The organism is Psychroflexus halocasei, assembly GCF_900107595.1.
In the GTDB taxonomy this organism is placed as follows: Bacteria; Bacteroidota; Bacteroidia; order Flavobacteriales; family Flavobacteriaceae; genus Psychroflexus; species Psychroflexus halocasei.
Map to the genome: position 1 here is coordinate 1 of NZ_FNQF01000011.1, position 49795 is coordinate 49795.

The 49795-nt window shown below is 34.1% G+C and carries 52 protein-coding genes and 1 tRNA gene; 26 read left to right on the forward strand and 27 right to left on the reverse strand.

Annotation, left to right across the window (positions count from 1 at the left end; genetic code table 11):
- From BLV84_RS12530 to BLV84_RS11160, 4 genes are all read left to right on the forward strand, one after another.
- Window positions 1-1449: hypothetical protein (locus tag BLV84_RS12530; protein ID WP_159429427.1), on the forward strand; the 1449-nt coding region annotated here is incomplete at its 5' end.
- A 1-nt stretch (window position 1450) separates the two neighbouring features.
- Complete coding sequence (locus BLV84_RS11150; RefSeq protein ID WP_143521359.1) at window positions 1451-1963, forward strand: hypothetical protein; 513 nt, start codon at window positions 1451-1453, stop codon at window positions 1961-1963.
- A gap of 11 nt (window positions 1964-1974) precedes the next feature.
- The gene (locus BLV84_RS11155; protein ID WP_093245371.1) at window positions 1975-2661 is read left to right on the forward strand and encodes a hypothetical protein; all 687 of its coding nucleotides are present in this window, start codon (window positions 1975-1977) and stop codon (window positions 2659-2661) included.
- Window positions 2662-2719: 58 nt separating this feature from the next.
- Window positions 2720-3538, forward strand: coding sequence for a hypothetical protein (locus BLV84_RS11160; protein WP_093245374.1), 819 nt, complete (start codon window positions 2720-2722; stop codon window positions 3536-3538).
- A 49-nt stretch (window positions 3539-3587) separates the two neighbouring features.
- Here BLV84_RS11160 and BLV84_RS11165 read toward each other — a convergent pair whose 3' ends face one another.
- On the reverse strand, window positions 3588-4067 hold the full coding sequence (locus BLV84_RS11165) for a c-type cytochrome (RefSeq protein WP_093245382.1): 480 nt from the start codon (window positions 4065-4067) through the stop codon (window positions 3588-3590).
- Window positions 4068-4311: 244 nt separating this feature from the next.
- On the opposite strand from BLV84_RS11165, the gene BLV84_RS11170 reads away from it, so the two are divergent.
- Genes BLV84_RS11170 through tsaB form a run of 6 tightly spaced genes read left to right on the forward strand, consistent with a single transcriptional unit; the run spans window position 4312 to window position 10826 of the window.
- Window positions 4312-5013 (forward strand): ABC transporter ATP-binding protein, encoded by a 702-nt coding sequence (locus BLV84_RS11170; RefSeq protein ID WP_093245389.1) that lies wholly within the window; start codon window positions 4312-4314, stop codon window positions 5011-5013.
- Entirely contained in the window at window positions 5006-6250 is a 1245-nt protein-coding gene (locus BLV84_RS11175; protein WP_093245393.1) for an ABC transporter permease, read from the forward strand. The genes BLV84_RS11170 and BLV84_RS11175 overlap by 8 nt, the downstream gene beginning before the upstream one ends.
- Before the next feature lies 1 nt (window position 6251).
- Window positions 6252-7520: an ABC transporter permease gene (locus BLV84_RS11180; protein ID WP_093245398.1), complete on the forward strand. Its 1269-nt coding sequence runs from the start codon at window positions 6252-6254 to the stop codon at window positions 7518-7520.
- A 24-nt stretch (window positions 7521-7544) separates the two neighbouring features.
- Window positions 7545-8669: an efflux RND transporter periplasmic adaptor subunit gene (locus tag BLV84_RS11185; protein ID WP_093245401.1), complete on the forward strand. Its 1125-nt coding sequence runs from the start codon at window positions 7545-7547 to the stop codon at window positions 8667-8669.
- Between the two features lie 28 nt (window positions 8670-8697).
- Window positions 8698-10134, forward strand: coding sequence for a TolC family protein (locus BLV84_RS11190; RefSeq protein WP_093245405.1), 1437 nt, complete (start codon window positions 8698-8700; stop codon window positions 10132-10134).
- Between the two features lie 26 nt (window positions 10135-10160).
- Complete coding sequence (gene tsaB, locus BLV84_RS11195; RefSeq protein ID WP_093245409.1) at window positions 10161-10826, forward strand: tRNA (adenosine(37)-N6)-threonylcarbamoyltransferase complex dimerization subunit type 1 TsaB; 666 nt, start codon at window positions 10161-10163, stop codon at window positions 10824-10826.
- 2 nt (window positions 10827-10828) lie between these two features.
- Here tsaB and BLV84_RS11200 read toward each other — a convergent pair whose 3' ends face one another.
- The 3 genes from BLV84_RS11200 to metG all read right to left on the reverse strand — a co-directional run bounded on the left by BLV84_RS11200 (window position 10829) and on the right by metG (window position 14830).
- The gene (locus BLV84_RS11200; RefSeq protein WP_093245413.1) at window positions 10829-11677 is read right to left on the reverse strand and encodes a mechanosensitive ion channel family protein; all 849 of its coding nucleotides are present in this window, start codon (window positions 11675-11677) and stop codon (window positions 10829-10831) included.
- 216 nt (window positions 11678-11893) lie between these two features.
- Window positions 11894-12751, reverse strand: coding sequence for a mechanosensitive ion channel family protein (locus BLV84_RS11205; RefSeq protein ID WP_093245417.1), 858 nt, complete (start codon window positions 12749-12751; stop codon window positions 11894-11896).
- Window positions 12752-12775: 24 nt separating this feature from the next.
- Window positions 12776-14830, reverse strand: a complete 2055-nt coding sequence (metG, locus tag BLV84_RS11210) for a methionine--tRNA ligase (protein WP_093245421.1) — start codon at window positions 14828-14830, stop codon at window positions 12776-12778.
- Between the two features lie 139 nt (window positions 14831-14969).
- Between metG and BLV84_RS11215 the strand changes: the two genes are divergently transcribed.
- The 6 genes from BLV84_RS11215 to BLV84_RS11240 all read left to right on the forward strand — a co-directional run bounded on the left by BLV84_RS11215 (window position 14970) and on the right by BLV84_RS11240 (window position 18400).
- Window positions 14970-15497: a hypothetical protein gene (locus tag BLV84_RS11215; protein WP_093245426.1), complete on the forward strand. Its 528-nt coding sequence runs from the start codon at window positions 14970-14972 to the stop codon at window positions 15495-15497.
- A gap of 25 nt (window positions 15498-15522) precedes the next feature.
- Window positions 15523-16077 (forward strand): hypothetical protein, encoded by a 555-nt coding sequence (locus tag BLV84_RS11220; protein WP_093245430.1) that lies wholly within the window; start codon window positions 15523-15525, stop codon window positions 16075-16077.
- 69 nt (window positions 16078-16146) lie between these two features.
- Window positions 16147-16737, forward strand: a complete 591-nt coding sequence (locus BLV84_RS11225; RefSeq protein WP_143521360.1) for a hypothetical protein — start codon at window positions 16147-16149, stop codon at window positions 16735-16737.
- A 112-nt stretch (window positions 16738-16849) separates the two neighbouring features.
- Window positions 16850-17746, forward strand: coding sequence for a S66 peptidase family protein (locus BLV84_RS11230; protein WP_093245593.1), 897 nt, complete (start codon window positions 16850-16852; stop codon window positions 17744-17746).
- A gap of 1 nt (window position 17747) precedes the next feature.
- Entirely contained in the window at window positions 17748-18107 is a 360-nt protein-coding gene (locus tag BLV84_RS11235; RefSeq protein ID WP_093245439.1) for a YraN family protein, read from the forward strand.
- 71 nt (window positions 18108-18178) lie between these two features.
- Window positions 18179-18400, forward strand: a complete 222-nt coding sequence (locus BLV84_RS11240; protein ID WP_093245443.1) for a hypothetical protein — start codon at window positions 18179-18181, stop codon at window positions 18398-18400.
- Between the two features lie 160 nt (window positions 18401-18560).
- Here the strand turns inward: BLV84_RS11240 and BLV84_RS11245 are convergent.
- Window positions 18561-18645: transfer RNA gene (locus BLV84_RS11245), tRNA-Ala, on the reverse strand.
- Between the two features lie 129 nt (window positions 18646-18774).
- Here BLV84_RS11245 and BLV84_RS11250 point away from each other — a divergent pair.
- From BLV84_RS11250 to BLV84_RS11260, 3 genes are read left to right on the forward strand one after another with little or no spacing between them, the layout of a single operon-like run.
- Window positions 18775-19359 carry a HupE/UreJ family protein gene (locus BLV84_RS11250; protein ID WP_093245448.1) on the forward strand — a complete coding sequence of 195 codons (585 nt, stop codon included), beginning with the start codon at window positions 18775-18777 and terminating at the stop codon, window positions 19357-19359.
- A gap of 13 nt (window positions 19360-19372) precedes the next feature.
- On the forward strand, window positions 19373-19804 hold the full coding sequence (locus BLV84_RS11255; RefSeq protein ID WP_093245453.1) for a deoxycytidylate deaminase: 432 nt from the start codon (window positions 19373-19375) through the stop codon (window positions 19802-19804).
- The gene (locus tag BLV84_RS11260) at window positions 19801-21375 is read left to right on the forward strand and encodes a S41 family peptidase (RefSeq protein WP_093245458.1); all 1575 of its coding nucleotides are present in this window, start codon (window positions 19801-19803) and stop codon (window positions 21373-21375) included. The genes BLV84_RS11255 and BLV84_RS11260 overlap by 4 nt, the downstream gene beginning before the upstream one ends.
- A gap of 4 nt (window positions 21376-21379) precedes the next feature.
- Here BLV84_RS11260 and BLV84_RS11265 read toward each other — a convergent pair whose 3' ends face one another.
- Together BLV84_RS11265 and BLV84_RS11270 are read right to left on the reverse strand one after the other, a co-directional pair.
- Window positions 21380-21580 (reverse strand): hypothetical protein, encoded by a 201-nt coding sequence (locus BLV84_RS11265; protein WP_093245463.1) that lies wholly within the window; start codon window positions 21578-21580, stop codon window positions 21380-21382.
- A 1-nt stretch (window position 21581) separates the two neighbouring features.
- Window positions 21582-22160 (reverse strand): MarC family protein, encoded by a 579-nt coding sequence (locus BLV84_RS11270; RefSeq protein ID WP_200796276.1) that lies wholly within the window; start codon window positions 22158-22160, stop codon window positions 21582-21584.
- Window positions 22161-22332: 172 nt separating this feature from the next.
- Here BLV84_RS11270 and BLV84_RS11275 point away from each other — a divergent pair, with 172 nt between their 5' ends.
- On the forward strand, window positions 22333-22902 hold the full coding sequence (locus BLV84_RS11275) for a DUF3109 family protein (RefSeq protein ID WP_093245467.1): 570 nt from the start codon (window positions 22333-22335) through the stop codon (window positions 22900-22902).
- 11 nt (window positions 22903-22913) lie between these two features.
- Complete coding sequence (gene dgt, locus BLV84_RS11280; protein WP_093245471.1) at window positions 22914-24260, forward strand: dGTP triphosphohydrolase; 1347 nt, start codon at window positions 22914-22916, stop codon at window positions 24258-24260.
- On the opposite strand, the gene BLV84_RS11285 is transcribed toward dgt, so the two are convergent.
- The 15 genes from BLV84_RS11285 to BLV84_RS11355 form a co-directional block, all read right to left on the reverse strand.
- Window positions 24255-26261, reverse strand: a complete 2007-nt coding sequence (locus BLV84_RS11285; protein ID WP_093245476.1) for a thioredoxin domain-containing protein — start codon at window positions 26259-26261, stop codon at window positions 24255-24257. The two genes, dgt and BLV84_RS11285, sit on opposite strands and share 6 nt — an antisense overlap.
- A 3-nt stretch (window positions 26262-26264) precedes the next feature.
- A complete protein-coding gene (locus BLV84_RS11290; RefSeq protein WP_093245481.1) occupies window positions 26265-27218 on the reverse strand; it encodes an OmpA/MotB family protein in 954 nt (317 codons plus the stop codon).
- Between the two features lie 39 nt (window positions 27219-27257).
- Window positions 27258-28019: an exodeoxyribonuclease III gene (locus tag BLV84_RS11295; protein WP_093245486.1), complete on the reverse strand. Its 762-nt coding sequence runs from the start codon at window positions 28017-28019 to the stop codon at window positions 27258-27260.
- A 46-nt stretch (window positions 28020-28065) separates the two neighbouring features.
- A complete protein-coding gene (gene mnhG, locus BLV84_RS11300; protein WP_093245491.1) occupies window positions 28066-28485 on the reverse strand; it encodes a monovalent cation/H(+) antiporter subunit G in 420 nt (139 codons plus the stop codon).
- Window positions 28478-28753, reverse strand: coding sequence for a cation:proton antiporter (locus tag BLV84_RS11305; RefSeq protein ID WP_093245496.1), 276 nt, complete (start codon window positions 28751-28753; stop codon window positions 28478-28480). The genes mnhG and BLV84_RS11305 overlap by 8 nt, the downstream gene beginning before the upstream one ends.
- Window positions 28750-29232: a Na+/H+ antiporter subunit E gene (locus tag BLV84_RS11310; protein WP_093245501.1), complete on the reverse strand. Its 483-nt coding sequence runs from the start codon at window positions 29230-29232 to the stop codon at window positions 28750-28752. The genes BLV84_RS11305 and BLV84_RS11310 overlap by 4 nt, the downstream gene beginning before the upstream one ends.
- A gap of 2 nt (window positions 29233-29234) precedes the next feature.
- The gene (locus tag BLV84_RS11315) at window positions 29235-30746 is read right to left on the reverse strand and encodes a proton-conducting transporter transmembrane domain-containing protein (protein ID WP_093245506.1); all 1512 of its coding nucleotides are present in this window, start codon (window positions 30744-30746) and stop codon (window positions 29235-29237) included.
- The gene (locus BLV84_RS11320) at window positions 30743-31096 is read right to left on the reverse strand and encodes a Na+/H+ antiporter subunit C (protein ID WP_093245511.1); all 354 of its coding nucleotides are present in this window, start codon (window positions 31094-31096) and stop codon (window positions 30743-30745) included. Before BLV84_RS11320 ends, BLV84_RS11315 begins: the two co-directional genes overlap by 4 nt.
- A 1-nt stretch (window position 31097) precedes the next feature.
- Window positions 31098-31511, reverse strand: coding sequence for a Na+/H+ antiporter subunit B (locus BLV84_RS11325; protein ID WP_093245515.1), 414 nt, complete (start codon window positions 31509-31511; stop codon window positions 31098-31100).
- A 1-nt stretch (window position 31512) separates the two neighbouring features.
- Complete coding sequence (locus BLV84_RS11330; protein WP_093245525.1) at window positions 31513-33819, reverse strand: putative monovalent cation/H+ antiporter subunit A; 2307 nt, start codon at window positions 33817-33819, stop codon at window positions 31513-31515.
- A 197-nt stretch (window positions 33820-34016) separates the two neighbouring features.
- Window positions 34017-35030, reverse strand: coding sequence for an isoaspartyl peptidase/L-asparaginase family protein (locus BLV84_RS11335; RefSeq protein WP_093245532.1), 1014 nt, complete (start codon window positions 35028-35030; stop codon window positions 34017-34019).
- Window positions 35027-36013 (reverse strand): DUF1028 domain-containing protein, encoded by a 987-nt coding sequence (locus tag BLV84_RS11340; RefSeq protein ID WP_093245536.1) that lies wholly within the window; start codon window positions 36011-36013, stop codon window positions 35027-35029. Before BLV84_RS11340 ends, BLV84_RS11335 begins: the two co-directional genes overlap by 4 nt.
- 133 nt (window positions 36014-36146) lie before the next feature.
- Window positions 36147-36923, reverse strand: a complete 777-nt coding sequence (locus BLV84_RS11345; RefSeq protein ID WP_093245542.1) for an enoyl-CoA hydratase/isomerase family protein — start codon at window positions 36921-36923, stop codon at window positions 36147-36149.
- Between the two features lie 5 nt (window positions 36924-36928).
- Window positions 36929-38374 carry a sensor histidine kinase gene (locus BLV84_RS11350; protein WP_093245546.1) on the reverse strand — a complete coding sequence of 482 codons (1446 nt, stop codon included), beginning with the start codon at window positions 38372-38374 and terminating at the stop codon, window positions 36929-36931.
- Window positions 38367-38915 carry a CopD family protein gene (locus BLV84_RS11355; protein WP_093245550.1) on the reverse strand — a complete coding sequence of 183 codons (549 nt, stop codon included), beginning with the start codon at window positions 38913-38915 and terminating at the stop codon, window positions 38367-38369. Before BLV84_RS11355 ends, BLV84_RS11350 begins: the two co-directional genes overlap by 8 nt.
- Before the next feature lie 258 nt (window positions 38916-39173).
- On the opposite strand from BLV84_RS11355, the gene BLV84_RS11360 reads away from it, so the two are divergent.
- Window positions 39174-39881 (forward strand): PmeII family type II restriction endonuclease, encoded by a 708-nt coding sequence (locus BLV84_RS11360; protein WP_093245556.1) that lies wholly within the window; start codon window positions 39174-39176, stop codon window positions 39879-39881.
- A gap of 10 nt (window positions 39882-39891) precedes the next feature.
- On the opposite strand, the gene dcm is transcribed toward BLV84_RS11360, so the two are convergent.
- The 4 genes from dcm to BLV84_RS11380 all read right to left on the reverse strand — a co-directional run bounded on the left by dcm (window position 39892) and on the right by BLV84_RS11380 (window position 44426).
- Entirely contained in the window at window positions 39892-41121 is a 1230-nt protein-coding gene (gene dcm / locus BLV84_RS11365; protein WP_093245560.1) for a DNA (cytosine-5-)-methyltransferase, read from the reverse strand.
- Between the two features lie 237 nt (window positions 41122-41358).
- Complete coding sequence (locus tag BLV84_RS11370) at window positions 41359-42063, reverse strand: SIMPL domain-containing protein (RefSeq protein ID WP_093245565.1); 705 nt, start codon at window positions 42061-42063, stop codon at window positions 41359-41361.
- Between the two features lie 22 nt (window positions 42064-42085).
- Complete coding sequence (locus BLV84_RS11375; RefSeq protein WP_093245603.1) at window positions 42086-42643, reverse strand: autotransporter domain-containing protein; 558 nt, start codon at window positions 42641-42643, stop codon at window positions 42086-42088.
- Window positions 42644-42764: 121 nt separating this feature from the next.
- Entirely contained in the window at window positions 42765-44426 is a 1662-nt protein-coding gene (locus tag BLV84_RS11380; protein ID WP_093245570.1) for an ABC transporter ATP-binding protein, read from the reverse strand.
- Between the two features lie 142 nt (window positions 44427-44568).
- On the opposite strand from BLV84_RS11380, the gene BLV84_RS11385 reads away from it, so the two are divergent.
- The 4 genes from BLV84_RS11385 (at window position 44569) to BLV84_RS11400 (ending at window position 49182) form a co-directional block, all read left to right on the forward strand.
- Window positions 44569-47991 carry a hypothetical protein gene (locus tag BLV84_RS11385; protein WP_093245574.1) on the forward strand — a complete coding sequence of 1141 codons (3423 nt, stop codon included), beginning with the start codon at window positions 44569-44571 and terminating at the stop codon, window positions 47989-47991.
- 42 nt (window positions 47992-48033) lie between these two features.
- The gene (locus tag BLV84_RS11390; RefSeq protein WP_093245580.1) at window positions 48034-48588 is read left to right on the forward strand and encodes a GNAT family N-acetyltransferase; all 555 of its coding nucleotides are present in this window, start codon (window positions 48034-48036) and stop codon (window positions 48586-48588) included.
- A gap of 115 nt (window positions 48589-48703) precedes the next feature.
- Window positions 48704-48940 carry a hypothetical protein gene (locus BLV84_RS11395; protein WP_093245585.1) on the forward strand — a complete coding sequence of 79 codons (237 nt, stop codon included), beginning with the start codon at window positions 48704-48706 and terminating at the stop codon, window positions 48938-48940.
- Window positions 48931-49182, forward strand: a complete 252-nt coding sequence (locus BLV84_RS11400) for a type II toxin-antitoxin system RelE/ParE family toxin (protein WP_200796277.1) — start codon at window positions 48931-48933, stop codon at window positions 49180-49182. Before BLV84_RS11395 ends, BLV84_RS11400 begins: the two co-directional genes overlap by 10 nt.
- Window positions 49183-49352: 170 nt before the next feature.
- On the opposite strand, the gene BLV84_RS11405 is transcribed toward BLV84_RS11400, so the two are convergent.
- A complete protein-coding gene (locus BLV84_RS11405) occupies window positions 49353-49634 on the reverse strand; it encodes a GIY-YIG nuclease family protein (protein ID WP_093245589.1) in 282 nt (93 codons plus the stop codon).
- Between the last annotated feature and the right edge of the window lie 161 nt (window positions 49635-49795).

Here is a 49795-nt window from a genome sequence, read left to right on the forward strand (position 1 = left end):
ACTGTTATAAAGGCAGTAGGTGAAGCAGCTAGTGCTGTTGGGACATGGATTGGCAATGGTTGGAGAGCATTTTTGCGTTGGTTACGTAATGGTGGTAGTTGTGGATGCAGTAATAAAGGAGAATTTGCTAATAATTTTACAGGCACAGAGGAAGGGAATTTAATACTTTATACTGAGCCAATTAATGCAGATGAACCTATAACTGACCCTTGTGACCAAATATTGTTAGGTATTTTAGCTGACGAGTTTAGCCCACAACACATAAGTAATTTCTTGGGAATAAGCTTGGAAGATCTTAATTACTTGATGGAAGAGGAACATGTACAGTTTTTAATAAATTCTATGTCTTTATTAAAAGAATCTTCATTTAGCACCAATGCGATCAATCATTTTCATGAAGCTCTTCAAGACTATAAAGATTCCCAAAACCCTATAACCGATTTAGAATTTGTTTATAGCAGTTTTGATGATATGCTTGAAAAGGATGCACAAAAACAAAATGTTATAGATTTTTTAGCACAAAACAATTATAGCGATGAAGCATTTGCTTTTTTACGCGAAGCTATGCCAGCGCTACAAGATAATGATGGTGATGGACAGCCCGATGCTGAAGTGGAATGGGAGGATAGAATTTTTGAACTATTTGAAGGAACAAAAGTAGATTGCGTACACGACAAACTAAAAGAGATAGATCTAGAAAATCCAAATATTAATTTGTATCACAAACTTTTAAACAAATTTAACGATTCTACAGAAAATTGGTTATTTTTTGAAGTAGGGGAAACTGGTGGTGATTGGGGCCATACAAGTGGTTATGCTTGGAACAGTACCAACACTAATTTCCCTGATGCCTATAAAATTATTATTGATAACGATTTAAATGAAAATGGGTCTAACCTTGCAATAATGGTAACATTAGCTCATGAACTTATTCACGCTTATATGTTTGATACACTTAGTGATGCGGGAGTGATTTTATTTGATATTAATACGGGAGAGCCAGGTTTTGATCCAAATTTCTCTCAACAATGGTGTGGAGATGGAAGCAATTATAACGGTGTAGATTTAAATACTTTAGATACCGCAGAACGATTTAAGGCTTTAATTTGCGCTATGGAAGAAAGTGGTACATTGAATGCGCAATGGACGCACGATTTATTTAATGAAAACGTTTTTTCGATATCCACCTACCAACAACAATTGGCAGATTTTATTTATCAAAATCATGATTGGGATAGTGAAAATCTAATTTTTAAGAATAAAATGATTTCTAATTTTGGATCTAACTGGAAACAAAAAACTGCAGAAGCTTGTAGCTGGATAGGATTAGTCTATACAGATGAGTATACAAATTTTGTGAATAACTTGTCTTCAACAGAAACATTAGTATACGACAATATAGCACGCCAAAGAATGTATTTAAATAATGCTAATTCAAACTGTGATTAAGATGAGATATTTTATTTTTATTTTAGTATTATTTTACCCACTGTTTGGTTTTTGCCAGCAGAAGAAAACCCCCTATAGTAAAAAGGGATACAAGTTGCATTTAGTTTATGAAAACTCGGATAATATTTTTAATAAACCTATTGTCGTAATAAATAAAGAATTGGAGTACATAGTATATTCTCTAAGGATTCCAAATCAAAATGATCCTAGTTTTGTATTGAGTTTTACAGATCAAGATAGTACGGATTTGGGTTGGACGGTGAAAGCAGGTAATGGGTCGGATTATGATTTTAACTTCTTTTACGATAGTAGAGAGCAAGAAGCTAAATTCATAAAAGAAGGTGTGTATATAAAAAACAAGCTCTCAATAAGTTATTTATTATCTTCGAATCTAGAAATTTTAGATAAGGTTTTAGAAAAAGCGAGTAAAATCTATATTCTCGAAAAAACTGATAAACCAGGATTTAAATACATTGCTAGAGAAGTGGAGTTTAGTAGTGACGCAAAGTTATAATTAAAATAAGCATGAAAAATCTGATTTCTTTTCTTCTGCTTCTAAATTTATCATTTGTTGCTCAATCGCAAGAAAAGGACACTTTGGTAATACAAATTAAAGATGATGTGATAAAAGAGTTTCTGTACATCAATGACATTGATATTTTCGGAAAAAAGATTGATCAAAGTCATTCAACCCAACTTAAATTTCTTTTTACTAACCAAAGTTTAAAAGACAAATTATCTCAAAAAAGAAAACAAGATAGCAATAGAAATAGCAAAAGAATAAAAGGAAAACCATTTGTATCAGTGGTAGGTTACTCATCTGGTTCGCCTCAATTTGGCATTGAATTGAACTATTATCAAAAAGATTCTGTTAGCTTAAAAAGCTATAATAAATCGAGGAATTATTATCTAAATTTTGCTGAACGGTTGAAGCAAAGTGGAGCCACAAAAAAAGAAGTGTCAAATTTCAGGCGGGATATGTTGAATACACTTTACCCGCCTTTGATTCAATTGTTTGCAGATGAGAGTTTTTTAAAGAATAAAACACTTTTTGAGTTTGATGGCTCATCAGGAAATTATAAAATCTTCAGAAAAGAACTCAACAGTCATCAGGTCTATTTCATTCAGATGCCTTACTATGCTTCAGATATTTATGGTTTTAAATATCATTTTATACAAGTTAGAGAAAGATATATTACGCCAGGTCTTTAGGTTTAAAATTAAATATAATCACAAGTTTGATTGGAACGACTTTTGGTATGTTTATACTATGAATAGGTTTAAATTTATCGCTTTCCTCACTTTTTGCTTTTATACATTCGTCATTCAAGCACAATTTACATTCCTGAATATCAAAGGTGAGTGGGTGAGTGACCATAATCAAGTCATTGTTATCAAACAATGGGCTAATTCTCACGATAATTATTTAGTTAAATCAAATGGAGAAGAATTAGAAGTTTTATTGGTGATTGACGAAGAAATATTGAGTTTTCAAAATAATTATTTTAAAGGTTCAAAGTTTTATAATGATCAATATAACTTTCATTTAAAAGATGTTACAAAAAATAAATTAGTTTTAAAACCAACATCTGCATTAGCTAAATCTTATTTCAAATCTGATCACAAAATTGAGTTTATAAAAAGACGCGATACCGAAAGTTTAGATTTTGATTTTGAGAGTCTCATTTTTGAGAAAACGGTATCTGATTTAAATAATTACAAATTAGAAATCAATGACAAAAAAGAAGTCATTTTTATCGAATATAAATACAAGTATTTAAAAAGTGATAATGGACAATTTGAACTTGATAAAAACGGCTTTCGCATCAAAGAGATAGATACAATCGCTGAGAATAAGTTTCTATTAAATAATAATCAATACCAAAATTTATTACGAAAGCTAAAAGAAGCAAGAATAAACACACTAAATTCTCAAACCTTGGTTAAGTGCGGGCATTGCTATCCGCAATCCTTAGTAGTTAATTTCAACAACAAAACTTTTAAACATATAGATTTTGATATTCCACCATATTTATTAAAAGATTTAGTTGATTATTTAAAATCTTTAAAGTCAATTGTTAAGGATTAAATCAAAACAAATCCCTCAAGAGTTAAGCTGTTGAGGGATTTTTTTGTTTTTAATACTTCCTCAAATACTCCACAATCGCTCTGGCTTCATCTTCAGTAAGGTTAGTGTTCACCATGTCAGCATCATATTCGGCATCCATAGCTTGTGCTTGAACGTTTTCTCTCTTCATTTCTCTCGGGTTTAAAATCATGTTCATTACCCATTGCGGCGATCTTTTCTGTAAAACACCGCCAAGTCCTGGCCCAACAGATTTTTCTTTAATTCTGTGACAACTTGCACAAGCATTGTTATAAAGTTCTTTCCCTTTTAAAGCCATTTCTTTATCAATTTGGCTGTCTAATTCAACTTTATCTTTAATTGGTCCAACGCCGGTTTTGGCTTTATATAATTCATCATTATGCATCACCTTTGAGGAGTCAACTTTTTGTTCTGAGCTTACTGATTTTGTTTCATTTTGCTTTGGACTAGAGTTACATGCAAGCAAAAATCCTAATGACAAAGCAAAACAGGTTTTAATTATATTTTTCATAATACGATGATTTTAAGAATAAATTGAACTCACAACTTATTAAAATCAATCCTTGAGGACAATTAATTAACAAATATGTGACATGAATTTATGATTAATTTTTCAAATGAAAATCAACCAAAAAAAGAGTTTAATCTGTTTAAAATACTGTAATCTGATTTCTTTAACATAGATCAATTCATTTTTGATGTAACAAAAGCTATTTTTCTTAGTCTAATCAATTGAGGGAGCTAAAATTATTTTTATGATTGAAATCAAAGATTTACACAAATCCTATAAAGTAGGTAAAAATTCACTTCACGTTCTTAAGGGCATAAACTTCAGTGTAAAGGAAGGTGAGTTGGTTTCAATTATGGGTTCTTCAGGTTCAGGAAAATCAACTTTACTAAATATTTTAGGTATTCTTGATGAAGCTGATCAAGGTACTTATCATCTTGACGGCGTTCCTATTAAAAACCTCAACGAAAAAATTGCTGCCAATTACAGAAATAAATTTTTAGGTTTTATTTTCCAATCTTTCAACTTGATTAATTACAAAAGTGCAATTGATAATGTGGCTTTACCCCTTATTTATCAAGGTATGGGCAGAAAAGATCGCATGGAACGTTCAATGGCTTACCTCGAAAAAGTAGGTTTGGCTGATTGGGCAAAACATAAACCCAACGAACTTTCTGGTGGTCAAAAACAGCGTGTGGCTATTGCACGTGCTTTGGCGAGCGACCCAAAAGTGCTTTTGGCCGATGAGCTCACTGGTGCTTTAGATACGAAAACCTCTTATGAAATCATGGATCTTATTCAAGGGATTAACGATGAAGGTAAAACGATTCTTGTTGTAACGCACGAAGAAGATATCGCCCACATGACAAAGCGAATCGTGAACCTGAAAGATGGTATCATCATAGATGACTCGATGAACGAACAAGTCAAAGCCATTCAAAATGTTTAGTATAGAACGCTGGCAAGAGGTATTTGATACCATAAGCAAAAATAAATTACGAACCTTTTTGACGAGTATTTCCGTCATCTTCGGCATATTTATTCTTGTGGTTTTGCTTGGCGTTGGCGAAGGCATGAAAAATGGAATTGAAAAACAATTTCAAAGCGATGCCGAAAATAAAATAAGCGTTTACACTGGTGTTACAACTGTAGGTTATAAAGGTTTAAATCCTGGTCGCTATATCCAATTGAAAAACGAAGACTTCGATTATACAATGTCAGCAAATGCTGGTAATTTCGAAAGTGCTTCTTCTATGTATCGCATCTGGTCTGGCTTAATTACTTATGGTGAAGAGTCGGGTTCTTACAGGGTTGAGGGCGTGATGTCAGACTATCAAGCCTTAGAATCTGCTTCTATGGTTTCTGGCCGATTCATCAATCTTACTGATCAAAAACAATATGAAAAATACGTTGTGATTGGTCAAAAGGTCGCCGACGATCTTTTCGATGAAAAAGATCCGATTGGTGAATACATCAAATTATCAAAGATTAATTTTAAAGTCATCGGTGTTTTTTCTGATCCTGGCGGAGAAAGAGAAGAATCACGTGTTTATATTCCGTTGTCAACTTCACAAAAGGTTTTTGGGGCAGGCAATGATATTCGTTCAATGGCTTTTACAATTCCAAAAAGAACAAATTTTGATGATGCTTTGCGTGAATCAGAAATGATTGTCAATGATTTGACAAATCAATTAAAAACAAAATATAAAGTTTCTCCTGAAGATACAAGCGCAATTTCGGTGAATAGCAGTCTTGAAAGTGCAAAGCAATTTTATGATTTAATGGATGTGATCAAGGTTTTCTTTTGGGGAGTTGGTATTGCAACATTACTTGCAGGAATTGTTGGCGTGAGTAATATTATGTTGATTATTGTAAAGGAACGCACCAAGGAAATCGGTATCCGAAAAGCTTTAGGAGCTAAGCCAATGTCTATTGTTGCCATGGTTTTGCACGAATCGATTTTTGTCACAGCAATTTCAGGATTTGTAGGTCTTATTTTGGCACTTGTATTGTTAGAAAACTTAGGACCATTAATAGACTCGGAGTTTATTTCAAATCCAGAAGTCAGTTTTAATGTTGCCATCACAACCCTAATTATCTTGATTATTGCTGGAGCTTTAGCAGGATTTTTTCCAGCGTATCGCGGTGCTATTATCAAACCAATTGATGCCTTAAGAGACGAATAATATGTTTAGTAGAGATAAATGGAATGAAATATTAGAGTCGCTGACGTCAAACGTCTTCAGAACTGTCTTGACAGCTTTTGGTGTTTTTTGGGGAATCTTTATTCTCGTGATTTTACTCGCAGCAGGAACAGGACTCGAAAATGGAATCAAAAGAGGTTTTGCAGGAATTGCCACAAACTCCATGTTTATGTGGTCACAAACTGCCTCAAAACCTTATGATGGTTTACCGAAAGGACGTCGCTATAACTTTGATTTGTCTGATGTTGAAGCATTAAAAGCTAATGTCAATGGCCTTGAATACGTTTCTCCGCGAAACCAACTTGGTGGTTTTGGTGGTGCTAATAATGTGACCAAAGGTTTAAAAACAGGAGCTTTTGATGTCTATGGTGATTATCCAGACGTCATCAACCAAGAACCCATGGACATTGTTGAAGGACGTTTCCTGAATATGAATGATATCAACGTTAATAGAAAAGTTGCTGTGATTGGTGAGGGTGTCGTTGATGCTCTTTATGATAAAGACGAGGAAGCTTTAGGCAGCTACATTAAAATTAATGGCGTTAATTTTATGGTCATAGGTGTTTATAAAAAGAAAAGCGGAATGGGTCGAGATATCGAAGAAGCTCAAAAGCAAATATATGTGCCATTTACATCTTTTTCACAAGCTTTTAATTATGGTGATAGGGTGAGTTGGATGGCAGTAACTGCTGATGACAATCATTCTATAACGCAATTAAAATCACAAGTTTTTGATATTATCAAAAAAAGACATCGTATTCATCCTGAAGATGATAGAGCTATTGGTAATTTTGATTTATATGAACAATTTAAGAAAATACAAGGTCTATTTTTAGCGCTAAACCTTGTCGCTTATTTTGTCGGAATTTTAGTTTTACTCTCAGGTGTTATCGGTATTTCAAACATTATGCTTATCGTTGTTAAAGAACGAACCAAAGAAATAGGAATCAGGCGAGCCTTAGGCGCATCACCATGGAACATCAGAGGACAAGTTTTACTAGAATCTGTTTTTCTAACAATTATTTCAGGTATGGCAGGGATTGTTTTTGCAACTTCAATTTTAGCCATCGTTAATTTCTTTTTATCAAACATGGAAGACAATTCAGAGGTGATGTTTGTCAACCCTAGTGTTAATCTTTTTGTTGTGGTTGTTGCCATGACAATTTTAATAATTTCAGGACTTTTAGCAGGTTTTATTCCAGCACAAAATGCAGTTAAAGTAAAACCAGTTGATGCCTTAAGAACAGAATAAAAAACAGTCATATCTTTTAAAATCATGAAAAAAATAATTACAATTTTAGTGCTTGTTATCATCTTTGCAGCTTTTGGTGGTGCACTTTATTACCTTTATCAAAAGAATCAACAAAATCCGGTTGTTTATAAAACTGAACAAGCAGAAAAAAGAACAATTATCAAGAAAACTGTTGCAACAGGAACAATCACGCCTCGTGAAGAAGTCCCTGTAAAGCCAAATATTTCTGGTATTATTGAGAAGTTATTTGTCGATGCTGGTGATACAGTTCAGGTTGGTGACCTTATTGCGCGTTTAAAAGTTGTGCCTAATGTGACCAATTTAAACAACTCCAAAAACCAGATTAACACCGCAAGAATTAATTTGAATAATGAAAAGAAAAGTTACGACAGACAAAAAGAATTGTTTGATAAAGGTGTGATTTCTGCAAATGACTTTGATCAAGCAACAACGTCGTATAATATTGCTAAGCAAAATTTATCTTCCGCTAAAGAAACTTTTGAAATCATTAAAACAGGAACAACTGCTGGCATTGGTGATGCTGCAACTACCGAGATTAAAGCGACAATTACTGGGATGGTTCTCGAAGTCCCTGTAAAAGTTGGTAATCAAGTGATTGAAGCTAACAACTTTAATGAAGGAACTACAATTGCATCAATCGCAAATGTGAATGAAATGATTTTTGAAGGGAAAGTTGACGAATCTGAAGTTGGAAAAATAGAGGAAGGTTTACCTTTAGAAATTACCGTTGGAGCCATCCAAGATAAAGTTTTTGATGCTGTTTTGGATCATATTGCGCCACAAGGTGTTGAAGAAAATGGAGCCGTTCAATTTGAAATTGAAGGAACCTTAACACGTGATGATAAAATTTTTATCAGAGCTGGATTAAGTGCAAATGCTTCAATTATCTTAGAGAAAAAAGAAGATGTTTTATCTCTAAAAGAAGCTTTAATTCAATTTGATAAAGAAACCGACCAAGCTTACGTTGAGGTTGAAACAGGTGATCAGAAATTTGAAAGAAGAGATGTAGAGCTAGGTATAAGCGATGGCATTCACGTAGAAATTTTAAGTGGAATCGATAAAGACGATCGCATCAAAGTGTGGAACGAAACAACTGGTAAATCAAAATCTAATCAATCGAGAGGATAATTGATTTAGTTAATCAAAAAAGGAACAAATGAAATTAGCATCTACTTTATTTATCTTTCTGGCGGCAACACTCTCTATGTCTGCCCAAGAGAAACCAGAAATATGGACGCTTGAAGCTTGTGTGAAATATGCGATGGAAAATAATATTTCTGTTAAGCAAGCGAAATTAGATACCGATCTATCCGAGATTACGAAAAAGCAAGCGATTGGTAATTATTTACCATCTCTAAATGCTAATATGAGTAATGCATGGAACTCAGGTTTAACTCAAAACGTGACAACTGGTATTCTTGAAAACCAAGTGACACGTAACTTTTCATTAAACGCAAATGCAAATCTAACTTTATTTAAAGGCCTTCAGAATTTAAAAGAATTGCAACTAGCAAAAATGGAAAAGCTAGCGAGTCAATATGCTTTGGGTCAAATGAAAGATGATATCGCTTTATTTGTGGCCAATGCTTACTTGCAAATTCTTGTTAGTAAACAACGTCTGGCAGTTTTAGAAGAACAAAACCTAGTGACGCAAGAGCAACTCGATCAAACGCAAAAAATGATTGATGCAGGAACAGTTCCAGAAGGTGAATTGCTTCAAGTAAAGGCCACTAATGCTGATGAGGAACAGCAAATCCAAATTGCCAAAAACGATTTACAAATTGCTAAAATCAATCTGGCGCAAACCTTATTGATAGAGGATTATAAAACTTTTGATATCGCTGATGAAGAATATGATATCCCGATTACTGATATTCTAAATAATTCACCTCAAGAAATTATCAATAAAGCAAAAGAAGAACGTTATGAAGTTAAGGTTGCAGAGCAACAACGCGATATCGCAGAGAAAAATGTTGAACTTACCAGAACAAATTATTACCCTACACTTTCGGCATTTATAAATTACAACACAAGAGAATCTGACAGAGATCGCGTGGTGCAATCAGGTATTGATCCTAATAATCCAACCACTCAAATAGGAGTTGTAGAAGGAACAAACCAAGCTGTTGTTGCACCTAATTTTGCTTTTCGAACATTAAGTTCACGTTCTTTTGTTGATCAATTGTGGCGAAATGATGGCTTGTCTTATGGCTTACAATTGAGTATTCCAATTTTTAATGGTTTACAGGTTCGTCATCAAGTTGCTAAACAAAAAATAAATGCTCAACGTGCTGAATATCAACTGCAGCAGGCAGAATTAGATTTAGAATCCGATGTTTATCAAGCTTTTGTTGATGCGCAAGGTGCGCTTAAAACTTATGAAGCAGCAAATGAAGCTGTTAACGCGCAGCGTACTGCTTACGATTATGCACAAGAACGTTTTGATGTTGGTGTCTCAAATTCTTTCGCTTTAACTGAGTCGAAATTTAGATTGACGAATGCTGAAAATAATTTGATTAACGCGAAGTACGATTACATCTTTAAGTTGAAAGTATTAGAGCTCTATTTTGGTATTCAAATTGTCGAATACTAATTACCTTTGTATTTAAAAGTAGGGAAGTGGCTAAGATTTTATGTTTAGAAACAGCAACCAAAAACTGCTCTGTCAGTTTAGGTGATAAAGATTTATTGATCGATGTTAAGGAATTGAGTTCTCAGGGTTATTCACACGCAGAAAAACTACATCCTTTCGTAGATAACATTTTAAAAGAAGCAGGTTTAAGCATTCACGAGCTTGATGCAATTTCTATCAGTAAAGGGCCAGGTTCATACACGGGTTTACGTATCGGGGTTTCGGCTGCAAAAGGTTTTGCCTATGCAGCACAACTTCCACTAATTTCGGTCTCTACACTAGCTTGCTTGGCCTTACAAGTTAAAGACATCCCTGATAATGCTTTAATCATCCCGATGCTTGATGCAAGGCGAATGGAAGTTTATACCCAAACTTTTGATGCTCGATATCGTGAGCTAACCGAAATTGAGGCCAAAATTTTAGACGAAACAAGCTTCCAAGAACAGCTTAAGAATCAACCTGTCTATTTTATTGGAGATGGTGTTGAGAAGTTTGAAGAAATCTGTAATCATCCTAATGCACATTTTTTAAAAGAAAAACTTCCATCTGCAAGAGAACAATTCTACATTGCGAGACAGAAGTTTTTGAGTTCATCTTTTGAAGATGTGGCCTATTTCGAACCTTTTTATTTAAAAGATTTTAGACCTGGGTAAATTTATGAAGCTTTGCTTTCTTCATCTTTGTTTTTACTCATGTCGAAGAAGTTAAGATCTCTTTGTGGGAATGGTAATGAAACGCCAGCAGCTTCAAGTTCAATTTTAGAGTTTTCCATAAAGTCGAAGTGTGCACCCCAAAACACATCTCGCTTTGCCCAGAATCTAACAGATAAATTGACTGAACTATCTGCTAATTCGGCAACAAAAACCTGTGGAGCAGGATCTTTATCAATTCGCTCATCTCTTTCCATAATGTCCATCAGAACTTTTCTTGCTGTTTTGATATCTGAGTCATATGAAATACCAACCGTAATTGCGTCTTTACGTCTATCTTCAGAAGAGTAATTGATCACTTTGTTATTTGATAATTCACCGTTAGGAATCACAGCTCTTTGATTATTGAAAGTGATAATGTGCGTGTAAAACAATGAAATTTCTTCAACGGAACCAGAAACACCTTGTGCCTCAATCCAATCACCAATTCTGAAAGGTTTTAGGAGGATAATTAACACTCCGCCAGCAAAGTTAGATAATGAGCCTTGTAAAGCTAAACCAACTGCTAAACCTGCAGCAGCTAAAATAGCCGCGAATGAAGTTGTCTCGACACCTAACTTGGTGATTACGATGATAAAAAGTAAAATCTTTAAACCAACGTTAAGAATGTTGATTGTAAAACCGCGAATCGCAGGATCTATTTCGCGTTTTTCCATGATGCGTCTTACTTTTTTGGTGATAAATTTTATCAACCAAAGCCCAATAATAACAGCCAAAATGGCACCAATAATATTAGGTAAATAAGCGACAATTTTCTCTAATAAGAGATTAACGTAATTTTCAATGTCTTCCATAGTTTTGATTTTAGGTTTTTTTAAGAATTATTTTCAATTTATATTATTTTAAATACATCTTCAAACGCTTTAAGAATATTTTTTAATTAAAATTGTATATCACACCATAGCATAATTTTTATTAATAATATTTTTATAAAAAACTCTCATCAGAAAAACAAAATTTGCAGATGAGAGTTTCAAGAAAATGACCTATAAAGTATCTTAAATTTACATTTATTGATTTTGTAATTCTTTTAGGTAATCGCTAGGCCCATTTTGATATAAGTTAACATCTCTTTGTGGGAATGGATGCATAATGCCAGCAGCTTCTAGTTCAACTTTAGAGTTTTCCATAAAATCGAAATGTGCCCCCCAAAAGCTATCAAGATCAGCCCAAAATCTTACTGATAAATTGACTGAACTTTCGCCTAAACTCGCTACAAAAACTTGCGGTTCAGGATCTTTTAAAATACGATCATCTTTTTCCATTAAATCCATCAATACTTTTCGAGCTTTTTTTATATCAGCATGATAAGGTATGGCTACAGTTACGGCATCTTTACGGAGGCTTTCTGATGAATAATTTGTCACTTTATTGTTTGATAACTCTCCATTAGGAATCACAACACGTTGATTATTAAACGTAATCACGTGTGTATAAAACAATGAGATTTGATTTACTGTGCCTGAAACGCCTTGCGCGTCAATCCGATCTCCAATTCTAAAAGGTTTTAAAAGTATGATTAAAACACCACCAGCAAAGTTAGATAATGAACCTTGTAAAGCTAATCCAACAGCCAAACCTGCAGCACCAATGATAGCAGCAAACGAGGTCGTTTCAAAACCAAGCTTTGTGATAACAACAATAAATAATAAGATCTTTAAACCGATGTTAATAATGCTGATGCTGAAATCGCGAATGGCAATATCAACCTCGCGTTTTTCCATAATCTTTCGGATTTTATTGGTAATGAGTTTAATTAACCAAAGCCCAATTACAATGGCTAAAATAGCACCGATAACACTTGGCAAGTAAGCCACCACTTTTTCAATTAATAAATTAGCGTATTTTTCAACGTCTTGAATAGTCATATATAAAAATATTTAAAAAATTGTTTACGAAATTTGTGAACCTGCATCAAGTTCATTCTCAGGAGAAACAAAGCTTAAGTTTTTTCCGTTATCTCCCATTAAAATCATACCTTCACTTAATGTTCCTCTCAACTTAATCGGTTTTAGATTAACAACGACTGAAACTCTTTTGCCGATAATTTCTTCAGCTTTATAATGTTCTGCAATTCCGGAAACGATTGTTCTGGTTTCGTGACCGATATCAACTTTAAGAATTAAAAGTTTTTTTGCTTTTGGCATTTTTTCAGCAGAAACAATTTTTCCTACGCGGATATCAAGTTTAGAGAAGTCATCAAAAGTAATCTCTTCTTTAACAGGCGCATAAGTTTTTTCTTTGTTATCTTCTTTAGTTTGTTCAAGCTTTTGTAATTGCTTTTCAATTGTTTCATCTTCTATTTTTGAAAATAAAAGTTCAGCTTTTCCAATCTGATGTCCTTTAGGTAAAAACTCTTTTTTGTCGGCAATATCTTTCCATAAAAGCGTCTTTTCTAAAGCTTCAAAATTGAGCATTTTCTTGAGTTTTGCTGAAGAGAATGGGAGGAAAGGTTCAGAAATGATGGCTAAACCAGCTGCGATTTGAAGCGCAACATACATGATTGTTTTTGTGCGTTTAGGATCTGTTTTTTGAAGTTTCCATGGTTCTTCATCGGCAAGATATTTATTTCCTATTCTCGCGATGTTCATCATTTTAGCTTGTGCTTCTCTGAAACGATATTTTTCAATAGAAACAGCGATATCTTCAGTTGATTTTTGAAGTTCTTTCAAAGCCTCTAAATCAACTTCAGATAATTCTGATTTTTCAGGAATGATGCCTTCATAATATTTGTCAGTTAAAACAACAACACGATTGATGAAGTTACCGAAAATACCAACAAGCTCAGAGTTGTTTCTGGTCTGAAAATCTTTCCATGTAAAGTCGTTATCCTTTGTTTCTGGTGCGTTTGCCGTTAAAACATAGCGTAAAATATCTTGTTGATTTGGGAATTCTTCTAAATATTCATGCAACCAAACCGCCCAGTTTTTGGAAGTTGATAATTTTTGTCCTTCAAGATTTAAAAATTCGTTAGCTGGCACATTATCCGGTAAAATGTAACTGCCTTCAGCTTTGAGCATTACAGGAAAAATAATGCAGTGAAAAACGATATTGTCTTTTCCGATAAAGTGAACCAGTTTTGTATCTTCATCTTTCCAATAAGGTTCCCAGCTTTTATTTTCACGTTTTGCCCATTCTTTAGAAGCTGAAATGTAGCCAATTGGCGCATCAAACCAAACGTAAAGAACTTTTCCGTCGCCACCTTCAACAGGAACAGGAATGCCCCAATCTAAATCTCTGGTGACAGCACGCGGACGCAAACCTTCATCAATCCAAGATTTACATTGCCCGTAAACATTAGGTTTCCAGTCATCTTTATGTCCTTTTACAATCCAATCTTTCAGCCAAGCATCATATTGATCAAGTGGTAAAAACCAGTGTTTTGTTGATTTTAAAACAGGTTTTGCATCCGTTAGAGTTGATTTAGGGTTAATTAAATCATTTGCATTTAATGAAGTTCCGCACTTTTCACATTGATCGCCGTAAGCTTCTTCATTTCCACATTTAGGGCAAGTTCCAGTGACAAATCTATCAGCTAAAAACTGTTTTGCTTTTGGGTCGTAAAGTTGTTCTGTTGTTTCTTCGATAAACTTGTCTTGCTCGTGCATGCTTTCAAAAAACTCAGTTGCCGTTTCATGATGCACTTCAGCAGAAGTTCGAGAGTAATTATCAAACTGAATTCCGAAATCCTTAAAAGATTCTTTAATAATATGGTTGTATTTATCAACGACATCTTGAGGTGTCACGCCTTCTTTTTTTGCTTTAATTGTAATAGGAACGCCGTGCTCATCACTTCCGCAAACAAACAAAACATCTTTGTCGTTCAGTTTGAGATAACGCGTGTAAATATCAGCAGGAATATAAACGCCAGATAAATGTCCGATATGTATTGGACCATTGGTATATGGCAAAGCTGCCGTGATTGTATATCTTTTAGGATTCTTCATAAAAATCAATTTTTGAAACGCGCAAAGTTAATAAACACAATGTATTATGCTTGCATCCTTTAGGGATTAAAGTGTTTCAAATACTTTTTATTTATCAATTCAATAAAAAGTATTTAATTTGTCAATTAAATAAAATATTATGAAAAAAATTTCCAAATTATTCTTTTTTGTTGTCATCAGTTCATTTGTGTTGAGTTGTACTGTTGAAGATGATGATGTACCGCCAATAATTGAAAAACAAAATTCTTTAAAAGTTGGGAGCATGGAAACTGAGTTAATCTCAGGATTCCTTCAAACTGACGAGCCTCAAAATGATGTTTATGCTTACGGAATTATTCTATATGATACGGAAGTTAACTATGTAAATGGTCAGCCAGTGCCTGAAAATAATACCTCGAACGGAATTGCTTTAGAAATTTATTCTGATAACCCACAAATGCCAGCTGTTGGTGATTATGTTTTTAATGATTCAGCAATTGTAGATGCAAATGTTTTGAGTAATGCAAACTTGATTTTAGGTCTTGATTATGAAGTTCAAACAGCAACAAAAATTGTCGAGATTGAATATGGTGTTTTGAAAATTTCAGACAACGGAACGGCTTACGAGCTTAGTTTTGATGGTATTGATGAAGAAGATAATCAAGTTTCTATTATAAAGGGACTTTAGAGATGATTGAATAATTAAGAAAGATATGAAAAAGCTTTTCTGTGCCAGCTTGTTATTCATAAGTTGTTGGAGTTTTTCACAAGAAAAAATTCAAGAGACAAGGTTAACCGATGAAGTCTTTCGTATAAATCTTATCAATCCGGGTGTTGAATATGAATTTCCTACAAGTGATTTTTCAACATTATCAACAGGTCTTGGTGTTGGTTACAGTGGTGAGATTGATGAACTCACGGTTGGTAAAAAAACAGGATTTATATATATTATCGCTCCTTTTTTAGAAGTGCAGCACAAGTTGTTTTATAATCTGAATAAACGGAAACGAAAAGATAAGTCAATTGTCAATAACTCAGGAAATTTTATCACAGCAGGTGTACAAGCAAAAGGGCCATCGATTGCAGATAATGTTGAACGAACTTCAGATTACGATTTCTCCCTTGGTTTAGCATGGGGAATCCAAAGAAGTTATAAAGAGAAATATCATTTGTTGTTTCATATTGGGCCTAAGTATTTTTTTGATACAAAAGGGAACGGTGGTTTTTTTCCCATATTGATTCAACTCAATCTAGGTTTCGACTTATAAGAATTGAAGCACAGTTGAATTTTTAAAACTGTGCTTTTACATTTACGACTTAACATTAAATTAACTAATATGAAAAAATTAAACTCGTTTTTCTTTTTATTATTTTTCGCTACATTAATGATATCTTGTGGTAGCGATGATGATGCAGGTTCTGTTACTGAAAATCATTTTGAAGTAGATGGAACCCGCTATGAATTTAAAGATGGAATGATTATCAATTTCCGCACTTATGCAGGGAATTCTAATTTTGACATCAGCCTTACAACATCAGACATACAATTAATTGAAGGAGAACCTATGCCTCAAGATGATGTAATTTCAGGAGTATATTTTGAAATATTCACTGTTGAATCTAATAAAATTCCAACAGGAACATATACATATGCTCTTGGTGATGAAAATGCTGGAACCTTCAGCGATTATTCAGAGTTAGTAATTAATGGAAGTTATTCGAATAATGATGCTGAGCTGGTGACACCTTTTAACAGCGGTATGATTGAAGTTTTACAAAACGGTCCTGTTTATGAACTCAATTTTGATGTCACGACTATTGAAGGAAAAAAAGTTACTGGATATTTCAAGGGTAATTTATATGAAATAGATGACAGCGCGTCAAAACCAGGTAATTCAACAAGTAAAAAGTTATTTTCTAAAGAATAATCTTAATCTAATAATTTTTTAATCCCTCTATTTTTATTGATTTAGAGGGGTTTTTCATTTTTGTCTTGCACTTAAAGTGTTTACTTTTATCTGTTTAAAAAATGGAACACTTATGCATTTACCACCAGCATTACAAAAAGGAGATCAAGTTGCTATCATTGCGACAGCCAGAAAAGTTCAGCGCAAAGAACTTGAGCCTGCAATAAAATTATTGAAATCTTGGGGTTTAGAAGCTGTTATCGGAAACAGCATTGGTTTAGAAAATCATCAGTTTGCAGGTACCGATCAAGAACGCGCTGCTGATTTACAAACGCAAATCAATAACCCAAACATCAAAGCAATTTGGTGCGCCAAAGGTGGTTATGGAAGTGTCAGAATTCTTGATCTCATTGATTTTACACCGCTACTTAAACAACCAAAATGGCTGATCGGTTACAGCGATGTCACGGCTATTCATTCTGAATTACAAAAAATAGGTTTATGTAGTTTACATGCGCAAATGTGTTTAGGTTTTGAGGATAAAACGAAAGAAACAATGGCTTCTTTAAAATCGGTTTTGTTTGGTGAAAAAATCAAGTATAAAACAAAAGGACATGATTTTAATCAACAAGGTAAAGCTGCAGGCAGACTCGTCGGCGGAAATTTATCGATGATTTATTCGCTTTGCGGAAGTCCTTCTGCTATCAACCCTGATAACGCGATTTTGTTGATTGAAGATTTAGATGAGTATTTATATCACATCGATCGCATGATGCAAAACTTGAAACGTAACGCTTATTTTGATAAACTCAAAGGCGTTATTGTTGGTGGAATGACAGATATGAATGATAACACAATTCCGTTTGGGAAAATTGCTGAAGAAATTATATCTGAAATGCTTCAAACTTATGATTTTCCTGTTTTGTTTAATTTCCCAGCAGGTCATATTTCTGATAATCGTGCTTTAATTTTAGGTCATAAAGTAACATTAGACGTCAATAAAGAAGGCGGACAACTTTCGTATAAATAAAATGGCAGAACACAACGAATTAGGAAAATCAGGGGAAAAAGATGCTGTCAATTTATTGAGGCACAAAGGTTATCAGATTCTGGAAACCAATTATACTTTTGATAAAGCTGAAGTTGATATTATCGCTCAAAAAGGAAAGTATCTTATTGTTGTTGAGGTGAAAACCAGAAGCACACCAGACTTTGGTGACCCGCAAGATTTTGTAAAACCAGCTCAGATTAAACGTCTAGTAAAAGCCATTGATCATTATGTTGAACACAATGAATTAGACTTGGAAGTGAGATTTGACATTGTAGCGATTATCAAAAATAAACTTGGCAAACGCATTGAGCATATCGAAGATGCTTTTTACTATTTTTAAATCTTATCATTTTTTTAATAGTAATTAAACATATGTAAACCCATGATTTCGTTATATTTAGTAAAAACATTATGAAATCTAAAGGTATATTACTTCTGATATTTACAACTTTACTGTTGATTACGCTCACAATATTCTCAAGCATGAATATTGCAATCTCATGGATTTTCTATCTGACTGTTTTTGGTCAATCAGTTTTAGTTTTCGCAGTTTATCATATTCTAAGAGAAAATTATCATACCGATAAAACTTTTAAGGACTGGTATGAAGATCGACCTGAATTGTCTAAATAAAATAAGAGCAAAATTAGCTCATGGTTTACTCAGTTAAATTTTAAGCAAAAAGTATTGTCATGACTGATTGGGAAAAACTGTAATCTTTTGAAATCAACAATTTGTGGAGAATATTGTCCCGATGTTTCGGGAGAACCAATGTCCTTTTGGTAAAAAAAAGTGGAGAATATCGTCCCGAAGTTTCGGGAGAACCGATGACCTTTTGGCTGCCAGCCAAACGCTCTAGCCAGCTGAGCTAATCCCCCGTTTGGAGACAAATTTAATGATAATCTTTGAATTTTAATAACTAATTCATTAAAATTGATTTTTTGTTTTCATTCAATTAAAACCCTTGAATTTAATTACATTTACGCACCTAAATTAAAAATAAAGTAATGTTAGATTTTTGGTTGTTTTTTAAACTAGGATTCAATCATGTTGTAGGTTTTTCAGCTTATGAGCATCTTTTGTTTATCATCGTTTTAGTGACTGCTTACGCAACAAAAAAATGGAAAAAAACAATAGGTTTAATTTCAATTTTCACCATTGGTCACAGCGTTTCACTTATATTGGGTGCTTATAAAGTTTTAAGTGTTGATTTACAGCTTATTAATTTCCTCATCCCTGCCAGTCTTATTTTTATGGCACTCTATAATATTTTTATTGCAGGAAAAAGTAAATCTTCATCACGCCCTATTGTTCTTTATTTATTCATCTTATCTTTTGGTTTAGTTCACGGTTTTAGCTTTGCATCATACTTTAGTGAAATATCTAAAGGTTCATCTAGTCTTCTCATAAATTTAGTTGAATTTGCATTAGGAATTGATATATCGCAAGTTCTTATTGTGATTGCAACTTTCTTATTATCAGTTATTTTTCAAAGAATATTGCGTTACTCTCAGCGAGATTGGGTTTTAATTATATCATCAGTTATACTCGGTTTAGCGATTCCAATTTTAACAAAAAACTGGATTTTTTAATAAAATATAAATCATGGTAGATCAAAAACAACTTAAATTTGATAAAGCATATTTGCGCATTGCACATGAATGGGGAAAACTCTCTCACTGTGAGCGTAAGAAAGTTGGCGCATTAATCGTTAAAGATCGCATGATTATTTCTGATGGTTATAATGGCACACCTTCAGGCTTTGAAAACGTGTGTGAAGATGAAGATAATTATACAAAATGGTATGTTTTACACGCTGAAGCAAATGCAATTTTGAAGGTTGCTGGTTCAACTCAATCCTGCCGTGGCGCAACGCTTTATATCACTTTATCGCCATGTAAAGAATGTAGTAAATTGATACATCAATCAGGGATTGAACGTGTTGTTTACCAAAACTCCTACAAGGATGATGCAGGTTTAGCCTTTCTTGAAAAAGCAGGTGTAGCAATACAACAGGTACAGAATCTTGAAGCATGAAATTTACATTAAAAACATATTTACCCATTATTGTTGCTCTCGCAATTGTTATTGGAATGTATTTGGGACAAAGCCTCAACTTTCCTGAACAACAAGAATTTAAGAGCTCTAGTCAACAAAAATTTTCTAAATTTATAAACTACATCGATGAATCTTATGTTGATGAAGTCAATACTGATAGCATTGTCGATATAACGCTCAAATCTGTATTAGATCAACTCGATCCGCATTCAAGTTATATTTCTCAGCAAGATTACGGTTTAGTTCACGACGAAATGCGTGGTGGCTTTGTTGGTATTGGGATAAGCTTTTATCATATCGGCGATACTTTAGCAGTGATCAGAACAATTGAAAATGGGCCAAGTGATAAAGCTGGACTTTTGCCAGGTGATAGAATTGTTGAAGCTGACGGTGTTGATTTATCAGCATCCATTGTTTCAGATTCAATTACAAAACTCCTGAAAGGTGAAAAAGAAACAAGTGTAAAACTCAGAGTAAAACGTTTTAATGAAAATGAACTTTTAACTTTCAATGTTATTAGAAATGAGGTTCCTCTGAAAAGTGTAGATGCTTCATATATGATGAATGACACAACAGCTTATGTGAAAATTAACCGTTTTTCAGAAACAACTTATAGCGAATTTAAAGGTCGCATGAATAGACTTCCACAACAAAATATTAAATCGGTTGTACTTGATTTAAGGAACAATACTGGCGGTTATCTTCAGGAGGCAACTCAAATTGCTGATGAATTTTTGAAAGAAGATCAACTCATAGTTTTTACTAAAAATAAAGATGGTGATCTTAATAAACGTTTTGCAACATCAGGAGGAGCTTTTGAAAATGCTAAGGTTTATGTATTAATCAATGAGAAAACAGCTTCCGCAAGTGAAGTTATTGCTGGTGCCATACAAGATAATGATAGAGGGACAATTATCGGACGCCGTTCTTTTGGGAAAGGTCTGGTACAACGTGAAATGCAACTTGGCGATGGAAGTGCTGTCAGGTTAACAGTTGCGCGATATTACACACCAACAGGAAGATCAATTCAGCGTTCTTACGAAAACGGAAATAGAGATTACTTCTCAAGTTATTTAAAAAGATATACAAACGGAGAACTTCAATCTGAAGATAGCATTCACGTTGATGAGTCTAAACAATTTACAACACCAGGTGGAAAAACTGTTTACGGTGGAGGAGGCATCATTCCTGATATTTTTGTACCAATCAATGCGACTAAAGTTTCAAAAGATTTGAAGTTTATGTTTGAAGGTGGCGCAATGTCACGCTTTATTTTTACCCAAATGGATAAAGACAGAGCTTACTATAATAATCTTGAAGAAAAACAATTCATAACAGGCGATCTCATCACTTATGAAATGATTTCTAATTTTGAAAATTATTTAGGTGATTTCAGTATGACTTATGATTTTTCTTCTAGCATAGATGAAGCCAAAGTTTATTTAAAAGCAACGATGGCACAACAGATTTTTGATGATAATTTAGCATACAGAATTATCAATAAAAATGATGAAATGCTAGAAAAAGTTTTAGAAATTAAATCTCAATAAAATTTTATCGATCTTCATATTTACTAGAAATTTTCTTTGAAAGAATAAGAATCAGAAGTAGAAAGATAGCAGCCACAGAAATAATTGCACTGACAACTGGTTTGAAACTTCCTTCACTAAAAATCGCACTATAATCGATGAGTGTCAGATTGTAAATCAAGAAAAAACTCGCAAATAAAATTAGAAAATATATCAAATACTTCATACTAGAATAAATTTTGAATGTTTGTCACGAAAAGCTTTACAGCAATCGCTAACAAAATTACACCAAAAATTTTACGAGCCACTGAAATTCCTTGATTACCTAGTATTTTTTCGATTTTCTTAGAAGATTTTAAGACAAAATAAACAACTACAATATTAAAAACGATAGCTGCGATAATGTTTGGCGTTTCAAATTCCGATTTTAAAGATAAAATTGTTGTCATCGTTCCAGCTCCTGCAATTAATGGAAAAGCTAAAGGAACAATAGCAGCAGTTTCAGGCGCATCATCTTTATAGAGTTGAATCCCTAAGATCATTTCAATCGCTAAGAAAAACAGAATTAAAGCACCAGCAACCGCAAATGAGTTGACATCAATACCGATAAGTTTCAAAATCGATTCACCAACAAAAAGAAAAACGATCATTAATAGTGCAGAAACAATTGAAGCTTTCTCACTTTGAATATGACCCACTTTTTGTCTTAGATTGACAATGATAGGAATGCTACCGATGATATCTATCACGGCAAAAAGAATCATTCCTGCTGTAAAAATTTCTTTAAAATCAAAAATATCAAACATCACTTAAATTTTTTGCAAAAGTAGTTTTCATTTTTTGATTCATCACAATAAAAATTAAAGTTTTTTAGGCCAAATGTTTCTTAAATTTTGAAGAGTGATTGTGGATTTGATGAAGAAGCTTTATTTGCCTCCAATTCCTCATAATAGCCGAATAATTTTCTAAATTTGCGGCATGATACAGATTGGCAAAACGCTTATTTCAGAAGCGATTATTGATACAGACTTTACCTGCAACCTTGCAGCTTGTAAAGGCGAATGTTGCGTGGCTGGTGATGCAGGCGCACCTCTTGAGTTTGATGAAATTCAGATTCTTAAAGATGTTTATCCAAAAGTGAAACCTTATTTACGTCAGGAAGGTATTGAAGCCATTGAAGCGCAAGGCACGCATGTAACTTCAGACTTCGGTGAGCCTGAAACACCTTTGGTGAATAATGCCGAGTGCGCTTATGTTAATTTTGCAAAAGACGGAACAGCTTTATGCGGAATTGAAAGTGCTTACCGTGATGGTGTTATCAAATGGAAGAAGCCTGTGTCATGTGAATTATACCCAATTCGTGTTCAAAAACTATCCGAGTTGACCGCTGTTAATTATGATAAATGGGACATTTGTGATGATGCTTGCACTCTGGGTAAAGAGCTTCAAGTGCCTGTTTATAAATTTACTAAAAATGCACTGATCCGTAAATTCGGTGAAGATTGGTATAGTGAACTCGAACGTATTTTAGAAGAAGAACAGCAATAAATAAGATTTTTATGTCACAGTGGGAACAGCTTTTATCCTTGAGAAAACAAGGAGACAAACATAAACGTTTACGTCATGAGCAAGACGAAACCCGATTGGGTTTTGAGGTTGATTATGACAGAATTGTCTTCTCATCGGCTTTTAGAAGCTTACAAGATAAAACGCAAGTGATACCGCTATCAGAAACTGATTTTGTACACACGCGTTTAACACATAGTCTTGAGGTTTCTGTTGTTGGTCGCTCTCTTGGACGAGAAGTCGGGAAAGCACTGATCCAAAAATATCCAGATTTAGAGACACATCATGGCTACAAGATCAATGATTTTGGTGCCATCGTTGCTGCTGCTTCAATAGCACACGATATCGGTAATCCGCCCTTCGGACATTCAGGAGAAAATGCTTTAAGTGATTATTTTAAACACGGTAAGGGTAAACGTTTTCAGCCAGAAATCAATTCACAAGCTTATCAAGATCTTTGCACTTTTGAAGGTAACGCAAATGGTTTCAAACTATTAACAGAAAGTAAAAACGGAACAATTGGTGGCTTGCGTTTATCTTACGCAACTTTGGCTGCTTTTACAAAATACCCTAAAGCTTCTTTACCTTACAAACCGACTAAAAATGTAGAGGATAAGAAGTATGGTTTCTTCCAAGGTGAAGAAAATTTCTTTCATGAGGTTGCCGAAGAAGTTGGTTTAGAACCTGTGAAAAATGCGGGTGCAAAACGCTATCATCGTCATCCTTTGGCATTTTTAGTGGAAGCTGCGGATGATATTTGTTACACAATTATTGACTTTGAAGATGGTATTAACCTCGGACTTATTCCTGAAGAATTAGCGCTAGAATATTTATCAAAAATCATCAGTAAGCGTATTTTACCTGAGAAATATGCTGAACTGAAAACAACACAAAATAGAATTGCCTATCTCAGATCTTTAGCGATTGGTGAACTCATCAGTGAAGCTGTTTCTATTTTCATGGAAAATGAAGAAGTAATTTTGGCAGGTGAATTTCACACAGATCTCCTTTCACAATCAAAGTACAAAGCGCAGATTAAAGATATTATTGAAGTAAGTGTTCAGCGTATCTACAAAAGTCAAGAAGTGATGGATAAAGAGATTGCAGGCTATAAAATCTTGACAAGTATGTTACATGATTTTACTTCTGCTATTGAAAACAAACTCTCTGGTAATGAAACCAATTTTGATGATCTTGTGATTAATAACTTCTTGTCTCATCTAGACCTTGAAGATATGTCAACCGAAAAGTGGTTGATGGAAGTGACATCTTACATCGCGGCTATGACAGATAGTGAAGCCTTGAGAACTTATAAAAAACTCAACGGAAATAATCTATAAATTTTTGAGTATTTCATGAGCTTCTGCCACAGTTTTAATGGGTTGTTGACAGACTTTATCTTGACAGATGTAAATTAAATCACCAGTGCTTCTCTTGTCTTTTACAAGGTCAATCTTTGTGTTTTCACCCATGTAAACAGCATGACCAAAATATAGATGTTGAAGCTCTTGCGCTTTTTCTAAAGCTTTGTGACCCACGCAAACAATTTCTACTTGACCATGAACCATTTTACCAATGCCACGTGCCCAATTGGCAAGATAAGGGCCAGATTTATAGATTTTCTGATGAATTTTTGAGGCTAATTGGCTTGCAATATCGGAGTAGTTTGATGTTGGATAGAAATGTGATAAATCAATTAAAAGATTCAACATCACTGAATTTGATGCAGGAATAACATTGTCATTGATTTCAATTTTTCTAGCGATTAAATCTGAATTTTCTGCTGATGTGTAATAGAAAATCCCGCGTTCACTATCATAAAACTTCTCGATGGCAATGTCGGTAAGTTTTTTAGCACGTTTTAAATAACCACTTTCAAAAGTGACTTGATATAAGTGACAAAATGCTTGTGCTAACCATGCATAATCTTCTAAAAATGCTGGAATGCTTGCATTCTGATTTTTATAATTCCTGTAAACTTGAAGTTTTTCATCAATAAGATTTTTGTTCAAAAAATCAGCATTTTTAATGGCGGCTACTAGGTAAGACTCATCTTTTAAAGCTTTATAAGCATTAATATAGCCAAGCATCATCATCGCATTCCAGCTGCATAGAATTTTATCGTCAAGACTTGGTTTATTCCTATTTAAACTGTTCTTTTTAATCTTAGAAATGATGATTTCTAAATCTTTTTTAATTTTATTCTGACCAATTTTTAGTTCTTGAGCAACTTCATTAATTGATTTTGCCTTGTAAAAGATATTTTGTTCATCTTCCCAATTTCCATTTTCTTTTAAACCAAAATAAGATTCAGCTATTTTAAATTCTTCATCTGTTAGGATTTTCTTCACTTCATCAAAATGATAAGTGTAATAAGCACCTTCTTTTCCATCAGAATCTGCATCAAGAGCAGAGTAGAAGCCACCATTTTCAGCAGTTAATTCATTTTTTATAAAATCTAAACTTTGACGGATCACCTTCTCATAAGGTGAGTTTTGCGTCAACTGATAAGTTTTTGAGTAAAGGTTGATGAGTTGCGCATTATCATAAAGCATCTTTTCAAAGTGCGGCGCAAACCATTTGTCATCGACAGAATATCTTGCAAACCCACCATGTATTTGGTCATAAATACCACCTTTATGCATACCATCAAGTAAATTTGTTGTGATATCAAGCGCATCTTGATTTTTTGTATAATAATGATAATCTAATAGAAAAAGCCAACTGCTTGGCATAGGGAATTTTGGAGCACCTTTAAAACCGCCATTTTCTCTATCGATTAAATTAATCCAGCCACCAAAAAAATCTTTATAATCAGTTTTTGAAAATTTTGTGTTCTCAGTTACGTCAAAGTTCATGACATCCATATCCTGAATGCCTTGTGTGAGTTTATTGGCTGTTTCTTCTAATTGTTCTCGTTGTGATGCGTATGCTTCAGCAACATTCGTCAACACTTTTTTCCAATTATCTTTTGGGAAATATGTCGCAGCGTAAAAAGGTCTGCCATCAGGAAAAGCAAAAGCATTGAGTGGCCAACCTGCTCTGCCAGTCAATATTTGTGCCGCATCCATATAGATTTGGTCAATATCTGGGCGTTCCTCTCTATCTATTTTAATACAAATAAAGTGCGCGTTCATCAATTTGGCGACTTCATTATCCTCGAAAGATTCGTGTGCCATCACGTGACACCAGTGACAAGCTGCATAGCCGACACTAATGATGATAGGTTTGTCGAGTTCCTCAGCAAGTTTTAGCGTTTCGCTGTTCCACTCTCGCCATTCTACAGGATTGTCTTTGTGTTGTAGAAGGTAAGGACTGGAAGCTTTGCTGAGCAAATTCATAATTTATTGATTTAAGAGTTTAGAAATCTCGTCAAATTTAGGCGTTAAAACAACTTCAATACGTCTGTTTTTAGCTTTCCCACTTTGCGTTGAGTTTGGCGCAACTGGTGCAAATTTACCTCGCCCTGCAGCTGTTAAGTTTTGGGGTTTAATGTTTGCGTTTTTTAATAATAGCTTTAAAACTTCAGTAGCTCGCTTTGTTGATAAATCCCAGTTGTCTTTTAAAGCTCCGCTACCATTATAAGGGACGTTATCCGTGTGACCTTCAATTAGGATATTGATATCTTGGTTATTAGCCAAAACCTTACCGATTTCTTTAACAGCTTGTTGACCTTCACTACCAACTGACCAGCTTCCAGATTTGAAAAGTAATTTGTTTTCCATAGAAACATAAACTTTACCGTCACGCTGTTCGACACTAAGGCCTCTATCTTCAAAGTTAACAAGCGCTTTTGAAAGATTATCCTTAAGCTGATTCATTTTTGCTTCTTCAGCAGCAATGATAGATTCGAGTTCGTTGATGCGTTTTTCACGGAACTGCAAATCCTTCTGTAGTTTTTCTAAACGCTCTTGTTCTGAGGCTAATTTCTCTTCTTTTTGTTCTAATTCTTTTAGTAATTCACGATTGCGATGTGCATTTTCAGCCAATACTTTTGAGCTGTTTTTCTCTAAAGCATTATAAGAATCCGATAGTTTATCATAATCACTTTTCTTTTGATTCAACTCCTTTTGAATTGCTTCTTTTTTGTTTTCTAAAGACTGATAATCTTTTTTTAAGGATTGAAGCTCGTCACTCATCATCTCCTTTTCATCTTCACAATCTTCGAATTGCGAAGTTTGCGCTTGATGATCTGCTTTGAGATTGTTAAAATCTCTATCGAGTTCGTCGTATTTTTTCTGGCTCACGCAAGCAGTCATGCTTGCAATAATAGACAAAATGGCAATTTTCTTTAACATGGCAATATGATTTATAAGTTTAACGCTGTTAGCGTGGTCTTATTTTAATTGTAATAAAACAGGGCAGTGGTCGCTGTGTACAGCTTCATCTAAAATTAAGGCGCGTTCAATGTGATTGTGCAAAGCTTCTGAAACCAAATGATAATCTAAACGCCAACCTTTATTTCTTGCTCTGGCATTGCCGCGATAGCTCCACCACGAATATTGTTCTTTTTCAGGGTTGAGTAATCTAAACGAATCGATTAAGCCGATTTCCATAAAAGCTGTTAACCATTCACGTTCAACTGGTAAAAATCCAGAAACTCTCTTGAGACGAACAGGATCGTGAATGTCGATTGGTTCATGGCAAATATTATAATCTCCAGAAATAACAAGATTTGGTTTCTCTTGGAGTAGATTTTCAATATAAGTTTTAAACTCATCCATGTAGTTGAGTTTAAAATCTAAACGCGCATCATTTGTCCCTGAAGGTAAATATAAACTCATCACTGAAAAAGTATCAAAATCGGCCCTTAGGTTTCGGCCTTCTTTGTCCATAGATGGAATGCCAGTTCCGTATTCTACGTGATTTGGTTTTATTTTACTTATGATGCCAACACTGCTATAACCTTTTTTTTCAGCAGAAAACCAATAGCAATATTCGTAACCGATTTCTTTAAAGATAGAATCGTCAATTTGTTCAGGTTGTGCTTTTGTTTCTTGAAAACAAACAACATCAGCATCAGTTGCTTTTAGCCACGGAATAAAGTCTTTTTTTAAAGCTGCTCGTATTCCATTGACGTTATAAGAAATAATTTTCATGATTTTATTTTAGAAATGATAAACTCAGAAAGTCCTTCTGATGGGATTAAGATGTTTGATCGTTCTTCTCTTCTTTTTTTCTTGCTTCTTTATCAACAGGCTTTTTTATTTCGTCTTCACTTTTTAATTCGTGTGTCGCTTTGTTGTACTTTCCCTTTAGATCATCAATTACAGAGCCACTCCACAAACTATTTCCGAGGAAATAAGAAGTTCTCCCTAGTAAGTGAGCACCTACAGGCGCTGTCAAAAAAATAAAAATGACGATAGCTTGCACACGTGTTGTAACTGAAAAATCAGAGAAGAAAATCGCAGCAGAGCCTAATAGTAAACCAACGCCAAGTGTTGCTGCTTTTGTATTAACAGAAATCCTTAAATAAGTGTCAGGCATACGGACTAAACCAATGGCAGCTAATAGGGCAAACAAAGCACCTAGAGTTGAGAATATATAAATTAGAATTTCAGTCATCTTTATTTCTTTTTTGTAGATAATAAGAGAAAGCTACTGTACTTAAAAATGCGATTAATGCCAAAATCATGGCGATATCTAAAAATGTTGGTTGATTATTGATAATGCTATAAATAGAGATGATTCCGATACCAATTGTAATCATCAAATCGAGTGCAATCACGCGATCAATAATGCTTGGACCTTTGAGGAACCTGATCAACACCAATATTTCTGCAACTGAAAGCACAGGTAAAATAAAATAATATAAATAATCGTTTAATGTCATCTTAGTATTTCTAATAATCTCTTTTCAAAACCGTTTTTAATATCGTCAATGAACTCTTGCTTGTCATTAACATACATCGCGTGTACATAAAGAACCTTTTTATCTGTGGAAACATCAAGGCTTAAAGTTCCTGGCGTAAGCGTAATTATATTTGCCAAGAATGTGATTTCCATATTAGTTTTGGCATCTAGGGGAACCTTCACAATACCTGGTTTCATGTTATAGTGAGGTGTACTTACTTCATAAGCAACTTGTATGTTTGCTTTGATCATTTCCCAAAGGAAAAAGAAGATAAAGCTTATAATACTTGGTAAAAACCTATAATACTTGGTTTTACGTTTTTTAAATTTCCTTGAGATAATCCATAAAATAAAAAAGCTCAATATAAAACCAAAAGCAAAGCTGCTGAATGCAAAGTCTCCCGTTAAGAAAACCCAGATCAGCATCAAGAGAATATTTGATAAAAATTGTTTTTCCATTTTTAAGAGCTTTTAAGTACTGCGTTAATATACAAGTCTTTATTGACAATTTCTTCAGCAATACGTGTTGAAATTTCTTGGATGTGTTCAGCGCCAAAACCGATATAAAGCGTGACAATTGTCAATAAAACAATCGGTAACACAAATCTCATTTTATCAAATTTACTTAATTGATAAAAGTAGTTAAACTTAGGATTGCTATCCATTTTTGGCTGTTCTTTCCAAAATACGCGAGACCATAATCTTGCAATGATGACTAAAGTAATAAAGCTACCAAAAATTAAGGCACCAAAAAACCAATAATGTTTAAGTTCAAAACTTGCAATAATCAAAGAAATTTTTGGCCAAAACCCTGATAAAGGAGGAATCCCAATTAAAGAAAATAGAGGAATAGAAATCAATAAACTCAGTTTAGGATAATTACTATAAATACCTCCGATCTTTCGCATGCTTGAGCTTGCTTTCATTCTAAATATCAAACCAGCAATCAGGAATAAATTTGTTTTAATAATAATGTCATGAATTAAATAAAAAGCAACACCAGCAATAGCGACTTTTGTAAACATTGCGAGACCACCAATCATAAACCCAATATGACAAATAATTAAATATGAAAAAACTTTTCTAATATTATTTTGTATCAATGAGCCAACTCCACCACTAAAAATTGTGAGGACAGCTATAACCATTAGTAAAGTTTGGAGAAAAGGCGTCATTTCAAATATGACAGAAAAAACTCTAATCATTGCATAAACACCAACTTTAGTCAGTAGACCAGAAAATATTGCTGAAACCGCAGCTGGTGGCGTGTGATAAGAAGCGGGTAACCAAAAATAAAGTGGAAAAACTGCTGATTTAATCCCAAAACCTACTAAAAATAATATAGCGCAGACTTCAACTAAAACTTGATTATCAATTTGACTTACTTTAGCAGACAAATCAGCCATATTTAAAGTCCCTGCTAAGCCGTAAAGGATACCTAATGCAGTTAAGAAAATCATTGACGCAAAGAAGTTAAGCGTAAAGTATTTGACAGCACCTTCAAGCTGATTTTTTTCTCCTCCAATACTGATAAGTACAAATGAACTGATAATGATGATTTCAAACCAAACGTAAAGGTTGAAAATATCACCTGTTAAGAAAGCTCCATTTAAACCTAAAATTAAGAAATGAAATACACTGAAATATCCAAACCTAAGGCGAGCATTGATGACAGCAACCGTTGAAAAAACTGAAACAGCAAGAGCACTGATAGCTGTGAGTAAAATCAAAGTTGCCGCTAACATATCTCCCACTAAAACAATTCCAAATGGTGCTGACCAATTTCCTGAAGCAACAGTTTGCGTTCCGTTTTGATAAACGTGAATAAAAACCAAAATAGCTACAGCGAGTCCAAGCACGCTTCCAGCAACACTTACAATTTTCTGTAAACGTACTTTTCTCCAATAAAACATCAGAATTATGCTGATAAAGAGATTCACAAGAAGCGGTAATGTGATGATATGGTTTGTCATGAATTTTCGTCTGTCGTGTTAAGTTGATCTAAATCATCAGTTCCTAAAACTTTATAAGCGCGTTTGACCAAAATGATGGCAAAAGATTGAAGTCCAAAACTAATAACAATTGCAGTTAAAATTAAAGCTTGTGGTATTGGGTCTGCATATAGGCCCTCGATAACGCTTTCAGTTCCTGGTATAATTGGCGGTTCACCTTTTGTGATTCTTCCAAGTAGAAAAATCAATAAATTAACACCATTTCCTAAAAGAACGATGCCAAGAATAAGCTTGACGATACTTCGACGCATAATCATATAGATGCCTGCGGCGTACAAAAAACCTATCATAATTGCTAAGAGTATTTCCATATCAAGCGGATTCTGAGATTGTAAATATGATTGTAAGCGCAGCACCAATCACAACAAGATAGACGCCAGTATCAAAAAATAAAGCGGAACCAATAGTACCTAAAACAGGTATACTTCCATCAGCCCACAGACCTGTCATAATTGGTAAATCTGCTAATACTATCGGTGAAATAGCACTTAAAAAAGCAATGCCCAATCCAACAGGCATAAAATAGCCTGGATGAAACTTAAGCACTCTTTTGGTTTCATTGATACCGTTTGCAAATGCATCCAATACAAAAGCAATGGCAGCGACTAAACCACCAACAAAACCACCACCAGGTAAATAATGTCCTCTTAACAGAATGAAAACTGAAAAGAGCAGAAGTACCGGTAAAAGGTAATTTGAAGCTGTTTGTAGAATGATTGTTTTCATCTTATTTGATTTTATCTTTTGGTCTTAATCTTAATTTTAATAAACCGAAGACACCTAAAGCAGCCACAATTAAAACTGAAATTTCTATCATCGTATCAATCCCTCTAAAGTCAACTAAAATAACATTGACAATATTTTTCCCGTGCGCTAGCTTATAAGCATTTTCAGCATAATACTTTGTAATTTCGTTGTTTTTAGGTTCTTGTAAAACACTCAAAACTAGCAAAGTCATTAAACTACCAAATACAACGGCTAAAGCGCCATGTTTCATTCGGCTTTTTCTCTTTGTCATTTTGAGATATTTAGGTAATTTATAAAGCACTAAAACAAATAAAATAACAGTCAGTGTATCTACAGAAAACTGAGTCATCGCTAGGTCTGGCGCACTATAGAATAAAAACAATAAGCTAAATGAAAAGCCAACAATTCCCATAGAAGCTACTGCAGCAAGTCTAGAATTTGTAAATACAGTAAAAACAATGGCAGCAAACATCATTAATATAATGGCTATTTCATAAACGGTAACATCTTCTAAACTGCTATAGTCTAGTCTTAATTGGAAGTTTGGCAGTAATAAAAAGCTAATAAGCCCTATAATAACAGCTACGACAATACCAACATAATCACGTAAGTATCCATTTTGGAAAAAATTTGTCCATAATTTCCCAAATTTCTCAAAAGCAGTAGAACCTTTGAGCATTAAATCTTTGGGTGCAATAAAATCTAACTTTTGTATAAAATTTTCTTTTGCGTAAGTTGGTTTTATAATAAAGTACATCACTGTACCTATAATAATTGTTATAGCACTTAAGCCTAGAACAGTATTAAAACCATGCCACAGTTTTAATTGAAAATTTTCTGGGTTTTCAAACATCACTTGGGTGATTGGCTTTGCAAAAGCAGATTCGATTAATGAAGGTAGTAAACCAAATACTAAACCTAATATAACCATGAGTAGTGGCGGAATCCACATCAGCGGACTAGGCATATGTATCTTTTCAAATTTCTGAGGAAGCTTCCCCGTAAAAGGTTTAACACCAGCAACAAAACCACCATAAAATAAAAGTATCTTCGTTATAACAGCTAAAGCGGTTAATATGATTGCATACTGACTGCCTAAGGTTGCTTCATAAATCAAATCCTTTCCAACAAAACCAAGAGTTGGAGGAACGCCACCACTAATAAGAGCAGCAATAAATCCAGCGATAGCTACTGGCATCAACACTTTACGGAGTCCGGCTAGTTTTGTGATGTCACGTGTTTTTGTTTCATGATCAATAATTCCTGTGATCAAAAACAAAGAAGCTTTGTATAAAGCGTGAACAATAATAAAGACTGCAGCTGCAATCAACGCTGCTTGCGTACCAATTCCGATGAGGAAAACCAAAATACCTAAAGCTGAAATGGTTGAGTAAGCTAAAATTCCTTTTAAATCTGTTCTAAAAAGAATATGAATGGCTGAATAGAGCATTGTAATTGCACCGAAAACAATCAATGTTGTATGCCAAAGTTCTGAACCGCCCAACACTGGTGATAATCTGAATAACAAATAAACGCCTGCTTTTACCATCGTTGCCGAGTGCAAGTAAGTGGACACTGGCGTTGGAGCTTTCATCGCGCCTGGTAACCAAAAGTGAAATGGAAATTGAGCCGATTTTGTAAACGCTGCAGCAAAAATAAGAATCACTGCTAATGCATAATAAGGATGAGACTGGATGAGATCGGTCTGCGATAACATCTCAGAAATTTCATAAGTACCTGTCATGTAGCCTAATAAAACAGCGCCACCAAGAAGTAGAAGTCCACCAATACCAGTAATACCTAAAGCCGTTAATGCAGACTTACGAGAATCTTTAGCGTCGTTGTTAAAACCGATAAGAAAGAAAGATGAGATGCTGGTGAGTTCCCAAAAAATAAACATTGACATGAGGTTGTCAGACAGAACTAAACCAAGCATTGCTGCCATAAAAAGACTTAGATAACCATAAAATCTATCCAAGTATTTATGCCCTTTTAAGTAAGCTGAAGTATATAAAAAAACCAGTGAACCAACACCAGTAATCATTAGGGCAAATAAAAGGGATAAGCCATCAAGTTTAAAGGTGAGATCAACGCCAAAACTCGGAATCCAATTAATTTTTTGAGTGACAATTTCACCATTAGAAATTTGGGAAATAAAGCTCAGGAAGTAAGCAAACAAACTAATAGGGATTAATGAGGAAATGACTGCAAATTTTCCACGAAAAAATTTCCCGGTAAAGACCAGGAAAATCGCAAATAAAAAACCTAATAAAATTGCTGTTAGCATACTCAGTTGTTAATCTTGCAAATATAAATAATATTGTGAATCTCCATGATATAAACGCCTTAGAGATGATATCTTTAATTTTAGTTTAACACTTTCATCATCTTTAAATTATCTTAAATACATATTACAGTAAAAGAGTGAATCGATTTATGACTTAATTCATCAATTTTGATTGAAAAAATAAGATATACATTTTTTTATTCTCTAAACATTTTAACCTCTAAATTCTGGTGTGCATCTATACTGGCGCGATACATGCCAGCAGTATTGAATTCCATACTGATGTTTCCTTCATGATCTAAGGCGATGACACCACCATTACCACCTAAGTCTGCTAATTTTTTAATGACATTTTTACTTGCTTCAGAAAGTGATTTTCCTGCATATTCCATTTGTGCTGATATATCATAAGCTACGACACCACGTATAAAATATTCGCCCCAGCCTGTTGAGGAAATCGCACAGGTTTTATTGTTGGCATAAGTTCCAGCACCAATAATAGGAGAGTCGCCAATGCGTCCCCATTTTTTATTTGTCATGCCGCCAGTTGAAGTTCCTGCAGCTAAATTTGCGTTTTTATCCAAAGCGACGCAACCAACTGTTCCGTATTTTGAATCATCGATATTTGAATCATAAAAAGATGATTTTTCTTTCGCTTTGACACGTTGTAACGCATCATATCTATTTTGAGTAAAAAAATAAGAAGGATCAACGATTTCGAGTCTTTGCTCTTTGGCAAAAGTTTCAGCACCTTCTCCTGAAAGTAAAACATGAGGCGAGTTTATCATGACTTCATAAGCTAAATTAATCGGGTTTTTGACATTTGTCACACCTGCGATGGCACCAGCGTTTAGTGTGTTTCCATCCATGATTGAAGCGTCAAGAGAATTTTTTTCATCGTGGGTAAAGACAGCACCTTTTCCAGCATTAAAAAGCGGTGAATTTTCCATGATGTTGATACTTTTCTGAACAGCTTCCATTGCTGAACCTCCACTTTTTAAAATTTCATGTCCAGCTGTTATTGCTTCTTCGAGTTTTGTTTCATAAACAATTTGAAGTGAATCTGTCATATTTTCTGGCATGATCGTGCCAGCACCGCCATGGATAACGATTGCAACATCAGAATTTGTTTTTTGTGCTGCGCAACTTGTAATAACTAGGCTAGTTAGTAGAAAAAAAAGTAATCCGTATTTTTTGTAATTCAGTATCATAACTCTAATAAATAATTAAGAGCTTGTGGTTGTATATTTAAAAGATCTGCTTTTGGTAATCTTTCGAGCAGTTTTTGCCAATTTTTATCAATACTAAAGATGCGTTCAAAAAGCGGAACTGCTTTTTTCACATCGCCAGAATTAACTAAAGCAACAGCTTTCCAGAATTTCATTTCTGTATTGTTAGGAAGAAGCTTTTCAGCTTTACCATAAGCATCTAATGCAGCTTCAGTATTTTGATTTTCCATAGCAACATCACCTTTGTTCATAAATTCATAAGCACGATGAACGTTGAGCAATCGGTCGAGTTCTTTAATGGGATTTTGATGATCGTCAACACGTAAATCAATGATGCGATCATCCCAAGGGTTTTTGGGTTTTTCAGAAGAAACAACAACTAAAGCTGCTGATTGTTTTCCTCTGATGTCGCCACCTGTTCCTTGCGCGGCGTGCATTGCTGACATGACTCGCTCGGCTAAAGGTAAATGTAAATTCATTTTATATGCATCGTACATGCGCTCAATCACTTCATCGTTGAGCATCATATTGGCTTGCACCACAAAATTGTCACCAATTTTATGTCCAGCTGATTCTACGCATTTTTCTCCTGTGTGTACTGCTATTTTTCCATCATTATTTAACATAGCAACTTGTCTGTAAGCTTTGTTTTGATCTTGTTTTAATAAGTGATTTAAAGCTTTTTCAGGCGTGTATCCTTTTTCAAGCAATTCAATACCTTCATAACCATAACGTTTGCTAACAAAAGATTGCGTGGCAACCACACCAACGCCAGATTTTGCCCATGGGACAGCTGTACCAACAGAAAACCAGTGACTTTGTACACCAACTGCCATTTCGCCAGTCTCTGCGTCGCGCGCTAAAATGGAAAAGGTGTGAGCAAACTCATCCTGATACGGTTTTTGTTGCGCAACAACGACTTGAGAAAATATGATGGAAAAGCAAAATGTAAAAAGGAATTTCATTTCAAAGGATTTTTGCTCAATTTACAATTTTTTTAAGAAATTAAAAAAGCTGTTTCTAAAGTCAAATCTTACGATGTTGAGTAGTAAAATTTGATTTCTTTAAAAACAGCTTTAATAAATTTATAAAGTTGGCCTAGCTAAATTTTGGTTTTTCTTTATTTAAGAATGCTTGCGTTCCTTCTTTAAAGTCTGATGTACCAAAGGCTTCACCAAACGCATTGATTTCTTCTTTAAAACCATCAACGCCATCTTCATCATTGGCATTAACTGCTTTGATAGCTGCTTTGATAGCTTGTGATGAATTTCTTAATATTTTTCCAGTGATTTTCTGGGCAAGTTCCATCAACTCATCTTGTGTTGTCACGTGATTTACAAGACCGTAATTTTTTGCTGTTTCAGCATCGATCATTCCTGCTGTCATGATCATTTCAAAGGCGCGACCTTTACCAACAAGTTGAGGTAAACGCTGCGTTCCGCCGTAACCAGGAATTACACCTAATGATGTTTCTGGTAAGCCCATTTTTGCGTTATCACTTGCTACACGAATGTGAGCTGACATCGCTAACTCAAGTCCGCCGCCTAAAGCAAATCCATTAACGGCTGCAATGACAGGTTTTGGGAAATTTGCGATGTAATCAAAAACAGTTTCTTGTCCTTTAGCTGCTAAATCTTTACCTTCTTCAACACTGTAATCTGCAAATTCTGAAATATCTGCACCAGCAACAAATGCTTTTTCACCAGTTCCTGTCAGGATGATTGCTCTGACTTCATCGTTGTCTTTAAGAGATTTAAAAGCTTCATGAAGTTCCTGGATAGTGGCTCTGTTTAAAGCATTGAGTTTTTTGGGTCTATTGATTTCTAAAACTGCGATGTTTGCATCGATTGTGAGTTTAAGATTGTCGTATGTCATGATGTTTATTTTTTTGGAATTTTAATTTTAAATAGACTTCCTTTTTCTTCTTGTGAGATTAACTGAATCTCACCTTGATAATTTTCAATAATGTTTTTGACCATACCTAAACCAAGCCCCATTCCGCTTGATTTGGTTGTGAATTTAGGCTCAAAGATACGATTTTGATTTTCTTCTTTAATGCCAAGTCCATTATCTGAAATTTCTATGAAAATATGTGTATCATTTTCATTGAGTTTTATTCTGATATTAGGTTTTTCAAGATGTTCTGTTGCCTGAATTGCGTTTTTGATCAAGTTTGTCAAAATACGAATCAGTTGGGTTTTGTCGAATTTTAAAAATACATCTTCCTCAGGATTTTCAAATGAAATATAATTTGCATTAAAAATATCAATGGTTAAAGTGATGATTTCTGACACATTAATCAAATCATTTTTTTGAGCTGGCATATTCGCAAAATCAGAGAACGCATTTGCAATGGCGCTTAATGTATCAATTTGCTGAATCATACCTTCTGAAAATGACTTTAGCTTTTCTTGAGCATCAGGTGCTTCAGGATTAAATCTGCGTTCAAAATTTTGAACATTTAAACGCATTGGTGTTAGCGGATTTTTAATTTCGTGGGCGACTTGTTTTGCCATCATTCGCCAAGCTTCTTCGCGTTCAGATTTCGCGAGTTTTTCAGCACTTTCCTCAAGTTCATCAATCATCGTGTTGTAAGCGCTCACAAGTGGTCTGATTTCTGTACTTAATCTTTTAACTTCAATTTTCGGGTTTTTCTGACCGATACGCGTTTTATTAATTTTTGTACTAATAGATTTCAAAGATCTTGTAATATAATTGGATTGGAAGTAAGCCAAAACAATGGCTGCGATGAGCATTAACGCATAAACTTGAGCAAGAATTATCAAGAAGTCGTTGAGTTCTCTTTTTAAAAAACCGTCATCTTCAATGTATGGTAAATTAAGGATGCCGATGGGTTTGAAATATTTGTCGAGTATAAATGTGTAAGATGAATGATATTTCTGATCGTTTTCTGTAAATGTATTGACGTATCTTTTTTCTGTTGAGTTTTTTAAAAGCTCTAATTTATTTTCTGGGATTCGACGCTCTGTAGAATCAAGATAAAATTTTGGCATCGAGGATTTTAAGAGGTTTCCTTTGATATCAAAAATGTTGAGTTCTGTGTCGTGAATATCTTGAATTTCGTATATTTTGTCTTTAAAGATAAGCGGCAAATTTTTTGTATTTACCGTGTAATAAGTTGTTCTTAAAATGTAATCAATATTTGCTCGAATTGCGTTTTCTTTCCTAACGAGTTTATCGTTATGCAGGCTTTCGGCTTCTTCTTTATAGCGAAATATTGTGACGCCAGCAATCAGAATAGAGGCACCAAGAACGAGTGCCATCATGGAGACAAATATTCTTGTGCTGAGCGATTTTTTAAACATCTTCCCCTTTTTTCTTGCGGTAATTTTTATAGGTTTTGATACCAATCATCAATAAAACGGCAAGCCCAATTAAACCGACTAAGCCATAAATCCAATCAAAAGCGCTTTTTAAAATCACTAAAAAAACGACGGCAAACAATATGATTGTCGCGCCTTCATTCCATAAACGCATTTGGGATGAGGTCCAGCGGATATCATCTTTTTGAAATTGTTTATAAATCTGATGGTTTTTAAGATGATAAGCAATTAATAAAACAACAAAACCAAGTTTAACGTGCATCCAAGGTTCTTGCAACCACAAGGGTTGATCAATTAACAGCCAAATTGCAAATATTGTTGCTAAAATAGCAGATGGCCAAGTGATGATATTCCACAATCGACTTGTCATTATTTTAAGTTGGTCACTTAATATTTTTGCTTCGTTTTCAGGTTTCATTCTAGCTTCAATATGATAAATAAAAAGGCGAGGAATGTAAAATAATCCTGCAAACCAAGTGATCACAAAGATGAGGTGCAAAGCTTTGATATAATTATATGCCATCAGAAAAGAATTTTAATCATCCAAAGATAAGAAATTTGCTTATCGTCTATTTTATATTCAGCGCTGATTTTGAAAAGAGTTTTTATTATTAAATCCTTTGAGATGGAATAGAAATTAAGGGGTTGTGTGTATGGGTTTTATTTATTAAAAAGGTAGGAAAAATGAAATTTGGTTTTTTCTTTAATAGAACACTTGTTATTCTGAAAATTATGACGACAATGAATAATTTTAATAGATTTGTGAAAATATTAGTAAAAAATGGATAATCAACAAAGAGAGCAAATATTAAAAAATGCCAAACAATTTTTTAGAGATGAGATTGTTCAGAATCACATTAATGGCGCTTGCAAAAGAGCAAGTCGACTTCCTGAGTATAATGTAAATCCATTTTTGTTTAAATACTTAGCTAACTTTTTAACTGGAAATGATACTCCTGAAAGTATTGCAAGAGCATTGGTTCTACCAAGAATTCTGGGTTCATCTATCACAACTTCATTTGGTATGAAAATCCAGAATTTGATAAGCAGCCTTTTTCAAGGGCTTGGCTCAACAACCCAAGGAATAGATATTGAGTTTATTGATGCAATTGACGGCAGGAAAAAGTATTGTCAATTGAAAGCTGGTCCAAACACAATTAACCATGATGATGTTACAACAATTGTAAATCACTTCAACGGTGTGCGAAATCTTGCAAGAACTAACAATTTGAATGTTGGAATCAATGATATGATTGTGGGAGTTGTTTACGGAGAGCCTGCTGAATTAAGCTCTCATTATAATCGTGTTGGGGAAAATTACCCTGTTTTTATTGGTCAAGATTTCTGGTATCGATTAACTGGAAAAGATGATTTTTACTTCGAACTTATTGATGCTATTGGTGAAGTTGCTTTAGAAGTAGATGGGAGTGAAGTTGTTGAAACTACAATACAAAAACTTGCCAAAGAAATTGCAGAAAAGTATCAGTAAAAAGTCATTTTCACTTTTTTACATAATATTCATTTAAGACTTTGATAATAGAGTAGCCAATCTCTTCTGCTAAGTTTACAGGAACAGCATTACCTATTTGTTTATATTGTTGAGAAATTGAACCAGCAAACTCCCAATCATCAGGAAATGTCTGAATCCTTGCATATTCTCTCACCGTAAATGGTCGAGTTTCGTCAGGATGACATCGCTCTGTTTGTTTCTGAGCAGGACTACAAGTTAAAGTCAAACTAGGTTCATCCCATCCAATTCTTCTAGCCATTCCAGTCTTTCCTCCGCCTAAATAAAAACTCTTACCCATATAATCTTTTTGAATATCAAGAGGTAAATCTCTCCAATATCCTTTTGGTGGAACTAAATCTAAAACTTCTTTTTTATGTTCGGGATACTTAGAACCTTTTGATTGAGGGACATCACAATTGTAAAGTTCACTCTTTTTAAGAGCATCCTTTAAATTATATATTTTTCTATGCGGTTTAGGATATTTATATTCTATATCAATATCTTTTCTAATTCCTACAAGTATCAATCTTTCTCTCTTTTGCGGAACTCTAAAGTTAATCGCTTTTAAAACTTGTGGTGGAGCAACTTTATATCCTATTTCATCGAGTATAGAAATCATTCCTTTCAGAGTTTTTCCATTATCGTGACTTAATAGTCCACGAACATTTTCGCCAATACAGATAGCAGGATTAACTTCTTGAACTGCTCTTGCAAATTCATAAAAAAGCGTTCCTCTAGCATCTTTAAGTCCTAACTTTTTACCTGCATAACTGAATGCCTGACAAGGAAATCCTCCAGTAACAATATCTACCTTATTTTTGAACTTCGAAAAATCAAAATTTTTAATATCACCTTCTAAAACATTCCAGTTGGGTCTATTATTTCTTAGAGTTTGGCATGCCCATTTATCAATCTCATTTAGAGCCGCACATTTTAAACCTGCCTCTTCCAAACCTATTGCCAATCCGCCTGCTCCTGCAAATAATTCTAAAATTGAATATTCATTTTCAGGTTTAACATGGTTTGAAACATCATCTTCAACGATTTCATCAAAAAGATTACCTAATAAAGTTTGAACATCTGATTTTCTATAAACTCTGTAGTTAGAAACAGGTTCTCGAACAGCGTTTAAAATACCTTCTTTATCCCATCTACGCAAGGTCTCCTTACTTTTACCAATAATTTCAGATGTTTCCGCTAATGTTAAATAATCTTTCATAGTAACCAAGTTAGTAAACCTTACACAATGGTTACAAATGTAAATAGAATTTTTAATTCGACAATCTTATAATTTCAGATTTTGGATCATTATTTTAAAATATATAATAAAAGCGCTAAATGTATTTTAAGAAGAAGAGTGTTTTGACCCCTATGAAACAACCCCATTTTCTCACCCAGAAAAAAAGCTTGCTTTTATATCAAAAGCAAGCTCAAATTATTTGTCATTAATGCAAAATTAGATACTGAATTTCGCATAAACTTCAGCTGTAAATTTGATTTTTTCAAACTCGATGTCCAGCATTTCAGGAGCTGGTGGTGGCGGTACTGATGCCATCCCTCGAATTTGAACGCCAGATACTTTTCCGCTCAAATAATTTTGTCGCATCTGTAAATCGGACACATAAAGCAAGGGGCCTAATTTGATGTCAAGTGGTTTTAACATGGCTTCAGCGTTGTTTTTCGCTTTTAAAACAGCTTTTGCTTTCAACTGTGAAATAAGATTTTCTCTGTCCGTAAATTCTGTTTTTGTGATATTCACATTTGAGATTTCGGCCTGATCTAATTTCACTAAAACTTGTCCTGCCATTTTTGCATCGTGTACAATAAGGTTGTAAGTTTTAGCTTTAAGAACTTTCTGACCTCTTAAAAAGTATTTTTTAAAATCACTGCTGAGGTCAACAAGTGTCAAGTCTTCACTGATATCAATATCTAAAGATTCGAGCGCGCGTTTAAGATCTTGTTCTTGCTCTTCAGCGGTTTTCTTTTTCTTGGTATCTTCTTCATCAATCGTGATTTCGATTGTGATTTTATCGGGTGTCACCAAAGTATCTACTTTCGCTTTTGTTTCAAGATAAGATCTATCCAAAAAGTTTTTTGACTGCCCAAAGCTTGTTAAACTGATGAGGCTGATAAAGAGTATAAAAATTTTTGATTGTATCATTTTTTAAAATTTAAGTGTTTAATTAAAATCTGTAACCAACGTAAAATCCTGCGTGAAACTCAACATTTGAAAATCTATCACCAACTTCATCACTAAAGTTTCTGGCAACAGAAGCAAAAGGAGCAAGCACAAAAGTGTCGTTAAAATTCCATTTATAGCCAGCGCCAATGCCGACCATAAAAGTATCCATATCCGTTTTTTCAGTTACTGGGTTTGGAAGTCCATCTAAAACAACATCTTGTTCAAAATCACCAAATCTATATTTTACAAAAGGATTGGCGTACAAACCTGCACCAGCATTATAGGTGTCAAAATAATAATTGTAGCCCAACTTGACTGAATTTGTATTAAATTTTCGAGAACCAGATTCGCTATGAAAATTTATGCGGTCATTAATCAACGCAACTACTTCAATAGATTGATTTGTACCAATAAATCCTTCGTAGCCAACTTCCGCAGAAGCCATAATAATGGTATTTGCAATATTAACTTTAATTTCGTTTTTAGGGTATTCTGTGTCTTGTGCAAATGTTTTTGCAGACAAAATGATAAGACCGAGAATAAGAAATATTTTTTTCATGTCCATTTGTTTGATTTCATATTGATTGGCACAAAATTCGGCTTAATTCAAAAAAACTCATCAAAAAGAATCGTTAAATCTATATTCAGATTTCTTTTATTTGATAGTGTTTCGAGTAATTTTATTGCGGGATCGCTGCGATTAAATCGCTCGTATATTCTTTCTTTGGATTTGCATAAACATCATCAGCATCGCCGCGTTCAACAATTTCACCTTGATACATTACTAAGAGTTGATCCGACATGTATTTGACAACTGACAAATCGTGCGAAATAAAAATATAGGTAAAGCCAAAATCTTGTTTAAGTTCGTTTAAAAGGTTCAAAACCTGAGCTTGCACAGAAATATCAAGCGCAGAAACAGATTCATCACAAATCACTAACTTGGGTTGTACACCAATTGTTCGTGCAATGCCAATACGCTGGCGTTGACCACCGCTAAACTCATGCGGATATCTGTGAAAATGCTCGGCTGAAAGCCCTACGCGATCTAATAATTCATAAGCTTTTTTGACGGCTTCTTTTCTGTTTGCATAAATATGATGCACGAGCATAGGCTCCACAATTGCCTCGCCAACACTTAAACGCGGATTTAAACTCGAAAAAGGATCTTGGAAAATCAGCTGAATTTCACGTCTTAATTTTTTAAATTCTTTAGAAGATAAATTGGCTAAATCTTGTCCTTTATACCAAATTTCGCCAGCATTGACTTTTTCAATACCCAAAATCAAATTTCCTAAAGTTGATTTTCCACAACCTGATTCGCCTACCAAACCTAAAGTTTCGCCTTCATAAAGCTCAAAGCTTACATCATTAACAGCGTAAAATTGATTATCTTTTTTAAACCAATTTCCTTTTGATCCAAAAATTTTTGAAACCTGATTAACTTTTAATAAAGGCTCTTTTGCATAAAGTTCTTGATGTCTTTGTTGTCGTTCAATTTTGGTTTCAATCTCGGTGGGCGGATTATTTTCCAAAATATCAGTCACAGTCGGCAATTTTTTTAGACGTTGATCTGTTCTTGGTTTTGAAGCTAATAAAGCTTTGCTGTAGGCTTGTTGCGGATTGGTGAAAATTTCTTTGGAGGTATTGATTTCCACAAGTTTTCCTTGATACATCACTGCAACACGATTTGCAAATTGCGCCACTAAAGCCAAATCATGCGAAATAAAAATGATACTCATTTTAGTCTCTCGCTGAATATCTTTTAAAAGTTGTAAAATCTCTTTTTGAACTGTCACATCCAAAGCTGTCGTCGGCTCATCTGCAATTAATAATTTGGGTTTGCAGGCAATTGCCATGGCAATCATCACGCGTTGTTTTTGTCCGCCGCTAATTTGATGTGGATAAGATTTAAAAATCTCTTGAGGTCTTGGAAGTTTCACTTTTTCAAAAAGTTGAAGTACTTCATTTTTGGCGTCTTTAAAAGAAAGTTTTTTATGAAGTTGAAGAATTTCACAAACTTGTTTACCACATTTCATCGACGGATTTAAAGAACTCATCGGTTCTTGAAAAATCATCGAAATATCATTTCCGCGCAAGCGACGCACTTCTTCTTCTGATAATTTAGAAATATTTTGTTCCTGAAATAAAATATCGCCCTCAATTTTAGCTTTTGGACTTAATAAACGCATAATAGCAAGAGAACTTACCGATTTTCCTGAACCAGATTCGCCAACAATGCCGAGAATTTCATTCTTGTTCAAATCAAAACTGAGGTCTTGAACGACTTTGTTTTGACCAAAACTTACATTCAGTTGTTTGACGGAAAGAAGAGGCATCATAGATTTTTAGCTTGAGCTGTAAAGATAAAAAATCAATTGACTTTTGAAATATGAAATGATTGATGAAACGCATCAACGCGGAAAATAAACACTTGCATTTGCACGTCATAAAATATTCGACTTATCTTTGAGTTTTACTTGTATGAAGAGCGTTTTTTTTGTTATTCTTTTATTCACTATCGTTTGTGTTCAAGCACAAAACAACTCCAATCTTCAGCAGATGCGAATTCCTGTGAAAGATACTTTGGTGTTGGATAGCATTAGTATTGCGCCAGTGCGTTTTTCTCTGAAAACATCTGATAATAAAGAAGTTAACACCAGTTTTTATCATATTGATTTTGCTTCTGCTCGTTTGGTTTTGAAACCAAAATTTCTTCTAAAGCACGACTCACTTCAGGTCACATTTATGCGCTATCCGAAATTTTTAACGGCATCACGTCAGCTTTTAGATCCTAAAAAAGTAATTGTGCCAGATCGCGTTGGCACTACAGAAAACATGGTTGATCTGCAACTTCAAAAACCAGAAGCAAAGTTGAAACAACCTTTCAAAGGCTTGCATACCAGCGGAAATATTTCGCGTGGACTTGTGGTTGGAAACAACCAAAATGCAGTTGTTCAGTCAGAACTTGATCTACAAATTTCAGGACAATTAAGTGACGATTTAAGTATTCGTGCCTCCATTCGTGACGCGAATTTGCCATCGCAATCTGGTGGTTATACGCAGAATTTAAATGAATTTGATCAGATTTTTATTGAACTTCAATCTAAGAATTGGGCAATTAGAGCTGGTGATGTTGATTTAGAAAATTACAACTCACTTTTTGCAAATTATAGCAAACGCGTACAAGGTTTAAAACTGGATGTGAATTTTGGAGACACACTTTCCCGAACATCACTTTTTGGCGCTGCGGCTATTGTTCGCGGAGTTTTTAAACGTAGCGACATTCAAGTGCAAGAAGGTAATCAAGGACCTTATAAACTAAGAGGCGACCAAGGTGAGCAATATATTTTGATTATTTCAGGAAGTGAATCTGTTTTTGTAAATGGTCGTCAACTGAAACGTGGAGAAAATGAAGATTATATCATCGATTATAACGCGGGTGAGATTATTTTTAATCCTAATTTTCCTATAAATTCAACGATGCGGATTTCTGTGGAATATCAAGTTTCGGAACAAAATTATTCTAGAATTATCGCGACAGCAGGTGGCGAAATTGAAACAGACAAACTTTATTTAAAAGCTCTTGTTTACAATGAAAATGATTTAAAAAATCAGCCATTACAGCAAAGTTTAACAGAAGAACAAGTTGAGGTTTTAAGCGAAGCAGGTGATGATGAAAGCCAAATGTTTGCTGAAAGTGCCGTTCCTGCAAACTATTCTGAGAACAGAATTTTGTATAAAAAAGTCATGCAAAATGGAGTTGAACTATTTGAGTTTTCAAACAATCCAGAGGATGAACTTTTTAATGTAAGATTTACAAATGTTGGGCAAAACCAAGGCAATTATATTGTGAGTTCACAAGAAGCCGTGACAACAATTTTTGAATATATCGCCCCAATCAATGGCGTTTCGCAAGGGAATTTTGAACCATTTGTCAGGTTAATTCCGCCTTCTAAATTACAGCAAGCAAACATCAGTGGTGCTTATCAGCCCAGAAAAGGTACGGAGATCGACTTTGAATTGGCGGCGAGCATTAATGATAAAAACTTGTTTTCAAATTTAGATAAGAATGATAATAATGGTTTTGCCACTCAAATTGGTGTGAAACAAAATATTTTTCAGTCGAAAGATGAACATAGGCAACTGAATGTTTTTGGATCTTTTAATTATTTACAAGACGATTACCAAAGTATTGAACGCATTTATAATGTAGAGTTTGAAAGAGATTGGAATTTAAGAAATACAACAGGAGACCAAAAATATATCACGCTCGGTGCTGAGTTTATTGATGCGGCGCAGCATTTTAATGAATACAAGTTTGAGAATCTTAACTACAGCGATTTTTATGAAGGTCAAAAACACGCATTTAGATCTCGGAACCGATTCGGAAAATTCTTGATTCGTTCAAATGCAAGTGTGATGCAAAGTGACTCTGATGTGAATAAAACTGATTTTGTAAGAGGGAAAGTCGAGGCAGAATATGATTTTTCAAAAGTGTGGACAGGTGTTGGCATCGAGCTTGAAAACAACGATGATTATTTAAAAGAAGAGCAAATTTATACAGCACAAACCCAAAAATTTATCGCTTATGATGCTTATGTTGGTGTTGGCGATTCGACATCAGTTTATGCAAAAATTGGCTTTCAGCAGCGCGTTAATGATAGCATCAGAAATAATGAATTGAAACGCGTGAACACCTCACAAAACTTATATGTTGATTCTAAACTAATCGATAAAAAGGATGCGCAACTTACATTTTATGGAAGTTGGAGAAGTCTTGATTTTAAAGAAGAAAACCGAGAAGATGAAACGACAATTAATGGCAGAATTCGTTATCAACAATCTTTATTTAATCGTATTTTAAACTTAACAACTACTTACGAAACACATAGTGGAAACCTTGCGAGGCAAGAATTTACTTATGTTGAAGTTGAGCCAGGACAAGGCCAATTTACATGGAATGATTATAATGGAAATGGTATTCAGGAATTAGACGAATTTGAAATCGCTCAGTTTCAAGATGAGGCAAAATACATCAGAGTTTTATTGCCTAACCAGATTTATGTGAGAACGAATCAGAATAAATTAAGTCAACAAGTTGTGTTAGATTTTAGACAATATTCTGCTAATGAAGGTTTTAAAAAGATTATATCCCATTTTTACAATCAAACTTCAATAACAATTGATCAAAAAACAGAGCGTGATGGTTCGAAATTGGATTTTAATCCATTTCAACAAAATTCTGAAAATGTGATAGGTCAAAACAATGCTTTTAGGAATACTCTTTTTTATAATCGTGGACAAAGAAACTTAAGTACAGCCTATACTTTCTCTAAAAGCGAAACCAAAAATCTACTTGTTGTTGGTTTGCAAAGTTTGCAAAACACGCTGCATGAATTACAGTTTAAACATGAATTAAATTCACTGTATTTGCTAAGCTTTCACCAGAGGTTTACTTCATCAGAAAGTGATTCTGAAAATTTCGCAAATCGAAACTACAGTTTGTCTGGATTTTCAACAAAGCCTACTTTTTCATATTTACCTGGGAAGAATAAAAAATTCGATCTTTTTTATCGTTATGGTGAGAATGAAAATACTAAAGGTGAATTAGCATCTTTGGAACAACATGAATTTGGTTTGAGTTTAAGTTTAAACAACAATGAAAAGTACACAATTACTGCAGAAACGAAATACATCAAAAATAAATTTGAAGGAAATTCACAATCGGCAGTTGCTTATCAAATGTTGGAAGGCTTGCAGCCAGATAATAACTTTACGTGGTCGCTTTTTTTGCAAAAACGCATCAGCAAATTTTTAGATTTAAATTTGACATATTTAGGCAGAAAAACAGCAGATCGAAAAGCGATACATACAGGAAGTGTTCAGTTGAGGGCTTTTTTTTAGAATTAGGTTTGTTTTGATTTTAATGAATTTGAAATAAAAAATATGATAAGATATACTTTAGTTGAAAACGAAAATGATTTAGAAGGGATTCTCATATTACAAAAAGCAAATCTAAAAAAGAATTTAACGCCGAAAGAAATTAAATTAGATGGCTATGTCACTGTTGACCATGATTGGGAAACACTCAAAAACTTGAATGAGACTGAACCTCATGTCATTGCCAAAGATGGAAATAAGATTGTAGGCTATGTGCTGACAATGACAGAAAAATCTCGACATGATATTCCTTTGATCTATCCGATGTTTAATGAATTTGATAAACTCATTTATAAAGGTCAGAGTATTTCAGAATATAAATACATGGTTGTAGGTCAGGCATGCATACATAAAGATTATAGGGGCAAGGGTTTGGTTGAAAAATGTTTTCAACTTTATAAAGAAACCTATTCTCAATTTTACGATTTCTCGATCACCGAAATTGACCGTATTAACAAACGTTCACTAAATGCGCATTTAAAAATAGGATATAAAGTTATTCACAGTTATAAAGACAATGGTAAGGACTGGGATGTTGTTCTGTGGGATTGGAATAAATAACCTATTAAATTTAAACTGTAGTGCCTCCAGTCCCGAAGCTTCGAGAGAACCAGGGACTATTTTTTATTGAGAATGTTATTTAGATAAATTCGTATATTTGATTAAAATAGTGAATATGAACATTGAAGCGCGTAAAATAGAATTTATTCAAGAATTTTTGGAACTTCAAAGTGAAGAAGCTATTTCAAAACTTGAGGAAATACTTAAAAAAGAAAAATCTAGCCATAAAGAAACTGAACAAATGTCAGTTCAGGAATTGAATAAACGAATTGATAAATCGATGAAAGATTCTGAAAATGGAAGGTTGACTGAAGCAAAAGATTTATTAGCTGATATTGAGAAATGGAGTTAAAAATTTTTTGGACTGATTTCGCAAGAGATGAACTAAGAAAGAACTTTAGTTACTTAAAAGAAAATGCAAGTCCTAAGGTAGCGAAAAATGAAAACCGTAAAATAGTTCTTGAAACATTACGACTTAAAAAATTACCTGAAATTGGTCAGGTAGAGCCAAGATTGTCCAACAAATCAAAAGAATTTCGATATTTAGTACATCAAACCTACAAGATAATTTATTGGATAAATAAAGAGAAATAACGAATTGAAATAATGGACGTTTTTGATACCCAACAAATTCCTGATAAGATAAAACGGACGGAATAAATTCTCTGTCAGAATAACTTTTCTAAAAGTGAAATAATTCCAATCTCACAATTAAAATTTAAACTGTGGTGCCTCCAGTCCCGAAGCTTCGGGAGAACCAGGGATTATTTTTTATTGAGAACATCATGAAGTATTTCAGGCTTTTCAATGACTTTATTGATAAACTTTCTGCTTTTCATACGTTTGATAAATTTTTCTAGAAAGACAGCATTTTTTCTATTTTCGCATTGAAATTTTAGTTTGAGTATCCAATCATCAGCGGCTTTGGAATAAGCATTTTTAAAAGCATGCCTGTTGTGTAATTCGATTCTATGGTTGACATCGGTAGTTTCACCAATATAGAATTTATCAATATTTTGACTATAAATAATATAAAGAAAATGCATCAGTAAAAGGTTAAAATGCAAAAAACCCCAATCTTACGATTGAGGTTTAAACTGTGGTGCCTCCAGTCCCGTATTCTATGGTTTAAAAAAGTTTTTTAGTTAAAATTTTCAACATTTTTAAGCTGCATATTTCAAGGTATCAACATATGGCGTTCTCCGTT

Excerpts from the sequence above, each read along its gene's own strand:
- BLV84_RS11375 (WP_093245603.1), bottom strand. The coding sequence starts at position 42,643 with ATGAAAAAAATATTTCTTATTCTCGGTCTTATCATTTTGTCTGCAAAA.
- BLV84_RS11360 (WP_093245556.1), top strand. The coding sequence starts at position 39,174 with ATGGATAATCAACAAAGAGAGCAAATATTAAAAAATGCCAAACAATTT.
- BLV84_RS11170 (WP_093245389.1), top strand. The coding sequence starts at position 4,312 with ATGATTGAAATCAAAGATTTACACAAATCCTATAAAGTAGGTAAAAAT.
- BLV84_RS11225 (WP_143521360.1), top strand. The coding sequence starts at position 16,147 with ATGAAAAAATTAAACTCGTTTTTCTTTTTATTATTTTTCGCTACATTA.
- BLV84_RS11230 (WP_093245593.1), top strand. The coding sequence starts at position 16,850 with ATGCATTTACCACCAGCATTACAAAAAGGAGATCAAGTTGCTATCATT.
- BLV84_RS11265 (WP_093245463.1), bottom strand. The coding sequence starts at position 21,580 with ATGAAGTATTTGATATATTTTCTAATTTTATTTGCGAGTTTTTTCTTG.
- dcm (WP_093245560.1), bottom strand. The coding sequence starts at position 41,121 with ATGAAAGATTATTTAACATTAGCGGAAACATCTGAAATTATTGGTAAA.
- BLV84_RS11180 (WP_093245398.1), top strand. The coding sequence starts at position 6,252 with ATGTTTAGTAGAGATAAATGGAATGAAATATTAGAGTCGCTGACGTCA.
- BLV84_RS11335 (WP_093245532.1), bottom strand. The coding sequence starts at position 35,030 with ATGATACTGAATTACAAAAAATACGGATTACTTTTTTTTCTACTAACT.
- BLV84_RS11370 (WP_093245565.1), bottom strand. The coding sequence starts at position 42,063 with ATGATACAATCAAAAATTTTTATACTCTTTATCAGCCTCATCAGTTTA.
- BLV84_RS11345 (WP_093245542.1), bottom strand. The coding sequence starts at position 36,923 with ATGACATACGACAATCTTAAACTCACAATCGATGCAAACATCGCAGTT.
- BLV84_RS11235 (WP_093245439.1), top strand. The coding sequence starts at position 17,748 with ATGGCAGAACACAACGAATTAGGAAAATCAGGGGAAAAAGATGCTGTC.
- BLV84_RS11220 (WP_093245430.1), top strand. The coding sequence starts at position 15,523 with ATGAAAAAGCTTTTCTGTGCCAGCTTGTTATTCATAAGTTGTTGGAGT.
- BLV84_RS11165 (WP_093245382.1), bottom strand. The coding sequence starts at position 4,067 with ATGAAAAATATAATTAAAACCTGTTTTGCTTTGTCATTAGGATTTTTG.
- BLV84_RS11275 (WP_093245467.1), top strand. The coding sequence starts at position 22,333 with ATGATACAGATTGGCAAAACGCTTATTTCAGAAGCGATTATTGATACA.
- BLV84_RS11395 (WP_093245585.1), top strand. The coding sequence starts at position 48,704 with ATGAACATTGAAGCGCGTAAAATAGAATTTATTCAAGAATTTTTGGAA.
- BLV84_RS11160 (WP_093245374.1), top strand. The coding sequence starts at position 2,720 with ATGAATAGGTTTAAATTTATCGCTTTCCTCACTTTTTGCTTTTATACA.
- BLV84_RS11175 (WP_093245393.1), top strand. The coding sequence starts at position 5,006 with ATGTTTAGTATAGAACGCTGGCAAGAGGTATTTGATACCATAAGCAAA.
- BLV84_RS11400 (WP_200796277.1), top strand. The coding sequence starts at position 48,931 with ATGGAGTTAAAAATTTTTTGGACTGATTTCGCAAGAGATGAACTAAGA.
- BLV84_RS11270 (WP_200796276.1), bottom strand. The coding sequence starts at position 22,160 with ATGTTTGATATTTTTGATTTTAAAGAAATTTTTACAGCAGGAATGATT.
- BLV84_RS11380 (WP_093245570.1), bottom strand. The coding sequence starts at position 44,426 with ATGATGCCTCTTCTTTCCGTCAAACAACTGAATGTAAGTTTTGGTCAA.
- BLV84_RS11250 (WP_093245448.1), top strand. The coding sequence starts at position 18,775 with ATGTTAGATTTTTGGTTGTTTTTTAAACTAGGATTCAATCATGTTGTA.
- BLV84_RS11295 (WP_093245486.1), bottom strand. The coding sequence starts at position 28,019 with ATGAAAATTATTTCTTATAACGTCAATGGAATACGAGCAGCTTTAAAA.
- BLV84_RS11355 (WP_093245550.1), bottom strand. The coding sequence starts at position 38,915 with ATGGCATATAATTATATCAAAGCTTTGCACCTCATCTTTGTGATCACT.
- BLV84_RS11255 (WP_093245453.1), top strand. The coding sequence starts at position 19,373 with ATGGTAGATCAAAAACAACTTAAATTTGATAAAGCATATTTGCGCATT.
- BLV84_RS11185 (WP_093245401.1), top strand. The coding sequence starts at position 7,545 with ATGAAAAAAATAATTACAATTTTAGTGCTTGTTATCATCTTTGCAGCT.
- BLV84_RS11305 (WP_093245496.1), bottom strand. The coding sequence starts at position 28,753 with ATGACATTAAACGATTATTTATATTATTTTATTTTACCTGTGCTTTCA.
- dgt (WP_093245471.1), top strand. The coding sequence starts at position 22,914 with ATGTCACAGTGGGAACAGCTTTTATCCTTGAGAAAACAAGGAGACAAA.
- BLV84_RS11260 (WP_093245458.1), top strand. The coding sequence starts at position 19,801 with ATGAAATTTACATTAAAAACATATTTACCCATTATTGTTGCTCTCGCA.
- BLV84_RS11350 (WP_093245546.1), bottom strand. The coding sequence starts at position 38,374 with ATGTTTAAAAAATCGCTCAGCACAAGAATATTTGTCTCCATGATGGCA.
- BLV84_RS11315 (WP_093245506.1), bottom strand. The coding sequence starts at position 30,746 with ATGACAAACCATATCATCACATTACCGCTTCTTGTGAATCTCTTTATC.
- BLV84_RS11150 (WP_143521359.1), top strand. The coding sequence starts at position 1,451 with ATGAGATATTTTATTTTTATTTTAGTATTATTTTACCCACTGTTTGGT.
- BLV84_RS11285 (WP_093245476.1), bottom strand. The coding sequence starts at position 26,261 with ATGAATTTGCTCAGCAAAGCTTCCAGTCCTTACCTTCTACAACACAAA.
- BLV84_RS11310 (WP_093245501.1), bottom strand. The coding sequence starts at position 29,232 with ATGGAAAAACAATTTTTATCAAATATTCTCTTGATGCTGATCTGGGTT.
- metG (WP_093245421.1), bottom strand. The coding sequence starts at position 14,830 with ATGAAGAATCCTAAAAGATATACAATCACGGCAGCTTTGCCATATACC.
- BLV84_RS11320 (WP_093245511.1), bottom strand. The coding sequence starts at position 31,096 with ATGGAAATACTCTTAGCAATTATGATAGGTTTTTTGTACGCCGCAGGC.
- BLV84_RS11390 (WP_093245580.1), top strand. The coding sequence starts at position 48,034 with ATGATAAGATATACTTTAGTTGAAAACGAAAATGATTTAGAAGGGATT.
- BLV84_RS11240 (WP_093245443.1), top strand. The coding sequence starts at position 18,179 with ATGAAATCTAAAGGTATATTACTTCTGATATTTACAACTTTACTGTTG.
- BLV84_RS11325 (WP_093245515.1), bottom strand. The coding sequence starts at position 31,511 with ATGAAAACAATCATTCTACAAACAGCTTCAAATTACCTTTTACCGGTA.
- BLV84_RS11190 (WP_093245405.1), top strand. The coding sequence starts at position 8,698 with ATGAAATTAGCATCTACTTTATTTATCTTTCTGGCGGCAACACTCTCT.
- BLV84_RS11405 (WP_093245589.1), bottom strand. The coding sequence starts at position 49,634 with ATGCATTTTCTTTATATTATTTATAGTCAAAATATTGATAAATTCTAT.
- BLV84_RS11290 (WP_093245481.1), bottom strand. The coding sequence starts at position 27,218 with ATGTTAAAGAAAATTGCCATTTTGTCTATTATTGCAAGCATGACTGCT.
- BLV84_RS11205 (WP_093245417.1), bottom strand. The coding sequence starts at position 12,751 with ATGACTATTCAAGACGTTGAAAAATACGCTAATTTATTAATTGAAAAA.
- BLV84_RS11215 (WP_093245426.1), top strand. The coding sequence starts at position 14,970 with ATGAAAAAAATTTCCAAATTATTCTTTTTTGTTGTCATCAGTTCATTT.
- mnhG (WP_093245491.1), bottom strand. The coding sequence starts at position 28,485 with ATGACTGAAATTCTAATTTATATATTCTCAACTCTAGGTGCTTTGTTT.
- BLV84_RS11200 (WP_093245413.1), bottom strand. The coding sequence starts at position 11,677 with ATGGAAGACATTGAAAATTACGTTAATCTCTTATTAGAGAAAATTGTC.
- BLV84_RS11155 (WP_093245371.1), top strand. The coding sequence starts at position 1,975 with ATGAAAAATCTGATTTCTTTTCTTCTGCTTCTAAATTTATCATTTGTT.
- BLV84_RS11340 (WP_093245536.1), bottom strand. The coding sequence starts at position 36,013 with ATGAAATTCCTTTTTACATTTTGCTTTTCCATCATATTTTCTCAAGTC.
- BLV84_RS11330 (WP_093245525.1), bottom strand. The coding sequence starts at position 33,819 with ATGCTAACAGCAATTTTATTAGGTTTTTTATTTGCGATTTTCCTGGTC.
- BLV84_RS11385 (WP_093245574.1), top strand. The coding sequence starts at position 44,569 with ATGAAGAGCGTTTTTTTTGTTATTCTTTTATTCACTATCGTTTGTGTT.